At 71.2% G+C, this 56,632-nt stretch carries 53 protein-coding genes and 2 tRNA genes (1 of these 55 only partly in view); 32 read left to right on the top strand and 23 right to left on the bottom strand.

All coding sequences use genetic code 11. From position 1 onward, the window contains the following. A protein-coding gene (locus IEX47_RS07880; protein ID WP_188783457.1) for a GNAT family N-acetyltransferase crosses the window boundary here: on the top strand, positions 1-383 show its 3' portion. Its footprint begins 94 nt before the window's first position; 383 of the gene's 477 nt are visible here — the last part of the coding sequence; its start codon lies beyond the left edge, outside the window; the stop codon is at positions 381-383. A 113-nt stretch (positions 384-496) separates the two neighbouring features. On the opposite strand, the gene IEX47_RS07875 is transcribed toward IEX47_RS07880, so the two are convergent. The 3 genes from IEX47_RS07875 to IEX47_RS17935 all read right to left on the bottom strand — a co-directional run bounded on the left by IEX47_RS07875 (position 497) and on the right by IEX47_RS17935 (position 1,864). Next, entirely contained in the window at positions 497-913 is a 417-nt protein-coding gene (locus IEX47_RS07875) for a hypothetical protein (protein ID WP_188783456.1), read from the bottom strand. A gap of 184 nt (positions 914-1,097) precedes the next feature. Continuing rightward, a complete protein-coding gene (locus tag IEX47_RS07870; RefSeq protein WP_229662730.1) occupies positions 1,098-1,649 on the bottom strand; it encodes an SDR family oxidoreductase in 552 nt (183 codons plus the stop codon). Next, positions 1,571-1,864, bottom strand: coding sequence for an NAD(P)-dependent oxidoreductase (locus IEX47_RS17935; protein WP_229662729.1), 294 nt, complete (start codon positions 1,862-1,864; stop codon positions 1,571-1,573). Before IEX47_RS17935 ends, IEX47_RS07870 begins: the two co-directional genes overlap by 79 nt. 83 nt (positions 1,865-1,947) lie before the next feature. On the opposite strand from IEX47_RS17935, the gene IEX47_RS07865 reads away from it, so the two are divergent. After that, entirely contained in the window at positions 1,948-2,343 is a 396-nt protein-coding gene (locus IEX47_RS07865) for a winged helix-turn-helix transcriptional regulator (protein ID WP_188783455.1), read from the top strand. 37 nt (positions 2,344-2,380) lie between these two features. Here the strand turns inward: IEX47_RS07865 and IEX47_RS07860 are convergent, their stop codons facing one another. Continuing rightward, complete coding sequence (locus IEX47_RS07860) at positions 2,381-3,862, bottom strand: PucR family transcriptional regulator (protein ID WP_188783454.1); 1,482 nt, start codon at positions 3,860-3,862, stop codon at positions 2,381-2,383. Between the two features lie 114 nt (positions 3,863-3,976). Here IEX47_RS07860 and gabT point away from each other — a divergent pair, with 114 nt between their 5' ends. The 10 genes from gabT (at position 3,977) to IEX47_RS07810 (ending at position 15,829) form a co-directional block, all read left to right on the top strand. Then, entirely contained in the window at positions 3,977-5,350 is a 1,374-nt protein-coding gene (gene gabT / locus IEX47_RS07855; RefSeq protein WP_188783453.1) for a 4-aminobutyrate--2-oxoglutarate transaminase, read from the top strand. After that, entirely contained in the window at positions 5,347-6,636 is a 1,290-nt protein-coding gene (locus tag IEX47_RS07850; protein WP_229662728.1) for a Glu/Leu/Phe/Val family dehydrogenase, read from the top strand. Before gabT ends, IEX47_RS07850 begins: the two co-directional genes overlap by 4 nt. Before the next feature lie 45 nt (positions 6,637-6,681). Next, a complete protein-coding gene (locus tag IEX47_RS07845; protein WP_188783452.1) occupies positions 6,682-8,181 on the top strand; it encodes an NAD-dependent succinate-semialdehyde dehydrogenase in 1,500 nt (499 codons plus the stop codon). Positions 8,182-8,186: 5 nt separating this feature from the next. Next, entirely contained in the window at positions 8,187-8,567 is a 381-nt protein-coding gene (locus tag IEX47_RS07840) for a hypothetical protein (RefSeq protein ID WP_229662727.1), read from the top strand. A 163-nt stretch (positions 8,568-8,730) separates the two neighbouring features. Then, on the top strand, positions 8,731-11,073 hold the full coding sequence (locus tag IEX47_RS07835) for a molybdopterin cofactor-binding domain-containing protein (RefSeq protein WP_188783450.1): 2,343 nt from the start codon (positions 8,731-8,733) through the stop codon (positions 11,071-11,073). 13 nt (positions 11,074-11,086) lie between these two features. Continuing rightward, positions 11,087-11,563, top strand: coding sequence for a (2Fe-2S)-binding protein (locus IEX47_RS07830; RefSeq protein WP_188783449.1), 477 nt, complete (start codon positions 11,087-11,089; stop codon positions 11,561-11,563). Between the two features lie 2 nt (positions 11,564-11,565). Then, positions 11,566-12,738 (top strand): XdhC family protein, encoded by a 1,173-nt coding sequence (locus IEX47_RS07825; protein ID WP_188783448.1) that lies wholly within the window; start codon positions 11,566-11,568, stop codon positions 12,736-12,738. Between the two features lie 23 nt (positions 12,739-12,761). Further along, a complete protein-coding gene (locus tag IEX47_RS07820; RefSeq protein WP_229662726.1) occupies positions 12,762-13,982 on the top strand; it encodes a PucR family transcriptional regulator in 1,221 nt (406 codons plus the stop codon). Positions 13,983-13,989: 7 nt separating this feature from the next. Further along, on the top strand, positions 13,990-14,556 hold the full coding sequence (locus IEX47_RS07815; RefSeq protein ID WP_188783447.1) for a nucleotidyltransferase family protein: 567 nt from the start codon (positions 13,990-13,992) through the stop codon (positions 14,554-14,556). A 79-nt stretch (positions 14,557-14,635) separates the two neighbouring features. Beyond that, positions 14,636-15,829 carry an MFS transporter gene (locus tag IEX47_RS07810; RefSeq protein ID WP_188783446.1) on the top strand — a complete coding sequence of 398 codons (1,194 nt, stop codon included), beginning with the start codon at positions 14,636-14,638 and terminating at the stop codon, positions 15,827-15,829. A gap of 60 nt (positions 15,830-15,889) precedes the next feature. Here the strand turns inward: IEX47_RS07810 and IEX47_RS07805 are convergent, their stop codons facing one another. Then, positions 15,890-17,086 carry a PucR family transcriptional regulator gene (locus tag IEX47_RS07805; RefSeq protein ID WP_188783445.1) on the bottom strand — a complete coding sequence of 399 codons (1,197 nt, stop codon included), beginning with the start codon at positions 17,084-17,086 and terminating at the stop codon, positions 15,890-15,892. A gap of 190 nt (positions 17,087-17,276) precedes the next feature. Here IEX47_RS07805 and IEX47_RS07800 point away from each other — a divergent pair, with 190 nt between their 5' ends. The 4 genes from IEX47_RS07800 to IEX47_RS07785 all read left to right on the top strand — a co-directional run bounded on the left by IEX47_RS07800 (position 17,277) and on the right by IEX47_RS07785 (position 23,157). Continuing rightward, positions 17,277-17,927: a hypothetical protein gene (locus tag IEX47_RS07800; RefSeq protein ID WP_188783444.1), complete on the top strand. Its 651-nt coding sequence runs from the start codon at positions 17,277-17,279 to the stop codon at positions 17,925-17,927. 70 nt (positions 17,928-17,997) lie between these two features. After that, complete coding sequence (locus IEX47_RS07795) at positions 17,998-19,827, top strand: peroxidase family protein (RefSeq protein ID WP_188783443.1); 1,830 nt, start codon at positions 17,998-18,000, stop codon at positions 19,825-19,827. A 22-nt stretch (positions 19,828-19,849) separates the two neighbouring features. Next, positions 19,850-21,796, top strand: coding sequence for an acyl-CoA dehydrogenase family protein (locus IEX47_RS07790; protein ID WP_188783442.1), 1,947 nt, complete (start codon positions 19,850-19,852; stop codon positions 21,794-21,796). Further along, positions 21,796-23,157, top strand: coding sequence for a cytochrome P450 (locus tag IEX47_RS07785; RefSeq protein WP_188783441.1), 1,362 nt, complete (start codon positions 21,796-21,798; stop codon positions 23,155-23,157). Before IEX47_RS07790 ends, IEX47_RS07785 begins: the two co-directional genes overlap by 1 nt. Before the next feature lie 74 nt (positions 23,158-23,231). Here IEX47_RS07785 and IEX47_RS07780 read toward each other — a convergent pair whose 3' ends face one another. Then, a complete protein-coding gene (locus IEX47_RS07780) occupies positions 23,232-23,558 on the bottom strand; it encodes a DMT family transporter (RefSeq protein ID WP_188783440.1) in 327 nt (108 codons plus the stop codon). 90 nt (positions 23,559-23,648) lie between these two features. Here IEX47_RS07780 and IEX47_RS07775 point away from each other — a divergent pair, with 90 nt between their 5' ends. Then, the gene (locus tag IEX47_RS07775; protein WP_188783439.1) at positions 23,649-24,215 is read left to right on the top strand and encodes a TetR/AcrR family transcriptional regulator; all 567 of its coding nucleotides are present in this window, start codon (positions 23,649-23,651) and stop codon (positions 24,213-24,215) included. A gap of 78 nt (positions 24,216-24,293) precedes the next feature. Here the strand turns inward: IEX47_RS07775 and IEX47_RS07770 are convergent, their stop codons facing one another. From IEX47_RS07770 to IEX47_RS07755, 4 genes are all read right to left on the bottom strand, one after another. Then, a complete protein-coding gene (locus tag IEX47_RS07770) occupies positions 24,294-25,712 on the bottom strand; it encodes an aminobutyraldehyde dehydrogenase (protein WP_188783438.1) in 1,419 nt (472 codons plus the stop codon). A gap of 13 nt (positions 25,713-25,725) precedes the next feature. Next, positions 25,726-27,084: a flavin monoamine oxidase family protein gene (locus tag IEX47_RS07765; protein ID WP_188783437.1), complete on the bottom strand. Its 1,359-nt coding sequence runs from the start codon at positions 27,082-27,084 to the stop codon at positions 25,726-25,728. A gap of 87 nt (positions 27,085-27,171) precedes the next feature. Continuing rightward, entirely contained in the window at positions 27,172-28,254 is a 1,083-nt protein-coding gene (locus IEX47_RS07760; RefSeq protein WP_188783436.1) for a threonine aldolase family protein, read from the bottom strand. Beyond that, positions 28,251-29,714 (bottom strand): DUF6421 family protein, encoded by a 1,464-nt coding sequence (locus IEX47_RS07755; RefSeq protein WP_188783435.1) that lies wholly within the window; start codon positions 29,712-29,714, stop codon positions 28,251-28,253. The genes IEX47_RS07760 and IEX47_RS07755 overlap by 4 nt, the downstream gene beginning before the upstream one ends. Before the next feature lie 135 nt (positions 29,715-29,849). Here IEX47_RS07755 and IEX47_RS07750 point away from each other — a divergent pair, with 135 nt between their 5' ends. Then, positions 29,850-30,323 carry an Lrp/AsnC family transcriptional regulator gene (locus IEX47_RS07750; RefSeq protein ID WP_188783434.1) on the top strand — a complete coding sequence of 158 codons (474 nt, stop codon included), beginning with the start codon at positions 29,850-29,852 and terminating at the stop codon, positions 30,321-30,323. Positions 30,324-30,351: 28 nt separating this feature from the next. On the opposite strand, the gene IEX47_RS07745 is transcribed toward IEX47_RS07750, so the two are convergent. From IEX47_RS07745 to IEX47_RS07735, 3 genes are all read right to left on the bottom strand, one after another. Further along, positions 30,352-31,296, bottom strand: a complete 945-nt coding sequence (locus IEX47_RS07745; RefSeq protein WP_188783433.1) for a nitrilase-related carbon-nitrogen hydrolase — start codon at positions 31,294-31,296, stop codon at positions 30,352-30,354. Between the two features lie 28 nt (positions 31,297-31,324). After that, positions 31,325-32,386, bottom strand: a complete 1,062-nt coding sequence (locus IEX47_RS07740; protein WP_229662725.1) for an agmatine deiminase family protein — start codon at positions 32,384-32,386, stop codon at positions 31,325-31,327. A 205-nt stretch (positions 32,387-32,591) separates the two neighbouring features. Then, positions 32,592-33,137, bottom strand: coding sequence for a TetR/AcrR family transcriptional regulator (locus IEX47_RS07735; protein ID WP_229662724.1), 546 nt, complete (start codon positions 33,135-33,137; stop codon positions 32,592-32,594). Between the two features lie 141 nt (positions 33,138-33,278). Between IEX47_RS07735 and IEX47_RS07730 the strand changes: the two genes are divergently transcribed. Beyond that, positions 33,279-34,673, top strand: coding sequence for an APC family permease (locus IEX47_RS07730; protein ID WP_188783431.1), 1,395 nt, complete (start codon positions 33,279-33,281; stop codon positions 34,671-34,673). 290 nt (positions 34,674-34,963) lie between these two features. Here IEX47_RS07730 and IEX47_RS07725 read toward each other — a convergent pair whose 3' ends face one another. The 8 genes from IEX47_RS07725 to rpmH all read right to left on the bottom strand — a co-directional run bounded on the left by IEX47_RS07725 (position 34,964) and on the right by rpmH (position 41,201). After that, positions 34,964-35,800: a ParB/RepB/Spo0J family partition protein gene (locus tag IEX47_RS07725; protein ID WP_444544078.1), complete on the bottom strand. Its 837-nt coding sequence runs from the start codon at positions 35,798-35,800 to the stop codon at positions 34,964-34,966. 272 nt (positions 35,801-36,072) lie between these two features. Next, entirely contained in the window at positions 36,073-36,888 is an 816-nt protein-coding gene (locus IEX47_RS07720) for a ParA family protein (protein WP_308423262.1), read from the bottom strand. 1,306 nt (positions 36,889-38,194) lie between these two features. Further along, complete coding sequence (rsmG, locus tag IEX47_RS07715) at positions 38,195-38,881, bottom strand: 16S rRNA (guanine(527)-N(7))-methyltransferase RsmG (protein ID WP_188783429.1); 687 nt, start codon at positions 38,879-38,881, stop codon at positions 38,195-38,197. A gap of 77 nt (positions 38,882-38,958) precedes the next feature. Then, positions 38,959-39,444 carry a Jag family protein gene (locus tag IEX47_RS07710; protein WP_188783724.1) on the bottom strand — a complete coding sequence of 162 codons (486 nt, stop codon included), beginning with the start codon at positions 39,442-39,444 and terminating at the stop codon, positions 38,959-38,961. Between the two features lie 35 nt (positions 39,445-39,479). After that, complete coding sequence (gene yidC, locus IEX47_RS07705; protein ID WP_229662751.1) at positions 39,480-40,412, bottom strand: membrane protein insertase YidC; 933 nt, start codon at positions 40,410-40,412, stop codon at positions 39,480-39,482. Between the two features lie 33 nt (positions 40,413-40,445). Further along, a complete protein-coding gene (gene yidD / locus IEX47_RS07700) occupies positions 40,446-40,694 on the bottom strand; it encodes a membrane protein insertion efficiency factor YidD (RefSeq protein ID WP_188783427.1) in 249 nt (82 codons plus the stop codon). Continuing rightward, on the bottom strand, positions 40,691-41,026 hold the full coding sequence (gene rnpA, locus IEX47_RS07695) for a ribonuclease P protein component (RefSeq protein ID WP_444544077.1): 336 nt from the start codon (positions 41,024-41,026) through the stop codon (positions 40,691-40,693). The genes yidD and rnpA overlap by 4 nt, the downstream gene beginning before the upstream one ends. A 37-nt stretch (positions 41,027-41,063) precedes the next feature. Continuing rightward, positions 41,064-41,201 carry a 50S ribosomal protein L34 gene (gene rpmH / locus IEX47_RS07690; RefSeq protein ID WP_131581681.1) on the bottom strand — a complete coding sequence of 46 codons (138 nt, stop codon included), beginning with the start codon at positions 41,199-41,201 and terminating at the stop codon, positions 41,064-41,066. Between the two features lie 509 nt (positions 41,202-41,710). On the opposite strand from rpmH, the gene dnaA reads away from it, so the two are divergent. The 13 genes from dnaA to IEX47_RS07630 all read left to right on the top strand — a co-directional run bounded on the left by dnaA (position 41,711) and on the right by IEX47_RS07630 (position 54,743). Continuing rightward, positions 41,711-43,174, top strand: a complete 1,464-nt coding sequence (gene dnaA, locus IEX47_RS07685) for a chromosomal replication initiator protein DnaA (RefSeq protein WP_188783425.1) — start codon at positions 41,711-41,713, stop codon at positions 43,172-43,174. A 454-nt stretch (positions 43,175-43,628) separates the two neighbouring features. Next, positions 43,629-44,759, top strand: a complete 1,131-nt coding sequence (gene dnaN / locus IEX47_RS07680) for a DNA polymerase III subunit beta (protein WP_188783424.1) — start codon at positions 43,629-43,631, stop codon at positions 44,757-44,759. Positions 44,760-44,838: 79 nt separating this feature from the next. After that, on the top strand, positions 44,839-45,816 hold the full coding sequence (gene gnd, locus IEX47_RS07675; protein ID WP_188783423.1) for a phosphogluconate dehydrogenase (NAD(+)-dependent, decarboxylating): 978 nt from the start codon (positions 44,839-44,841) through the stop codon (positions 45,814-45,816). Then, positions 45,817-46,986 (top strand): DNA replication/repair protein RecF, encoded by a 1,170-nt coding sequence (gene recF / locus IEX47_RS07670; RefSeq protein ID WP_188783422.1) that lies wholly within the window; start codon positions 45,817-45,819, stop codon positions 46,984-46,986. Next, positions 46,976-47,614, top strand: a complete 639-nt coding sequence (locus IEX47_RS07665) for a DciA family protein (RefSeq protein WP_229662722.1) — start codon at positions 46,976-46,978, stop codon at positions 47,612-47,614. Before recF ends, IEX47_RS07665 begins: the two co-directional genes overlap by 11 nt. Positions 47,615-47,861: 247 nt before the next feature. Then, a complete protein-coding gene (gene gyrB, locus IEX47_RS07660; RefSeq protein WP_229662721.1) occupies positions 47,862-49,919 on the top strand; it encodes a DNA topoisomerase (ATP-hydrolyzing) subunit B in 2,058 nt (685 codons plus the stop codon). Between the two features lie 51 nt (positions 49,920-49,970). After that, positions 49,971-52,640 (top strand): DNA gyrase subunit A, encoded by a 2,670-nt coding sequence (gyrA, locus tag IEX47_RS07655; protein ID WP_188783420.1) that lies wholly within the window; start codon positions 49,971-49,973, stop codon positions 52,638-52,640. Beyond that, positions 52,640-53,149, top strand: coding sequence for a DUF3566 domain-containing protein (locus tag IEX47_RS07650; protein WP_188783419.1), 510 nt, complete (start codon positions 52,640-52,642; stop codon positions 53,147-53,149). The genes gyrA and IEX47_RS07650 overlap by 1 nt, the downstream gene beginning before the upstream one ends. 95 nt (positions 53,150-53,244) lie before the next feature. Next, positions 53,245-53,321, top strand: a tRNA-Ile gene (locus tag IEX47_RS07645). A gap of 132 nt (positions 53,322-53,453) precedes the next feature. Beyond that, positions 53,454-53,570 (top strand): DLW-39 family protein, encoded by a 117-nt coding sequence (locus IEX47_RS17930; RefSeq protein ID WP_229662720.1) that lies wholly within the window; start codon positions 53,454-53,456, stop codon positions 53,568-53,570. A 30-nt stretch (positions 53,571-53,600) separates the two neighbouring features. Next, positions 53,601-53,676, top strand: a tRNA-Ala gene (locus IEX47_RS07640). A gap of 144 nt (positions 53,677-53,820) precedes the next feature. After that, positions 53,821-54,054, top strand: a complete 234-nt coding sequence (locus IEX47_RS07635; protein WP_188783418.1) for a PLDc N-terminal domain-containing protein — start codon at positions 53,821-53,823, stop codon at positions 54,052-54,054. Beyond that, positions 54,051-54,743 (top strand): type 1 glutamine amidotransferase domain-containing protein, encoded by a 693-nt coding sequence (locus IEX47_RS07630; RefSeq protein WP_188783417.1) that lies wholly within the window; start codon positions 54,051-54,053, stop codon positions 54,741-54,743. The genes IEX47_RS07635 and IEX47_RS07630 overlap by 4 nt, the downstream gene beginning before the upstream one ends. A gap of 3 nt (positions 54,744-54,746) precedes the next feature. On the opposite strand, the gene IEX47_RS07625 is transcribed toward IEX47_RS07630, so the two are convergent. Together IEX47_RS07625 and IEX47_RS07620 are read right to left on the bottom strand one after the other, a co-directional pair. Continuing rightward, complete coding sequence (locus IEX47_RS07625; protein WP_188783416.1) at positions 54,747-55,247, bottom strand: PaaI family thioesterase; 501 nt, start codon at positions 55,245-55,247, stop codon at positions 54,747-54,749. Position 55,248: 1 nt separating this feature from the next. Beyond that, a complete protein-coding gene (locus tag IEX47_RS07620) occupies positions 55,249-56,415 on the bottom strand; it encodes a thiolase family protein (RefSeq protein ID WP_188783415.1) in 1,167 nt (388 codons plus the stop codon). Positions 56,416-56,632 lie beyond the last annotated feature (217 nt).

The following is a 56,632-nucleotide window of genomic DNA, read 5'->3' as shown; positions in this document are numbered from 1 at the left end:
ATCCGGAGGCGTTCGTCCGGCGCTTCCGGCTGCTGCTCGCGCGCGACGACGTGCTCGCCCTCCTCGCCGGAACCGACGCCCCGGCCGGTGACCCCGTCGGCTTCGCGCTGGTCACCTTCCGGCCCACGCCGTACGCCGATGGGCCGCTCGCGCAGCTCGAGGAGCTGTACGTCCGCCCCGAGGCCCGGTCGCAGGGGGCCGGCGCGGCGATGCTCCGCGCCCTTCGGGTCGAGGCGAGCCGGCGGGACGCGCTCGAGATCCTGATCAACGTCGACGCCGACGACGCCGACGCGCGGCGGTTCTACGAGCGCCACGGCTTCAGCTGCTGTGACCCCGACTCGGGCTCGACGATGCTCTGCTACCTCGGCTCCCCCGAGGCCTGACGCCCCCGAGACCTGAGCGCCCCGTCGTCCGCACAGCCCGTCGTCCGCACAGCCCGTCGTCCGCACAGCCCAGGGGCGCACCACGAGCTCGTGATGCGCCCTGGCGCCGGACGTCACCGCAGGGTGACGCTGACGTCGTGCTCCGTGTCCGTGACCGTGATCGGACTGAAGACGACCGTCATCGGCGGCGCGCAGTCGGGCTGGAACGCGGCAGTGGCGCTCAGCTCGAAGGTGGCCTTGCCGTTCTGGACGGGGAAGTCACCGGCGGCCGTGACCGATGCCTTGTTGGCGGCCTTGGGGTGGTGGTCGCCGGGGTTGATGCACGAGGCCGTGGCGGTGACCTCGATGTGGACCTGGGTCTCGTCGCCCAGGCCGGCCTCCTTGCCGGAGACGGTGAGAGTGCTGCCGGAGACGGTGACGACGAAGGCACTGGTGATGAAGTGCGGACTGCCGGCGTACGCCGGAGGGGAGACGAACGCCGCGACGAGGAGCGCTGCGCACGCGGGGATGAGCCTGAGGATCCTGGACATGGGAGATGACCTTTCTCGGGAGCGGGCCTCCCGGGACCTCAGTCTTCGCGCGGGGCACGGGCATGTCATGACCCGGAAGGGGCTCCCCCGGCAACGGTGCCGGGGCTGGGGCCGTCCCGGTGCCGGTGCACCCCAGCAACCCGAGTCCCTGCGGCTTCCCGACTCGGGCCCGCTGACCCGCGACCTAGCGGTGCTCGGCGCCGCCCGACACGCGGATCGTCTCGCCCGACACGAACCCGCTCCCGAGCAGCCACAGCACCGTCGCGACGACGTCGTCGGGCGTCCCGACCCGGCCCGCCAGGGTGCCCGCGGACGCGCCCGCGAAGAGCCCGGCGCGCGCCTGGGCTTCCAGGCCGTCCCAGGCACCGGAGTCGACGATGCCGGGCGACACGGCATTGACCCGGACGGGAGCCAGCTCGCGAGCGAGGTGGCTGGCCAGGAACGAGGCGGCACCGTTGGCCACGCCCATGACGACCTTGCCCGGAGCCGGCTTCCCCGCGACCACCCCGGAGAAGAGCGTGATCGAGCCCGTGGGCGGCAGCAGGGGCGCAAAGTGCTTCGCCAGCAGCAGCGGTCCGATCACCTTGGCGTCGAATGCGGCGACGATGCCGTCACGCTCGACCTCGGTCACGGGCACGTTGTGCGGAGCCGAGGCGGTCACGACGACGTGGTCGATCCGGCCGACCGCCGCCACGGCCACGCGGATCGACTCCTCGTCCGCGACGTCGATGCGCACGCCGGTCGCGGCGCCGGGGAGCCCGGCCGCGACGTCCTGCGCACGACGTACGTCGCGGCGCCGGGGAGCCCGGCCGCGACGTCCTGCGCACGACGTACGTCGCGGGCTCCGACGACGACCTCCGCGCCGGCCTCGGCTGCTGCCCGGGCGATCGCTGCGCCGAGGTTGCGTCCTCCGCCGACCACCAGGACCCGCTGGCCTTCGAGCTGCTTCATGACTGACTTCCTTCCGTGTGCTTCGCTGACGAGACGACGGTATGGTTTTGATACCGATCACCTCAACGAAACCGGGAGGCACCGTGACCACGGCGTACGACGTGATGGCGGCGACCTGCCCGAGCCGCACGGTGCTGCACCGGATCGGCGCGCGCTGGACGGTCTTCGTCGTGACCGCGCTCGCCGACGGGCCCCGCCGCTTCACCGAGCTCAAGCGCCACATCGAGGGCATCACGCCGAAGGTGCTCACCGAGACCCTCCGCGCCCTCGAGTACGACGGGCTGGTCACCCGCCGCGACCTCGACACGGTCCCGCCGGGGGTCGACTACGCGCTGACCGGACTCGGCCGGTCACTGCTCGAGCCGCTGACGGCCGTGCGCGTCTGGGCCGAGGCGCACGTCCCCGAGATCCTCGCGGCCCAGGACCGCGCCGACGCCGCGGTGCTCGACGGCGTGAAGCTCGACGGCGTGGAGCTCTAAGGCGTCGCGGTCGACGGCGCGCCCTGCGCCTGGCGGCTCAGCCGGCCCGGGACCGCAGGGCCACCCAGGCGTCGACACGCACCTGCGGGTCGGCCAGCGAGCGCCGGAGCAGCGCCTCGATCCGCTCGACGCGGTGCCGGACCGTGTTGCGGTGGATGCCCAGCTCGTCGGCGACCTTGAGCAGCGAGCCGTGGTGGCGCAGGAAGGCGTCGAGCGTCTCGAGCAGCACCTCGTCCTCACCGAGCGGCGCGAGCCACGAGGCGGCGAAGGCCTCGGCGCGGCCGCCGTCGAGCAGCGAGACCACCCCGCCGCGGACCCGCTCCGACCAGGCGACCACGGGCACCGACGACGACGTGAGCGCGAGCGCCTGACCCGCGGTGACGTGGCTGGTGGCGAGCGCCTCGGGGCTGCCCGCCTCACCGATGCCGACGCGCAGCCCCGCGGTCGCCAGGCGCTCGGCGAGGGACGCAGCCTCCGACGCGCGGGCGATGCCCACCAGCTCGGTGGTGCCGTCGACCGACGCGAGCCCGGCCAGCAGCGGCACCGCCTCGAGCAGCTCGAGCCCGTCCTCCAGGCGGGGTGCCGTGCCGCGGCAGCGCAGCGCGACGGCGACCCGCGGCAGCCGCGGTCGCGGGCCGGATCCCGCACCGAGCAGGACCGCCGCCGTGCGCAGGTCGCCCGCAGCCAGGAGCTCGACGGCACGGGTCCGCAGCCGGCGGTCGGCCTCGCGGCTCGCGCGGCGGCGCTGCTCGGCGAGGCCGAGCAGGGCGACCGCGGTGGCGACGGTGCTGCGCTCGGTCTCGGTGACCTTGCCCGCGAAGCCGGCCACGAGGTACTGCGACGGCCTGCCCTTCACGCCGATCGGCTGGACCAGCAGCGTGCCGCCCGGCGACGAGAGGCTCGCGGCCGCCCGCAGCCCCTGCGGCCGCATCCGCGCAACCGCGTCGTCGACGAGCGCGAGGTCGAGCAGCTCGGGGCGGACGCCGTACGGGCCGAGGACGAGACCACCGCGCGCCCCGACGATCGCGGCCATGCCACCGGCACCGGCGAGCTCCTCGACGACGGCCCCCGGGTCGTCCTGGAGCGCAGCCTGCGTGAGCGCGCGCTGCGCCTCGAGCGCCGACCGCGTGGCGGCGTCCTCCTCCTGCTGGAGGTGGGCGGCGAGCGCCCGGCTGACCGCGACGAAGCGGGTCTCGTGGGGTACCTCGAAGAGCGCGATCCCGTGCTCGCGGCAGGCGTCGACGAGCGCCGGCGGCGCAGCGTCGTAGACGATCACGCGGGACAGCCCGATCGCGACCAGGCCGACCGCGGCGAGCCGGCGGACGTAGTCGTCCCACTCCTGGACCCACCCCGCGGTCTCGAGGCCGGTGGTCAGCAGGACCTCCCCACCCTCGAGGAACGGCGAGGGGTCGACGAGCTCGCTGGTCGCCACCCAGCGGACCGTCTGGTCGCGGTGGAGGTCGACGACCGGGACCAGGCCGAGGGCGGCGTCGTCGAGGAGCTGGGCAAGCGTGGCCATGGTGTCAGTTTCGCACAGTCTCGGGTACGAGATTGTGCCGAACAGGCATGCCGTCCAACCCCCCGACAGCCCTACCGTCGAGGGGTACCCAGACATCGTCGTGCGGAGGACGCCATGACCACGAACACCACCGAGGCCACCCCGATCGAGGCCACCACCGGCGGGCCCACCCTGCCCCAGGAGCGCCGCCTCGTCACCGCGATCCCAGGCCCGAAGTCGCAGGAGCTGCAGGCCCGCAAGACGGCCGCGGTCGCCGGTGGCGTCGGCACGACGCTCCCCGTCTACATCACCGCGGCCGGCGGCGGCGTCCTCGTCGACGTCGACGGCAACTCGCTCATCGACCTCGGCTCCGGCATCGCGGTCACCACCGTCGGCAACAGCGCCCCCCGCGTCGTCCAGGCCGTGCAGGACCAGGTCGCGGCGTTCACGCACACCTGCTTCATGGTCACGCCGTACGCCGGCTACGTCGAGGTCGCCGAGGCGCTCAACCGGATCACCCCGGGTGACCACGAGAAGCGCACCGCGCTCTTCAACTCCGGCTCCGAGGCCGTCGAGAACGCGGTCAAGATCGCCCGCAAGTACACCGGCAAGACCGGCGTCGTCGTCTTCGACCACGCGTACCACGGCCGCACCAACCTGACGATGGCGATGACGGCGAAGAACATGCCGTACAAGGACGGCTTCGGCCCCTTCGCCTCCGACGTCTACCGCGCGCCGCTGTCCTACCCCTTCCGCGACGACCAGATGGACGGTGCCGCTGCGGCCGCCCGCGCGATCGACCAGATCGACAAGCAGGTCGGCGCGCAGAACCTCGCCGCGATCGTCATCGAGCCGATCCAGGGCGAGGGCGGCTTCATCGTCCCCGCCGACGGCTTCCTCCGCGCGCTCACCGAGTGGTGCACGGCCAACAACGTCGTCTTCGTCGCCGACGAGGTGCAGACCGGCTTCGCCCGCACCGGCGCGATGTTCGCCGTCGAGCACGACGACGTCGTCCCGGACCTGATCGTCACCGCCAAGGGCATCGCCGGCGGCCTCCCCCTCTCCGCGGTCACCGGCCGCGCCGAGATCATGGACTCCGCCCACGTCGGCGGCCTCGGCGGCACGTACGGCGGCAACCCGCTCGCCTGCGCCGCCGCCCTCGCTGTCCTCGAGACGATCGAGGCCGACGGCCTCGTCGACCGTGCCGCGAAGATCGGCGCGCTGATGACGCAGCGCCTCCTCGACCTCCAGGAGCGCGACGGCCGCATCGGCGACGTGCGCGGCCGTGGCGCGATGATCGCGGTCGAGCTGGTCAGGGCCGGCACCACCGAGCCCGACGCCGACCTGACCAAGCGGGTCGCCGCTGCCGCCCACGAGCGCGGCGTCGTCGTGCTGACCTGTGGCACGTACGGCAACGTGCTCCGCTTCCTGCCGCCGCTCTCCATCTCCGACGCCCTGCTCACCGACGCGTGCGACGTCCTCGACGAGGTCTTCGAGGTCACCAAGTGACCGCCGTCGCCGACGCTCCTGCCCCGCAGAGCACCATCGCTCCCGGCGCCTCCGTCCTCGCCGACGCGCGCTCGCAGCTCCGCACTGCCACCGACGTCCTCGGCTATGACCGGGGCGTCTACGAGATGCTCGCGACCCCGCGCCGCGAGGTCACCGTCTCCATCCCGCTGCGCCGCGACGACGGCACGCACGAGGTCCTCGTCGGCCACCGGGTGCAGCACAACTTCTCCCGCGGCCCGGCCAAGGGCGGCCTGCGCTACTCGCCCGACGTGACCCTCGACGAGGTGCGCGCGCTGGCGATGTGGATGACCTGGAAGTGCGCCCTCCTCGACGTGCCCTACGGCGGCGCGAAGGGCGGCGTACGCATCGACCCGCGGGAGCACTCGCAGGCCGAGCTCGAGCGCGTGACCCGCCGCTACACCTCCGAGATCAGCCCGCTGATCGGCCCCGAGCGCGACATCCCCGCGCCCGACATCGGCACCGACGAGAACACCATGGCCTGGATGATGGACACCTACTCCGTCCAGCAGGGCCACACCGTCCTCGGCGTCACGACCGGCAAGCCGATCAGCCTCGGCGGATCCCTCGGCCGCGCCACCGCCACCTCGCGCGGCGTCGCCCACGTCGCCTTCGCGGCACTCGCCGACCGCGGCATCACCGTCCACGGCGCCACCGCGGCCGTCCAGGGCTTCGGCAAGGTCGGCCGCTACACCGCCCGCTTCCTCGCCGAGGCCGGCATGAAGGTCGTCGCGGTCTCCGACCAGTACGGCGCGATCGCCGACGAGCGCGGCCTCGACGTACCTGCGCTCGAGGCGCACGTCGACGCGACCGGCTCGGTCGTCGGCTTCACCGGCTCCGACGTGCTCGACGGCTCCGCACTGCTCGAGCTCGACGTGGACCTGCTGGTCCCCGCCGCGGTCGAGGGCGTGCTCAACGCCGGCAACGCCGAGCGCGTGAAGGCGAAGGCCATCGTCGAGGGCGCCAACGGTCCGACGACGCCCGAGGCCGACGAGGTCTTCCGCCGCAACGACATCCTCGTCGCCCCCGACATCCTCGCCAACGCCGGCGGCGTGGTCGTCTCCTACTTCGAGTGGGTGCAGAGCTCGCAGGCGTTCTGGTGGTCGGCCGACGAGGTGGAGTCCCGCCTCGCCGCCCGCATGGACATCGCCTGGCGCGACGTCAACACCGCCGCCCGCCAGCGCGGCCTCGCGCTGCGCGACGCCGCCACCGTCCTCGCCGTCGAGCGGGTCGCCCAGGCGCACCTGCTGCGCGGCCTCTACCCGTGACGGTCTGACCCCACCCCGCTCTCCCCACGCCTGAAGGACTCCCCGATGACGATCACCACCACCCGCACCGGCCTCGTGCCGGCGTCCGTCCACGCGACCATCACCCGCCTCGACCCCCAGCACGGCCAGCACATCGGCGGCCGCGGCCTGGCGGCCGGGTCCGGCGCGACGTTCGAGGTCCTCGACAAGGCGACCGGCGACCAGCTGGCCACCTTCGCCGACGGCGGCGCGACCGAGGCGACCGCCGCGGTTGACGCGGCTGCGGCGGCGTTCCCGGCCTGGGCGGCAACCCCTCCGCGGGTCCGCGGCGAGGCGCTGCGTACGGCGTTCGGGCTGATGGTCGAGCGGTCCGAGGAGCTCGCCGCGCTGATCGCCGCCGAGAACGGCAAGTCGCTCGCCGACGCCCGTGCCGAGGTCGGCTACGCGGCGGAGTTCTTCCGCTGGTTCGCCGAGGAGGCGGTGCGTCCGGAGGGCGACTTCGCCGAGTCGCCGGCCGGTGGCACCCGCACGATCGTCACCAGCCGTCCGGTGGGTGTGGCCGCGCTCGTCACGCCGTGGAACTTCCCGGCCGCGATGGCGACCCGCAAGATCGGCCCGGCGCTCGCCGCCGGCTGCACCGTCGTGCTGAAGCCCGCCGCCGAGACCCCGCTGACCGCGCTCGCGGTCGCCCGGATCCTCGAGGAGGCCGGCGTCCCGGCCGGCGTCGTCAACGTCGTCACCACCACCGACCCCGGTGCCGTCGTCGGCACCTGGCTCGCCGACAGCCGGGTCCGCAAGGTCTCCTTCACCGGCTCCACCGGCATCGGCCGGCTGCTGCTGGGCCAGGCCGCGGACCGCGTCGTCAACTCCTCCATGGAGCTGGGCGGCAACGCGCCCTTCGTCGTCGCGGCCGACGCCGACCTCGACGCTGCTGTCGCCGGCGCGATGATCGCGAAGTTCCGCAACGGCGGCCAGGCCTGCACCGCCGCCAACCGGTTCTACGTCCACGAGTCCGTGGCGGCGGAGTTCACCGAGAAGCTCGGCGCGGCCATCGAGGCGCTCACCGTCGGCAGCGCCTTCGAGGACGGCACCGCGATCGGCCCGCTGATCAGCGCCAAAGCGGTCACCAACCTCTCCGCGCTGGTCGAGGACGCCGTCGCCCGCGGCGCGCGGATCAGCCACCGCGCCCACACCAGCACGCTCGAGGGCCACTTCTACCCGCCGACGCTGCTCGTCGACGTACCGGCGGACGCGCAGATCATCCGCACCGAGGCGTTCGGCCCGGTCGCCCCGGTCGTCACCTGGAACGACGAGGCCGAGCTGCTCCGCCAGGTCAACGACACGGAGTTCGGCCTCGCGTCGTACATCTACTCCGGTGACCTCAAGTGGGCGCTCCAGCTTGCCGAGAAGGTGGAGGCTGGGATGGTCGGCGTCAACCGTGGCGTCGTCTCCGACCCGGCCGCCCCGTTCGGCGGCGTCAAGCAGAGCGGCCTCGGCCGCGAGGGGGCCCGCGAGGGCGTCCGCGCGTTCACCGAGACGCAGTACTTCTCCGTCGACTGGAGCTGATCCCGATGCACGTGACCGACACCCTCAAGCTGGCTCCGGCGGAGCTGCGACGCGACGTGGTCCTGCGCGCGTTCGAGCTGCTGCGCAAGCGCGTGGCCGTGGAGTGCACCGGCGAGACCGGTGCCTCCGCGGGCTTCCCGCGGCTGCAGTTCCGCGACCTCCCCGCGGCCGCGGGCACGCTCGTCGTGCGGGCCACCGTCGTCGACCGCGGCAGCCGCTGGCAGCGCGTGGAGTACGACGCGACGTACCGCCACCCCGACGCGACCGGCGAGCTGGTGGCCCGCCAGGTCGCCCGCGCGGTCGGCCAGACCTGCGCCCTGCCCGCGACCGAGCCGGCCGTCCCTGCGCCGCGCACGACCCCGGAGCTGTCCGCGACCCCGCGCTGACCAGGCGCGGGCCAGGCGCCACGGCGGCGGCAGCTCGATCCGCCCGCCGCTCCGAGAGATCTTGTGGTCGGACCACATGGGCCTCGTCACGTGACCCATGTCACTATCCGGTGTCGGGGGACGCGGCAGGTGCCGCTCGGACGCCGACCATGGGGAGCACGACATGTCGATCGATGACCAGACCGCGCCAGCACCGGAGGAGTCGGGCCGCCGGCTTCCGGAGATGAGCCGGCGACGGCTCGTGGGCTACCTGGTCGCGGCACCGACCCTGACCGTCGCCGTACGCCTCGGGCTGGACGGCGTCGCGGCGCCACCGGCGGAGGCGGTCGTCCCGACCCTGCCGGGCGCCGCGGACCTCTTCGACCTGAGCGACCTGCTCAAGCTCGCCGCCCAGCCGACGTCGAACCTGATCGCGCTGCAGGTCACCTCCGACGGCCTGATCCACTTCGCGCTGCCGCGGGCGGAGGTCGGGCAGGGCATCACGACGTCGACGTCGATGCTGATCGCCGAGGAGATCGACGCGCCGATGTCCCACGTGCGCGTGACGCTCGCGCCGGCCCGCCCGGAGCTGCTCTACAACCAGCTGACGGGCGGCTCCAACACCACCTTCTCCACCTACGGCCCCATCCGTACGGCGGCGGCGATCGCCCGCCAACGCCTGGTCAAGGCAGCCGCCCAGAAGTGGGGCGTGCCGGCTTCCACCCTGACGACCAGGGACGGCTACGTCATCCGTGCCGATGGCGCCCGGCTCAGCTACGGCTCGCTCGCGACCGCGGCCGCGGCCACGACGTCGTCCGCCACCGAGGTCCACCTGAAGTCGCCCGACCAGTTCAAGGTGATCGGCACCCCGCGGAACCGGGTGGACGCCCGGCTCTCGGTGACCGGCCAGAAGACCTTCGCGATGGACCTGAAGATCCCCGGCGCGCTGCCGACCATGGTCTGCCGGCCGCCGACGGTCAACGGCAAGGTCGTGGCGGTCAACAACGCCGCCGAGGTCCGCGCGATGTCGGGCGTCACCCACGTCGAGGTGATCCGGACCGGCGTCGCTGTCCGGGCGCGCACGTTCGGCCAGTGCATCAGCGCGATCCGCGCGCTCGACGTCACCTGGGGTCCGGGCACGATCGGCACGAAGTCCGACGCCGACATCCTGGCCGAGGTGAAGCGGGCCGAGCTCCCGATGGTGGTGCCCGCGGTGCCGCTCCTGGCCAAGACCATCGACACGTCGTTCACCTTCTGGTTCGCCGGCAACAGCGCCCTCGAGACCAACTGCGCGGTCGCCGACGTGCGCGCCGACAGCGCGCAGATCTGGGGCTCGTTCAAGTCGCCGATCACCGCCCAGCAGCGCGTCGCCGAGCTGCTCGGCATGGCTGCCGGCAAGGTCAAGGTCAACGTCACCCAGGGCGGCGGCTCCTTCGGGCGCAAGCTCTTCTACGACGCCGCGCTCGAGGCGGCGGAGGCCTCCAGGAAGATGGGCGCCCCGGTCCGCCTGATGTGGCACCGGATCGACGACGTACGCCAGGGCCGGGTGCACCCGATGTCGACCTCGCGGGTCCGGGCCACCGTCCTCGGCACCAACGTGCTGACCTACGAGCAGCGCCACACCAGCGTCAAGACCGACTTCACCCACGGCCTGGGCGAGGTGATCACCGGCCACTCGGCTGAGCTCCCGGTGGGTGACCTCGGCTGGTCGGAGACGGTCTTCGCGCTCAGCCAGATGACGCACTACAACTACGGCGTCACGACACAGGTGCTCAACGAGGTCGACGGCGGGTTCAACACCGGCAGCATGCGCAACATCTACTCGCCGAACGTCGCCGTCGCGCGTGAGCTGACGACCGACCAGATCGCGAAGCTGATGAAGAAGGACCCGCTCGCCTTCCGCAAGGAGTTCGCCCGCGACAAGCGGAGCATCGCCGTGCTCGACCGTGTCGCCGCGGTCGGCGGCTGGGGCCGGACCATGCCCGCCGGCACCGCCCAGGGCGTCGCGATCCACAACGAGTACCACGGCGTCACGGCGTGCCTGGTCGAGATCGACTGCACCACGCCCACGGTCACGCGCAAGGTCCGCGACGCCTACACCGGGCCGCGTGTCACCAAGGTCGTCTTCGCCGTCGACGTGGGCCAGGTGGTGAACCCGAAGGGGCTCGAGGCGCAGATGCTCGGCGGGATCATGGACGGCATCGCCCTGACCCTCACCTCGTCGGTGCACCTGAAGAACGGCACCTTCCTCGAGGGCAGCTGGGACAACTACGCCTACACCCGCCAGTGGAACGTCCCGCCGGTGGTGAAGGTGATCATCATGCCGTCGACCAGCCACGAGCCGGGTGGAGCCGGCGAGCTCGGCGTCGCTGCCACGGCTGCGGCCGTCGCCGCGGCGTACGGCAGGGCTGTGGGGAAGCTGCCGACGGAGTTCCCCGTCAACCACGGCCAGCCGCTCTTCTTCGAGCCGAAGCCGACCGTCCCGCCCGTCCCCCAGTCGCCGACCAACGGCCTCACCTTCTACTGAGCGGAGCAGTCCCGTGCCTCAGCACACGTTCAAGGTCAACGGAAAGTCCGTCACCGTCGATGCCCCGGACGACGTCCGGCTGCTCTGGATCCTCCGCGACATCCTCGGGATCACCGGCCCGAAGTACGGCTGCGGCATCAACGTCTGCAAGGCGTGCACCAGCCACATCAACGGCCGCGCGTTCAACCCGTGCTCGGTGCCCGTCGGCCAGGTCGGCCCGGACGACGAGATCACCACGATCGAGGGCCTGCCCGCGACCGTCGGCAAGGAGCTGCACCCGATGCAGGAGGCGTGGCTGGCCCACGACGTCGCCCAGTGCGGCTACTGCCAGCCGGGCCAGATCATGGCGGCGGTCGACCTGGTGAAGAAGGTCCGCAAGGAGGGCCGCCAGATCACCAACGCCGACCTCGACCAGCTGCGCAACATCTGCCGCTGCGGCACGTACACGCGGATCCGTGAGGCGATCCGCGACGGCGCCAGCAAGATGTGACGATGGCGGACGTCCTGCGCTTCGTCGCCGACAGCCTGTCGACCGGGCCGGTCGCGCTCGCGACCGTGGTGAGCACGTCGGGCTCCTCGCCCCTGCCCGCGGGCTCGGCGATGGCGGTCACCGCGGAGGGCGACGTCGTCGGCTCGGTCTCCGGCGGGTGCGTCGAGGCTGCCGTCTTCGATCTGGCCCAGGAGGTCCTGCGCGGGACTGCCGGGCCGGGGCTCCACCGGTTCGGCTTCGCGGACGCCGACGCGTTCGAGGTCGGCCTCACCTGCGGCGGCGCGCTCGAGGTCTTCGTCGAGGCCGTGCGCCCGGCGCAGCGCAGCCGGCTCGACCGCCTGCTCCTGGACGTCGGGGAGCAGCGCGCCGTGGCGCTCGCGACGGTCACCGCGCACCCGGACCCTGCCCAGGTCGGGCTCCGGGTGATGCTCCGTCCCGACGGGGACGCAGCCGGCGCCACCGCCGACGAGCTGCGCCTGCTCGCCCTGGTCGGCGACGACGCCCGCGCCATGCTCGGCAACGGCACCACCGGCAGCCTGACGTACGGCGCACTGGGCGAGCGGCTCGGCGACGCGATCCGGGTCTTCGTGCAGACCTGGGTCCCCGCGCCACGGCTGATCATCGTCGGCGCGGTCGACTTCTCCGCCGCGCTCGCGCGCGTGGCGAAGGTGCTCGGCTACCGGGTCACGCTCTGCGACGCCCGGCCCGTCTTCGCCACGCCCCAGCGCTTCCCCGCGGCCGACGAGGTCGTCGTCGACTGGCCCCACCGCTACCTCCGCGCCGAGATCGAGGCGGGCCGCACCGACGGCCGCACCGCCGTCTGCGTCCTCACGCACGACAGCAAGTTCGACGTGCCCGCGCTCGAGGTGGCGCTGGCGTCGGGCGACGTCGGCTACGTCGGGGCGATGGGCTCCCGGCGTACGCACGGCGACCGGGTCGGGCGGCTCCGGGACGCGGGCGTCACCGACGACGCCCTCGCGCGCCTGCACTCCCCGATCGGCCTCGACCTCGGGGCGCGCACGCCGGAGGAGACGGCGGTGAGCATCGCCGCCGAGATCATCGCCAGCCGGTACGCCGGCACCGGCCGCCCGCTCGCGGCGACCGGCGGCGACATCCACCGCCCCGGCGGAGCGGTCGAGGCGGTCGAGGCGGTCCGCGCCCCGGCGCGCGCGTGAGGCGGGGTCGCTACGCTGCGCCGGTGGAGAGCGAATCCGTCGAGCGTGTCCTCGACCGCGTCGACGCGAGCATGGACCAGCTCGTCGAGACGTCGGTCGCGCGGTTCTTCGACCAGGTGCCGGCGTACTCCGCGAGCCCCGATGCGGCCCTGCGCACCGACGTCCTCCTGCACACCCGCGCGGTCTTCGAGGTCGTGCTGACCACGCTGCGCGAGCGGCGCGTGCCCGGCCCCGGCGACTTCACGATCACGCCGGAGCAGGCGAGCCACCGGGTCCGCCAGGGCGTCACGCTGGCGGACTTCCTCCGCGCCTTCCGGATCGGTCAGGTCACCCTGTGGGAGGGGATCGTGGCGGCGTCGTCCGAGCTCGAGACCTGGGAGGTCGCGGTCGAGGCGGCGACGTACCTGATGAATGCCATCGAGGTCGGCAGCTCGATCGCCGCCGCGTCGTACATGAGCGCGCAGCAGCTCGACCTCGCGGAGCGCGACCGGGTCCGGCGCGACCTCGTCGAGGACCTGCTGAGCGGCGGCGAGCTCCGCGAGGAGACGAAGCGCGCGCTCGCCGTCGAGTGCGGCCTGGAGCGCGCGACCCCGCTGCTCGTCGTGGTCGCGGAGCCGGTGACGCCGCCGACGGACCAGCACCAGCTGCGCAGCGCGCTCGCCACCGTCCGCACCGCCCTCGGCGAGCGGGGCATCGCGATCATCCGGCAGGGGCAGATCCTCGCGATCGTCCCGTCCACCGGCGACGGCACGGCGGCCCTCGCCGGCCTCGACCGGGCCCACCGCCAGGTCAGCCGGCTGGGCGTGGACCTCGTCGTCGGGGCGAGCACGCTGCACGCCGGGCTGGCCGGCGTGCCCGAGGCGTTCCGCGAGGCCAACGTGGCCCGCGAGTCGCTCGCCGGGCAGGCGGGCATCAAGGCGCTCTCGACCCTCTCCCTCGTGGACTACCTCGTGCTCCGCGACGACGCCACCGCGCGGCGGCTGATCGCCCCCGACCTGCGACGGTTCATCGAGGAGGACCTCGCCCGCGAGGGCGTCTTCCTCGAGACCCTCCGCGCGTACGTCGAGAGCAACATGAACGCCAAGATCGCCGCCGACCGGCTCCACGTGCACGTCAACACGGCGTACTACCGGCTCGACCGGATCGGTGAGCGGACCGGCCTGGACCTGCGCAGCTTCGCCGACCTGGAGGAGATCCTCGTGGCCGTGCGGCTGCTCACCGGCAACGGGCCCGCCCCGGCATGAGGCGCCCGTGACCGCGCGCGTCGGACTGGTGCTCGCGGCCGGCTCCGGGCGCCGCTACGGCGGCCCGAAGGCGCTCGTCGAGTCGGGCGGCGAGACGTGGGTCGAGCGGACCGTCCGCTCGCTGGCCGACGGCGGGTGCGGACCGGTGCTGGTGGCGGTCGGCGCGCAGGCCGACGCGGTGACCGCGGTCCTCCCGCCCGGGGTCGTGCCCGTCGAGGTCCCCGACCACCTGACCGGGATGGGCGCCTCGCTGCGCGCGGGGCTCTCCCGTGCCGCCGGCCTGGGCGCGCTGCAGGTCGTGGTCACCCTCGTCGACCTGCCGGACGTCGGCGTCGACGTCGTACGCCGCCTGCTCGCCGCCGCCGACCCGCAGGACACCGACGTGCTCGCCCGCGCGGCGTACGACGGACGGCCGGGGCACCCGGTCCTCATCGGCCGCCGCCACCTCGCGCCGATCCAGGAGCTGGCCCAGGGCGACGAGGGCGGGCGCGCCTACTTCGGCCGGCACGCCGTCACCCTGGTCGAGTGCGGCGACCTCGCCACCGGCCACGACGTCGACCGGCCACCGGCCTGAGCCCGGCTGCGCGTCGGCCCTATCCTTGATTCATTGTGTTTTACCACTATCGAGACGAGGCTCCGCGCGTGAACCGGCGATGACCCCAGCCACGACCACGGTCGGCCGCCCCCGCACTCACCGCACCGGGCCGCTCCTCCTCGCGGTCCTGCTCGTGGCCGCCAACCTCCGCCTCGGCGTCACCTCCCTCGGTGCCCTGCTCGACCAGGTCCACGACGCGACCGGGATGTCGGCCGCGACCGCCTCCTCGCTCACCTCGCTGCCGGTGCTCTGCTTCGCCGTCGTCGGCGCGACCGGCATGGCCCTCGCCCGCCGGGTCGGCGTGCACCGCGGCATCGCCGTCGCGATGGCGCTGCTGGCCGCCGGACTCGGCGTCCGCGTCCTCGGCGCGTCCCCGCTGCTGGTGCTCGGCACGCTGCTCGCCTGCGCCGGCATCGCGCTCGCCAACGTCCTGCTGCCGGCCGTGGTCAAGGAGCACTTCCCCGACCGGGTCGGCGCGGTGACCGGTGCCTACAGCGCGGTCCTGTCCGGAGGTGCCGCGCTGGGGGCGGCTGCCACCGCGCCGATCGCCGACGCCGCCGGCAGCTGGCGCGCAGGCCTGGGCACCTGGGCCGTCGTCGCGGTCGCCGCGCTGGTGGCCTGGGCGCCCTACTGCCGCGACCCCGACCACACCGGCCGCGGCCAGCGCGGCCCGTCCCTCTGGCGCAGTCCCACCGCGTGGGCCGTCACCGTCATCTTCGCGACGCAGGGCATCGCGGCGTACGTCGTGATGAGCTGGCTCCCGACCGTCTACGTCGACGCCGGGTTCAGCCACCGCGAGTCGGGACTGCTGCTCGCGGTCTCGATCCTCGTCGGTGTCCCCGTCTTCTTCGTGGTGCCGACGATCGCCACGCGCCTCCGTTCGCAGGGCCACCTGCTGGCCGGGCTCTCGCTGCTCATGGGCGCGGGCTTCCTCGGCCTCTGGCTCGCACCCGTCGGCGGCGCGTGGCTGTGGGCGGTCATCCTCGGCGTGGGCGGCGGCATCTTCCCCGTCGTGCTCACCCTCTTCTCGCTCCGCGCCGCCGATTCCGCCGCCACCGCCGCGCTCTCGGCGATGGGCCAGAGCGTCGGCTACCTGCTCGCCGCCGGCGGCCCACTCGGCGTCGGCCTGCTCCGCGACGCCACCGGCTCGTGGTCGCTGCCGCTCGCGCTGCTCGTCGGCCTGATGCTGGTCCAGATCCCGATCGGGTACGCCGCCGGCCGGCCGGTCCTCGTCGGCGCGCCCCGCAACTGACGCGGCGACTGACGCGGCGACGGGCCCGCAACCGACCCCGGCAACCGACCCTGCGAGGACTCAGTCCCGCCGCGCCTCGAGGGCCAGGCAGAGGGCGGCGACGTCGCGCGGGCGGTCGAGGCGCCGGCCCGTCTTCTCCTCGAAGCGACGCAGCCGGTGCCGCACCGTGTTGGCGTGGCAGGAGAGCCGATGGGCCGTCTTCGTCGCGGAGCCGCCGACATCGACCCAGACCCGCAGCGTCTCCAGCAACGTGTAGCGCTCGGCGTCGGCGAGGGCGTCGAGCGGGCCGAGCACGTCGTCGGCCATCCGCCCGGCGACGTCACCACCTGCTGCGACCGTGATGCCGACCGGGTCGTCACCGAACCGGACCACCCCTCCCGCCACCGGGGCGGCCGAGGCCGCGAGCCGGGCCAGCTCGAGCGCACGCGCCGCACCGGTCAGGTCGTCGATCACCGGGCTCACGCCGACGCGCGGCCGACCGTCGCCCTCGAGCAGCTCGACCACCCGCTCGACGTGGAGCGTGCCGACGTCGACCACACCGACCTGTACGTCGGGCAGCAGCCGCCAGGCCGAGCGGCACCCGAGCCGCGCCAGCTCCGCCTCGATGCCCAGGAGCGCCGAGCGTCCGGGGGCGGGCAGCAGCGCGGCGACCACGACGTACGTCCCCGAGACGGGCAGGCCGAGCAGGTCGGCGACCTCCCACAGCGTGCGGCGGTCGACGAGGGTCCCGGCGAGCACCGTCTCGACCAGCGCCGAGCGCTCCGCCTCCCGGTGCACCAGCCGCTCGGTCAGGGTCGCGTTGTACGCCGCGGTCATCGTCTCGGTGAAGACGTCGTGGGCGACCACCGCGTCGGCGGTCGCGACGAGCACGGCGTCGGCCGGGATCCCGCGCTCCCGCCCCTCGGCGATGACGTGCTCCCACATCACGCGGAAGCCGATCCGGTACGCCGCCAGGACGTCGGAGAGCGGCACCCCCGCCTCCGCCCGTCGTACGCCGGTCGCGGCTGCCGGCGCGGGGTCGCCGACGACGCCGCGGGCCAGGCCCTCGAGGACGAAGCGGAGGTTCTCGACGCAGCTCGCGGTGAGCTCGTCGGCGGGCACGGCCACGCTGGCGTTGTAGAACGCGACGCGGTCACGCACGTGGCGCGCCACCTCGGCCCCACGCTCGTCGAGCGTCGCGAGGAGCGCGGCGGTCAGCTCCTCCAGCCGGGGGTCGGCCGGCCGCGGCCGCGCGTCGGCCTGCCTGGGGATGGTCATGCCACCAGACCCTACGAGGCCACAGCCCCGAAGACAGGCGGGTTGTCAGGACCCACAACCGGACGTCCCCCGAACTGTGAAAAGTGAACGGGGTCACACTCTGTACGCGCACTCTCCAGCCTCCTATCGTCGGTGAGCACGGCGGGCTTCACCTCGGGCGTGCCCGGTAGACCTCATGGGGAAGGCATTCATGGCCACCGACCAGACCTCTGCTCCGGGAGCTGACGCAGCCGCCACCGTCGCGGCGTGGCGCTCCCTGGCCAGCAGCAACCCGCCCGACGCGGCCGAGGCGGCGTGGAGCCGCATCCTCGAGCTGCAGGACCTGGGCCGCACCGACCGCAAGCAGGCCGACGCGCTCCTCAACGACCTCTTCCGCGCCGGCAGCCCCGCCCGCGGCCTCGACGGCCCGACCGACGGCATCCTCGTGCTGACCACCACCACGAAGCTCACCGACGTCGCACTCAAGGCCCTGACCTCGGCGTGGATGCCGTGGGAGGGCAAGCGCTTCGACGCCGACGCCGGCACCGGCGACAACCGGATGACCGACGACGCCACCGTCGTCGGCAAGGTGCTCTGGCCGCTCTACTCGATGAAGGACTCGCTCGCCGGCAAGGTCGCCTTCGACTTCACGACGTACGTCGAGCCCGGCGTCGAGGACCCCGACATCGAGGTCATGGTCATCGACTACGCCGACATCAAGGACAACCCGCGCCTGCTGATCCGCAGCATCCGCGACGAGCTGGTCGAGCTGGTCCCCGGCGCCTACCTCGGCAAGGTGCTCTACCGCCTGCCCACGAAGTCCTACGCGAAGCTCGGCTACTTCGCTCTCCGCACGCCCTGACCCCTGCCGCCTGACCCGCACCCACCCACGCCGTACGCCGTCGTACCCCGCCCGACCTGCGAGGAGCATCATGAGCCCGAAGATCCCCAACCCGCTGAACCTGCAGTGGTACCAGCACCCGTCGCTGCTCCTGCAGCTCAACGCGCTCGCCAACGAGCGCGACGACCTGCGCGAGAAGAACCTCTTCGAGGGCGAGGGCATGCGGCCCGAGGGCGACATGGGCGAGCCGACCCCCGAGGTGATCCGGGCGCGCACGCCCGAGGGCACGTGGAACGACCTGGGCTGCCCGCACATGGGCGCGAAGGGCACGGGCTTCGGCCGCAACGTCCCGATCGAGAAGACCATCGTCGACCGCAAGCGCCTGCTGACGCCGGACCCGCGCGAGATCAGCCGCAAGCTGATGGCGCGCGACACCTTCAAGCCGGCCGGCATCCTCAACGCGCTGGGTGCGGCGTGGCTGCAGTTCGAGAACCACAACTGGTTCTTCCACGGCAACGGCGTCGCCGACAAGGTCATCAACATCCCGCTCCAGGACGGTGACGACTTCCCGGAGAACCCGATGGTGATCCGCGAGACGATCCCGCTCCGCGGCGAGATCAAGGACGGCTGCCCGGCGCCGGTCTTCGCCAACGAGGAGACCCACTGGTGGGACGGCTCGCAGATCTACGGCTCGGGCCAGGAGAAGCAGGGCCAGATCCGCACGTTCAAGGACGGCAAGATCAAGGTCGACGACAGCGGTCGCCTGCCGGTCAGTGACATCCCCGGCGTCGACCTCACCGGCATGCAGGAGAACTGGTGGTTCGGCCCCGGCCTGCTCCACACGCTCTTCGCCCGCGAGCACAACTCGGTCGTCGACGCGATCAGGAAGGCCCACCCGGACTACAACGACCAGCGCCTCTTCGAACTCGGTGTCCTCGTCGTCTCCGCGCTGATCGCGAAGATCCACACGGTCGAGTGGACCCCCTGCGTGCTGCGCCACCCGGCGCTCCAGATCGGCATGAACGCCAACTGGTACGGCGCCCTCGGCGAGACGTTCAAGGACAAGGTCGGCCGCATCGGCGACTCCGAGGCGTTGTCGGGCATCATCGGCTCGGCGACCGACCACCACTCCGCGCCGTTCTCACTGACGGAGGAGTTCGTGTCGGTCTACCGGATGCACCCGCTCATCCCCGACGACTGGTCGTTCTACAGCCTGGAGACGGGTGCCCACGTCCAGGACGCCTTCTTCACCGACATCCAGGGCCGATACACGCGCGACTTCATGGACAGCCTGACGATGGGCGACCAGTGGTACTCCATCGGCAAAGCGAGCGCGGGCGCGGTCTGCCTGCACAACTACCCCAACGCGCTGCGCAACCTGACCCGCATCGACGGCCAGGTCACCGACCTCGCCACGCTCGACATCGTCCGCGACCGCGAGCGTGGCGTGCCGCGCTACAACGACTTCCGCGAGGCGCTGCGGATGCCGCGACGCAAGCGGATCGAGGACATCACCCCCAACAAGCAGTGGGCCAGGGAGATCAACGAGGTCTACAACGGCGACGTCGACGCGGTCGACCTGCAGATCGGCATGCAGGCCGAGCAGCCGCCGAAGGGCTTCGGCTTCTCCGACACGGCGTTCCGGATCTTCATCCTGATGGCCTCGCGCCGGCTCAAGAGCGACCGCTTCTTCACCAAGGACTTCCGCCCGGAGGTCTACACGAAGACCGGCTTCGACTGGGTCAACGAGGCGACCATGAAGGACGTCCTGCTCCGTCACTACCCGGAGCTGGAGCCGGTCATCGGCGACGTCGAGCGCGTCTTCGCGCCGTGGCACGAGCTCGGCCTGACCGAGCCGGGCAAGAAGCCCACGATCATCCGCGCGGCCGACACGGTGAAGTCCTACCTGCCGTGGGGCTGACGGCGCTGACTCCGGACAACCGATGAGCGAGCCCGCTCCCCTCCCGGCCGCAGACGCCGGCGTGCTCACCGCCCTCCTGGACGGTGAGTACGCCGCGTTGCGCGGCCGGGTCCGCGATTTCCTCACCGAGCACGCGTCCTTCCACGTCGAGGTCGAGGAGCTCGGCCGCGACGACTACCGCGACCGCGTGCGCGACCTCGTCGTCGAGGCGGCTGCCGACGACCTGACCCGCTCGGGCTACCCCGCGGCGTACGGCGGGCACGACGACTTCGGCGGCAACGTCGCGGCGTTCGAGACCCTGGCCTTCGGTGACCTGTCGGTGCTGGTGAAGTTCGGCGTGCAGTTCGGCCTCTTCGGCGGCGCGATCCAGATGCTCGGCACCGCGCCGCACCACGAGGCGTGGCTCGCCGACATCGGCGCGGCGAAGCTGCTCGGCTCGTTCGCGATGACCGAGACCGGCCACGGCTCCAACGTGCAGGCGATCGGCACCACCGCGACGTACGACCCGGCGACGGACGAGTTCGTCATCGACACCCCCGACGACGACGCCCGCAAGGACTACATCGGCAACGCCGCGCGCCACGCGCAGGCGGCCGCGGTCTTCGCCCAGCTCGTCGTGCCGGGCTCCGACGGGCAGCCGGAGCAGCACGGCGTGCACGCGCTCTTCGTCCCCCTGCGCGACGAGAGCGGCGCGCCGCTGCCCGGCGTACGGATCGGCGACTGCGGCAAGAAGCTCGGCCTGCAGGGCGTCGACAACGGCCGGATCTGGTTCGACGGCGTGCGGGTGCCGCGCACGAACCTGCTCAACCGCTACGGCGACGTGTCGGCCGCTGGCGTCTACACCTCGCCGATCGACAACCCCGACCGCCGCTTCTTCACCATGCTCGGCACCCTCGTGCAGGGCCGGGTCTGCGTCGGTGGCGCCGGCATCACCGCCAGCAAGACCGCCCTCACCATCGCCACCCGGTACGCCGCCGGGCGCCGCCAGTTCGGCCCCGCCGGCAAGCCGGAGACCGTCCTCCTCGACTACGGGCAGCACCAGCGCCGGCTCCTGCCGCTGATCGCCCGGACCTATGCCCTGCACTTCGCGCAGGAGCGACTGGCGCGCGACTTCCACGAGGTCTTCACCGCCGGTGACGCGACCAGCGAACGCCGCCGCCGCGCCCTCGAGTCGCGCGCAGCCGCCACCAAGGCCCTCGCCACCTGGCACGCGACGACCGCGATCCAGGAGTGCCGCGAGGCCTGCGGCGGCGCTGGCTACCTCGCCGCCAACCGGTTCGCCGCGCTGAAGGCCGACACCGACGTCTTCACCACCTTCGAGGGCGACAACACGATCCTGCTGCAGCTCGTGGGCAAGGGCCGGCTGACCGACCTCAAGGACGAGTTCGGCTCGTTCGACCAGGTCGACATGGTCCGCTACGTCGGGCGCCAGGCGATCGAGACCCTTGCCGAGAAGGTGATCGCCCGGTCGGTGGTCGAGCGCGTGCGCGACGCGGCCCGCGGCCACGACGAGGGCGAGCCGGGAGGCGACCTGCTCGACCCGGCGTACCAGCTCCGGATGCTGCGCACGCGTGAGGAGCGGATCACCGGCAGCGTCGCCCGCCGGCTCAAGGCGGGGATGGACGCGGGCGAGGACCCGTCGGAGGTCTTCAGCCGCTGCCAGCACCACCTGCTTGCTGCCGCCTCCGCGCACGCCGAGCGGATCGTGCTCGAGGCGCTGCTGACGAAGGTGGCCGCGATGCCCGAGGGCCCCGAGCGCACCCTGCTGGAGAAGCTCGGCCATCTGCACGCGCTCGCCGAGATCGAGCGCGACCGCGCCTGGTGGCTGGAGCACGGCCGGCTCTCGACCGAGCGTGCCAAGTCGGTGACCCGCGCGGTGGATACGTTGTGCCGGGAGCTGCGCCCCCACGCCCTCACGCTCGTCGACGGCTTCGGGGTCCCCGAAGCCCTACTCACACAGGAGATCTGATGGCCCTGGACTTCAAGCACGCCTCCCTCGTCGAAGGCGTGCGGTTCACCGCCCAGGTCGGCGTCCCCAATGTCGTCCAGGGGCTCTTCAAGAAGCGGCCCGGCGTGGTCAGCACGGTCGGCAGGCTGCCCGCCGACGCGCTCGCCTACCGCCTGGTTGCCGGGCTCGCGGAGAAGTACGGCCCCGACCCGTTCTGGGTCCGCGTCGGTGGCGACGAGGCCCTGCTCCTGACCCACCCGGACGACATCCACACGGTGCTCGGCGGCAGCCCCTCGCCGTTCGCCTCGGACCCGGACGCCAAGCGCAAGGGCATGACCGCCTTCCAGCCGACCGCGCTGACGATCTCGCGCGGGGACCTGTGGGCCGACCGGCGGGCCTTCGCCGAGGCGGTGCTGCAGACCGGGTCACCGCTCCACTCGCTCGCGGCGACCTTCGCCGCGGTCGCGGCGCAGGAGGCCGACGCGCTCGTCGCCGGCGGTGACCTCTCGTTCGAGGCGATCAACGCCGCCTTCCAGCGCCTCACCCGCCGTGTCGTCCTCGGCACGGCCGCGGCCGACGACACCGCCCTCACCGACCAGCTCGGCGAGCTGATGGCCGCCGGCAACAAGATGCCCGGCGAGCCGGCCGAGGGGTACGACGCGTTCCACGCCCGCCTCGCGGAGTACGTCGCGGCACCGGACGCCGACGCGTTGACCGGGCTGGTCGCGGGGGCTCCCTCGACCGACGAGACCGACGTGCCCGGGCAGCTGATCCACTGGCTCTTCGCGATGGGCGACACGCTGCCGACGAACCTCTACCGGGCGCTCGCCCTGCTCGCGGCCCACCCGGAGGCGCTCGCCCGGGTGCGCGAGGAGGCCACCGCGAAGGGCGCCGGCGGGACGGACGGCTCGCGGGCCGTCGGCGCGGGAGCGGTCGAGGCGGTCGCCGGGTCGGCGTACCTCGCGGGGTGCATCCTCGAGGCCATGCGGCTCTGGCCGACCACCGGGCTCTTCGGCCGGGTCCAGGCCGAGGAGGTCCGCTGGAAGAACGGCCAGAAGACGCCGGCCGGCACCCAGCTGCTGATCCACAACCTCTTCAACCACCGCAACCGCGAGCGGATCCCGTTCGCGGACCGGTTCGCGCCGGAGGAGTGGAGCGAGGGCACGGCCGGTGACGACTGGTCGTTCAACTTCTTCAGCCACGGACCCCAGGGCTGTCCGGGTGCGGGCATGTCGATCTTCCTGGGCCAGGCGTTCCTCGGCCGGCTGCTCGCGCAGGCGACGCCGCGGATCACCGCTGGTGCCTCGCTCGACGCCGCGAAGCCGCTGCCCTACGGCTGGGACGTCTACACCGCCACGATCGCGCTCGACCCGATCGCCTGACCTGCGGGAAACAACGAGGGGCTGGTCGATGGATCGACCAGCCCCTCGACCCTGCCCGGGTGATGGGAGAAACGTCAGTGGGCGCCCTGCAGGTTGAGCACGACGACGCCGGCGACGATCATCGCGAGCGCGGCGACCTTGGCCGCGGTCACGGGTTCGCCGAGCCAGACGACACCGACGACCGCGACGAGCGCGGTGCCGAGCCCCGACCAGATCGCGTACGCCGCGGAGACCGACATGTGCCGGATCACCAGTGCCAGGAGCCAGGCCGAGAGGGCGTAGCCGCCGAGCACGACTGCCGTCCAGGCCGGGTCGCGGAAGCCGTTGGCGCGCGACAGCGCGGAGGTCGCAGCGACCTCGAGCGCGATGGCGGTGATCAGGAGCCCGAAGGCGGTGTACATGGGGTGCCTCTTCGACGTGACGGTGCGCAGCATGATTGTGTAGCAGGTGCTACACCTACTGTAGCACTTGCTACAGTGGCCCTGCCATCAATGGAGGAGGCCGTCATCGCGAAGGACCCCCAGCGCCGCGCCACGTGGGCCGAGGCCGCCACGGACTACGTCCTCAGCCACGGCCTGATCGGCCTCAGCCTGCGCCCGCTCGCCGCCGAGCTCGGCACCAGCGACCGCATGCTCCTCTACCACTTCGGCTCCAAGGACGAGCTCGTCGCCGACGTCCTCCGCGTCTCCAACGACCGCTCGATCGCCGAGGTGACCGCGCTCGCGCCGTCCCCGGGGCTCCGCGACGCGGTCGTCGACCTCTGGAAGGTCATGGAGGGCGACCGGTGCTCCCGGATCTACGTCGAGGCAGCCGCGCTCGGCCTCTTCGGCAGCGAGCCCTACGCCAGCGTCGTGCGCGAGGCCAACGCGCTCTGGATCGGCTCGCTGGTCGGCCACCTGGTGCGCTCCGGCGTCGAGCGCCACCTCGCCGAGCGCGCCGCCAAGGTCGTCGACGCGGCGTTCATGGGCTTCCAGCTGGACCTTCCGCTGGACGTCGACACCTCCGCCCGCGCCCGCGCCGTCGCCGACCTCGCCGAGGCGGTCAGCGCCCTCGCCTGAACTCTCGGCGCAATGAGACCGGCCGCGCGGACCGGGTCGAGCGGTCCGGCGCGGCCGGGATCGGGGGCGGCTGGAGGATCAGCCGTGCGCGTGCATCACGTGCTTGATGCGGGTGTAGTCCTCGAGGCCGTAGCGCGAGAGGTCCTTGCCGTAGCCGGACTGCTTGAAGCCACCGTGCGGCATCTCCGCGACGAGCGGGATGTGGGTGTTGACCCACACGCAGCCGAAGTCGAGCTCGATCGAGCACCGGTGCGCGGTGCCGTGGTCCTTCGTCCACACGCTCGAGGCGAGGCCGAAGTCGACGTCGTTCGCGAGCTGGATGGCCTCCTCCTCGGTCTCGAAGGTCTGCAGCGTGACGAGCGGACCGAAGGTCTCCTCCTGCACCACCGCATCCTCCTGCCGTACGCCGGCGACGAGCGTCGGCGCGAACCAGAAGCCCTTGTCGCCGATGCGCTGGCCACCGGTGACGATCCGTGCGTGGGGAGGCAGCGACTCGACGACCGAGAGCACGCGGGCGAGCTGGTTGGCGTTGTTGAGTGGTCCGTAGAACGGGTCCTCAGCATCGGGACCGGTGGCGACGTCGGCGGCGATCGCCTCGACGAGCGCCTTCTCCAGGTCGGCGGCGATCGACGAGTGCGCGAGGATCCGGGTGACCGCGGTGCAGTCCTGGCCGGCGTTGAAGAATGCACCGACCACGATGCCCTCCACCGTGGCAGCGAGGTCAGCGTCGCCGAAGACGATGGCCGGGGCCTTGCCGCCGAGCTCGAGGTGCACGCGCTTCACGTCGGGCGCAGCGGCAGCCGCGACCTGCTTGCCGGCACCGGTCGAGCCGGTGATCGAGACCTGCGCGGCGGCCGGGTGGGCGACGACCAGCTTGCCGGTCTCCCGGTCACCCGCGAGCACGTTGAGCACGCCGGGCGGCAGCACCTCGGCGGCGATCTCGCCGACCAGCGCGGCCGAGCCCGGCGTCGTGTCCGACGACTTGAGCACGACGGTGCAGCCCGCGGCGAGCGCCGGCGCGACCTTCCAGATCGCCATCATGAACGGGTAGTTCCACGGCGCGACCTGGCCGACGACGCCGACCGGCTCGCGGCGTACGTAGGAGGTGTGGCCGGCGAGGTACTCACCGGCGGCGGCACCCTCGAGCGAGCGCGCCGCACCGGCGAAGTAGCGGAGCTGGTCGAGCCCGACCGTGATCTCCTCGTCGCGGGTCAGCTGCTCCGGCTTGCCGGTGTCACGCACCTCGGCGGCGAGCAGGTCGTCGGCGCGCGCCTCGAGCGCGTCGGCCAGCGCGAGCAGGAGCTTCTGCCGCTCCGCCGGCGTCGTCCGGCGCCACGTGCGGAAGGCGCGGGTGGCCGCGTCGTACGCCGCGTCGACGTCGGCCGCGCCCGAGAGGGCCGCGACGTCGTGGACCTCACCGGTGCGGGGGTCGACGATCTCGCTGGTGCGACCGTCCGCTGCCGGGACGACCTTGCCGTCGATGACGTTGCTGATCATGGTGCGTTTCCTTTCAGGAGCCGAGGCTGGGCTGCTCGAGGAGCTGCTGGGCGAGGCGCGTGCCCATCCGGACCGCGCCGTCGACGTGCTGGAAGCCGTGGCCGGCGATGTCGCTCGAGCCGAACCGGATCGGGCCGACCGGCTCGTGCAGCTTGGCGCCCCAACGCGTCAGGCTGCCGACGTCGAAGCTGGTCGCGTAGGCGCCGCCGGTCAGCTCCTGGTGCTGCCAGTCGCTCTCGACGTACGTGCGGGGGGTGAGTGCGGCGTCGCCGAAGTACGACGCGAGCGAGGCGAGGATCGCGGCCTGGCGCTCGTCGGCCGAGAGGCGACCCATCGCGTCGGCGTTGAGGTCGGAGACGAAGCCGACGAGCGTGCCGGTCTCCTTGCCGTGCAGGGTGTTGTCGTAGACCTCGTGCACCAGCTGCCACGGACCGAAGCCCGTGCCCGAGCGGCCGGCCTCGCGCCAGAACGGGGTGTCGTACTCCGCCTGGACCTTGATCACCAGGCCGAACGACTGGTGCTCGCGGGCGTGGCGGTGCTCGGCGGGGAGCTCCGGGGTGATCCGGATCCGGCGGACGTGGGTCGGCGGGAGGGCCAGGACGACGTTGCGGGTGGCGATCTGCTCGCCGTCGACCGTCACCACGGCTCCGGACTCCGACCAGTCGACGTGGGTGACGTCGGCCGAGAGGCGCACGCGCTCGCCGAGGCGCTCGGCGAGCGCGGCCGGCACGGAGGCGAGGCCGCCGACGACCCGCTTGTCGAGGATGAAGTCGGCGTCGACCAGGTGCGTGAAGGAGCCGGCACTGGCCGACATCAGCACCGCGGTGAGCGCGGAGAAGGAGTGGGTCGGCTTGGTCAGCATCGCCGGGCCGAGGTAGAGCGCGATGTTGTCGCGGGCCTCGGCGTCGGTGGTCTGCGCGTCGAGCCACTGCGCGAAGCTCACGGCGTCGAGCTCCGCGGCCTGCGGGTGCTCCCAGGGACGGTCGGGGTCCATCTGGGCGGCGAGGTCGTCGACGACGCCGATCAGCCGGTCGATCTCCTTGGCGGTCTGCTCCTCGACGGGGAGGTCCTCACCGGTGAAGCGGCGGGCGACGCCGGCCGCGTCGACGTACAGCGACTCGCCCTCGCGGAAGCGGGAGTAGGTCTCCAGGCCGAGCTCCTCGAGGAGGGCGATCAGCGCCTCCTGGTCCGGCGAGACCCACTGGCCGCCGATCTCGAAGTCCGAGCCGTTGTGGTCCTCGGTGCGGAGGCGGCCGCCGACGCGGTCGCGCGCCTCGAGGACGAGGACGTCCTGGCCGGCCTCGGCCAGGCGCCAGGCACAGGTGAGGCCGGTCGCGCCGGCGCCGACAACGACGGTGTCGTAGGTCTTCATGGTGTCACTGCCTTTTTGAATGCTGTTCAAACTCGGGAGCCACCACCGTACGGCCGGCTCGTGTGATCCGCAATACCCCTCCTGAAATCAACGGCTCCCGGTTTCACGGGAAACCGCGGCGACCAGCGCATCCACGTCCTCGTCGGTCGTGTCGAAGCTGCACATCCAGCGCACCTCGTTGCGCGCGGCGTCCCAGTCGTAGAACCGGAACTCCTTGCGCAGCGCATCCGCGACACCGTCGGGCAGCGTGGCGAAGACGCCGTTCGCCTGGGTCGGCTGGCTGAGGCCGACACCCTGGATCGACCCCTCGGCGAGCCCCGCCTCGAGGCCGGCACGGAGCCGCTGCGCCATCGCGTTGGCGTGGCTGGCGTTGCGCAGCCAGAGATCGCCTTCGAGCAGCGCGAGCAGCTGCGCGGAGACGAACCGCATCTTCGACGCGAGCTGCATGTCGAGCTTGCGCAGGTAGCGGAGCCCGCTCGACGCGGCCGGGTCCAGCACCACGACCGCCTCGCCCAGCATCGCGCCGTTCTTGGTGCCGCCGAGGCTGAGCACGTCGACGCCCGCGTCACGGGTGAACGCCCGCAGCCCCACCCCCAGCGAGGCTGCGGCGTTGGAGATCCGCGCGCCGTCCATGTGCACGCGCATCCCCAGCGTGTGCGCATGGTCTGCGATCGCGCGCACCTCGGCCGGCGTGTAGACCGTGCCGAGCTCGGTCGACTGGGTGAGCGAGACGACCAGCGGCTGCGCACGGTGCTCGTCGCCGAAGCCCCACGCCTCGCGGTCGATGAGCTCCGGCGTCAGCTTGCCGTCGGGCGTCGGCACCGGCAGCAGCTTGATGCCCGCGACCCGCTCGGGAGCACCGGCCTCGTCGGTGTGGATGTGCGCCGTCGCGGCGCAGACGACCGCGCCCCACCGCGGGAGCATCGACTGCAGCCCCACGACGTTCGCGCCGGTGCCGTTGAAGACCGGCCAGCCCTCGACCCCCTCGCCGAAGTGCGTGGCCAGGACCGCCTGCAGCCGCTCGGTGTAGACGTCCTCGCCGTACGCCACCTGGTGGCCACCGTTGGCCTCGGCGATCGCGGCGAGCACCTCGGGGTGGATGCCGGCGTAGTTGTCCGACGCGAAGCCGCGGACGGCGGGGTCGTGGCCCCCCGGGCGCGGAGTGCTCATGGCAGCGCCACCTCCGAGCTCGCGGTGATGCCGGCCGTCGACTCGATGACCGGCCGCATCCTCTTGTCCAGCGACTCGTAGAACATCGACAGCGGGAACTCGTCGTCGAGCACCGCGTCGGTGTAGCCCTTCGGCGGCCCGGCGAGGACCTCCGCGGGAAGCCCGCGCGCCCAGGCCGAGGCGGGGTGCGGCGTGAGCGTCCCCCGGACCAGGTCGTACGCCGCCAGCCAGTGCGCCGTCTTCGGACGGTCGATCGAGCGCCAGTAGAGCTCGTCGATCGCCTCGCCGAGGGCGATCACGGCCGCCGGCACCTCGTCCCAGTCGAAGGCGAGCGAGGTGTCGGTCCAGTGCAGCACGCCGCGCTGGTGCAGCCAGGCGAAGAGCAGCTGGCCGCCGAGGCCGTCGTAGTTGCGGACCCGCGAGCCCGTGATCGCGAAGCGGAAGATGCGGTCGAAGATCACGGCGTACTGCACGAGGCGGGCGTGCTCGAGCGTCTCCTCGTCGGCGAGCGTGAGCTCGTCGGCACGCGCGGCGAGCCGCTCCTCGAGCCGCACGCACTCGCGGAACGCGGTGAGGTCACAACGCAGCTCCTCGAGCGAGTAGAGGAAGTACGGCATCCGCTGCTTGATCATGAACGGGTCGAACGGCAGGTCGCCGCGCATGTGGGTGCGGTCGTGGATCAGGTCCCACACCACGAACGCCTTCTCGGTCAGCGCCTGGTCGGTCAGCATCCGGGTAGCGCCCTCCGGCAGGTCGAGGTCGGTGATCTCCGCAGCCGCGCCGACGACCCGCCGGAAGCGCGCCGCCTCGCGGTCCTGGAAGATCCCGCCCCACGTGAACGCCGGGGTCTCGCGGACCGCGACCGTCTCCGGGAAGAGCACCGCGCTGTTGGTGTCGTAGCCCGGCGTGAAGTCGAGGAGCCGCAGCGGGAGAAAGAGCTTGTTGCCGTAGTCGCCGGCCTCGAGCGCGCTGACGAACCGTGGCCAGATCACCTCGACCAGCAGTGCCTCGACGTGGCGGTTGCTCGAGCCGTTCTGCGTGTACATCGGGAAGACGACCAGGTGGCGCAGCCCGTCGACGCGGTGGCGCTGCGGCTGGAACGCGACCAGCGCGTCCAGGAAGTCCGGTACGCCGAAGCCGCCGTCCGCCCAGCGGCCGAAGTCCGCGACCGCGGCAGCCAGATAGGCGTCGTCGTACGGGAACAGGGGGCGGAGCTCCTCGATCGCGGCCGTGATGGTCGCGACGTACCGGCGCGCAGCATCGTGGTGCGCGGTGTCCGGGACGGAGCCGTCCTGCACCTGCAGCCCCTGCAGGGCGGTCGCCGCCGCCTTGAGCGCCAGCCACGCGGCGCTGGTCTCGACCCCGGCGGCGCGATCCACCACGTCCTCGACGACCTCCGGCTCTCCGATGATGGCCTGCGTCGTGGGGAGCTGGTTCAGGACGTGCTGCTGCGAGGACATGCGGGACGAACCTCCGATCGGGGCGCCGTGGTGTTGAGGGAGCTTCTCCAGCCTAGGGGAATGATTTCCTCTTGCAACGTCCAGACGCCGGAACTTTTCCGGTTCGTGACCTCGGCCGCTGCTAGCCTCGCCTCCATGAGCGCTGCGGAGCCCACCCCCGTCCTCGACGACGCGATCGACGAGGGCATCGTCCGGGCGGTGTCGCTCGATGCCCGCGCGACGCTGTCCGACCTCTCGGCAGCGGTCGGCCTGTCGGTCTCCGCCGTCCAGGCACGCCTGCGCCGGCTCGAGTCCCGTGGCGTGATCACGGGCTACCGCGCGCTCGTCGAGCCGTCTGCGGTCGGCAAGCCGCTGGCGGCGTTCATCGAGATCACCCCGCTCGACCCCGGGCAGCCCGACAACGCCCCCGAGCTGCTCGAGCACCTCACCGAGATCGAGGCGTGCCACTCCGTCGCCGGCAACGCGAGCTACATGCTGCTGGTCCGCGTCGCCTCACCGCGCGACCTGGAGTCGCTGATCCGCGACATCCGCAGCGCGGCGTCGGTGAGCACCCGCACCACCGTCGTCCTGCAGACCTTCTACGAGAACCGCCCGATCCTCCCCGCCTGACGCCCGCCGCTGCGGATGGTCCCCGAGCTCAGCGCTGCGCGGTGAGGCTCGCGTACGTGTCCGGCCGGCGCGTGTCGAGGAAGGGGAAGAGGGTCAGCCAGTCCTTCCGCTGGTCGAGGTCGAGCGTCGCGACCAGGACCGCGTCACCCGAGCGCGGCGCCTGCGCGAGGATCCGGCCGTAGGGGTCGGAGATGAACGACGAGCCGTAGAACTCCACGCGCCCCTCGCTGCCCCAGCGGTTCGGGACGCACATGAAGAGGCCGCTGGTGATGCCGTTGCCGACGATCACGTGCTGCCACAGCGGCTGGGTGTCGAAGTCCGGGTGGTCGGGCTCGGATCCGATCGCAGTCGGGTAGGCGAGCACCTCCGCGTCGGCGAGCGAGTAGGCGCGCGCCACCTCCGGGAACCACTCGTCCCAGCAGGTCGGCAGGCCCAGGCGCGGCGCGCCCGGGAGGTCCGGGACGTGCACGGGGTAGGCGTCGTCGGCCGGGCCCTGGCGGAAGAAGAGGTCCTCGAAGTAGCCCTCGGTCACCGGGATGTGCGTCTTGCGGGTCCGCCCGACGAGCTCTCCACCGGGCGCGACCAGGATCGCGGTGTTGTAGCCGAGGCCGTCGTCCGAGCCGTCAGGAGCGGGCGCCGCCTCGTAGAGCGATGCGTGCACGAAGACGCCGTGCTCCCCCGCCAGCTTCGCCATCAGCGTGCGGGTCGGTCCGTCCTCGAGCGACTCGGCGATGTCCGCCGGGCGGCCTTCGGGGCGGTAGTCCGCGGGGTAGCGCGACAGCGTCAGCTCGGGCAGGAACACGACCTGCGCGCCGGCCTCGGCCGCCCGGCGTACGCCGTCGGCGAGGGCTGCCGCGTGCGCGTCGGCGTCCTCCTGCCAGTGCATCTGGACGACGCCGACCCTCAGCGTGCGACCGGGGCCGGCGGCCGCGCGGGCGAGGGAGGGCTGGGGCGTGGCGGTGATGAGTTCCATGGGAGATCCTTGTGCTGGTTCAGGTGGTTCAGAGGGCGGGCTGCTGCTGGGTGATGCAGTGGATGCCACCGCCGCGCGCGAAGATCGGCCGCGCGTCGACGGGGACGATCCGGCGTCCGGGGTAGGCGTCGGCGAGGACCGCGAGCGCCTCGTCGTCGACGGGGTCGGCGAACGAGCAGGCGATCACCGCGCCGTTGCAGACGAAGTGGTTGACGTAGCTGTAGTCGACCCAGCCCTCGTCGTCGCGCAGCGTGGCCGGCGCGGGAAGCCGTACGACGCGGAGCGGCTTGCCGTCGGCGTCGTGCTCGGCCTCGAGCAGCGCGATGAGCTCGCGCGACACCTCGTGGTCGGGGTGGGCCGGATCGCGCTGGTCGTGGACCAGGACGACGCCGCGGTCGGCGAAGGTCGCCACGATGTCGACGTGGCCCCGCGTGCCGAACCGCTCGCTGTCACGGGTCAGGCCGCGCGGCAGCCAGATCACCTTGCGGGCACCGACGGTGCGGGCCAGCTCGGCTTCGACGTCCGCCCTGGTCCAGCCGGGGTTGCGGCCCGGGTCGAGCTGCACGGTCTCGGTGACGAGGAACGTCCCGGCACCGTCGGTGTGGATGCCGCCGCCCTCGTTGACCATCGGTGAGTCGATCCGCTCCGCGCCGGAGACCTCGGTGGCGACACCGCTGGCGACCGCGTCGTGCTCCCAGCTGGCCCAGTCCTGCTGGCCCCAACCGTTGAAGACCCAGTTGACCGCGCCGAGCCGGCGCCCCTCGGGACCGTCGGAGACGACGAACGTCGGGCCGATGTCGCGGTACCAGGCATCGTCGAGCGGCTGCGCGTGCACCTGCACCCGCGGGTCGAGGAAGCGCGCGGCGGCCTCACGCTCGGACGCGGGGACCAGCACGTGCACGGGCTCGAACTCCACGATCGCGTTGGCGACGGCCGCCCACGTGGCGCGGGCCTCGTCGGCCTCCTCCGCGGTGTCGCCCAGCGTGTAGGAGCCCGAGGGCCAGGCCATCCACGCAGCGTCGTGGGGCGCGGTCTCGGCCGGCATGAGCCACCCGGCCTGCGGCTCCGTATTTGAACGTGATTCAAACATGGCATCCAACGTAGGCCAGGTCACAGAGGTCCGCAAGAGCGGCGGCCCGGATTTCTCGGCGCCGGAAGCTCGGCCCGGAATCCTCGGCCCGGAATCCTCGGCGCGGGAGTCTGGGCGCCGGAACGAGCGCGCCCCGGGACGACAACGGCCCCGCCCCCAGGACAGGGGCGGGGCCGGCAGCGGTCGTCACGCTGCGCAGAATGCGTCAGGCGGTCGCTCCGGCGTACAGCTCGGCGGGGAGCAGGGCACGCGCGTGGGTGAGCGCGGTCTCGACGCTCATGTCCTCCTCGCCGAGGGCGATCGCGATCGCGAGGCCGTCGAGAAGGGCGCAGATCCGCCGGGCGAGCGACGCGGGGTCGACCGCGCCCGCAGCCGTGAGCAGTCGGGCGAGCTCGTCGCGCCAGACCTCGTCGAGCTCCTCGTACGGACGGCGGAGCTCCTCGGCGCGCAGCACGCGCGGCCAGACCTCGATCCAGACCAGCCATCGCGGGTCACCCAGGCCGTTGGGCAGGAACTGTCGGCAGAAGAGGTCGAACCGCGCCGCGAACGGCGCCTCCTCCGCCCGCGACGCCTCCCAGCGCGCCCAGAGCTGGGCCTCGCTCCAGCGGAGCACCTCGAGCAGGAGGCCGTCCTTGCTGCCGAAGTAGTAGAGGAGGTGTCCGGCGCTCGTGTCGACCCGTCGGCCGAGCTCGGCGAGCGTCAGGTCGGCGAGGCCTCGCTCGATGAGGAGCTCCCAGGCAACCTCGAGCACTCGCTCCCGTGGACGATCGAGCCGACGATGGCGTCGTGGAGATTTTTCTGCGGGCACCCCTTGACCCTAGTAGGTGACGCCGTTCATAGTCAGGACACCAGAGTTTGTATGTTGTTCAAATCACAGTCCCCCGAGGTGCCCATGTCCACGCTGTCCGGTCCCACCGATATCCCCGATGTGCAGAGAGCACTCGACCTGCCCACCGGGCCCGGCCTGAAGCCGGTGCTGACCCTCACGGCAGCGATCCTCCTGACGCTCTCGTGCGTGACGCCCGCCTCGAGCCTCTTCATCATCGTGCCGGAGCTGCTCGCCTCGCAGGGCTCGGGCGTCGTCATGACGCTCCTGGTCGGCGTCCTCATCTCCGTCGCCGTCGGCGTCTGCTACTCCGAGCTCGGCACCCGTACGCCGAGCAGCGGCGGCGAGTACGCGATGGTCACGCACACGCTCGGCAAGGCCGCCGGATGGCTGACGTTCGCGCTCACCTCGGCGACGCTCATCGTCATCCCGCCCGTGATCGCGCTCGGCACCGCCGACTACCTCGCGCCGATCATCGGCCTCGACCGGGCCATCACCGGCGCGGTCGTCATGCTCCTCGCCACCGCCACGGGCCTGCTCGACATCAAGTCGAACGCCTACGTCACGGGCGCCTTCCTGGTCGTAGAGACCGTCGCCGCTGCGACCGTCGCCTACCTCGGCTTCTCGCACAGCGAGCGTCCGGTCTCCACCCTGTGGCACGCGCAGGTCAGCGACGGCCACGCGCTCTCGCCGTTCACTGCGGGCATCCTGCTCTCGGGCCTGGCCATCGCGATCTTCACCTGCTCCGGCTTCACCACCGCGACGTACCTCGCCGAGGAGATGGTCGCTCCCCGCCGCAACGTGAAGTGGGCCGTCCTCGGCTCGCTCGCCCTGGGCGCCTTCATCATCGTGGTCCCGACCGCGGCGACCGTCCTCGGTGTCGGCTCCCTCGACGACCTCGCCAACGGCACCTTCCCGGACTTCGTCACGGCCTGGGCCGGCTCCCGCACCTCCGCCGCGATCAGCGTCGCCATCGCGATCGCCATCCTCAACGCGGTCATCGTGATGGTCATCCAGAACTCCCGCGTCGTCTACGCAACCGCCCGCGACAAGGCCTGGCCCGAGCCGATCAACAAGGCGCTCGCCACGCTCCACCCGCGCTTCGGCTCGCCCGTCATCGCCACGCTGCTGGTCGGTGTCCCCGGCGCGCTGATGGCCTGGCTCATGGACATCGAGGCCCTGCTCGGCATCACCTCGGTGATCCTCGCCGGTGTCTACCTCGTGGTCGCCGTTGCCGCCCTCTTCGTACGCCGCGCTCCCCACGCCGGCTGGAAGATGCCGCTCTGGCCGGCTGCCCCGATCCTCGTCATCGTCGGTGTCGGCTACGCCCTCCGCGAGTCGGCGATGTCGGACGTCATCGCCGTGGGCGGGCTGCTGGTCCTCGCGCTGGTCTACTACGTGGCCTACCTCCGGCCGCGTGCCGCGACCCACTTCCTGGTGGATGCCCGCGACGACAGCTGACCTGGTCGTACACCGCCGAAGGGCGGGACGGAGCCGCGAGGTTCCGTCCCGCCCTTCGACGTTCCCGGGTGGCACGGGTCTGACGCCTCCTGGATCAGACGCGGCCGGGCCAGAGGTCCGGTGCTGGCCCGTGCGCCTCGCCCGCGCTACGGCGGCCGTTGAACGACGAAGCGCTCCGTCCCCCGAATGTTTCACGGGAAACAGAGCGCTGTCGCTTTGTCGACATATCGCCTTGTCGGCTTACCGACCGCACCTTGGCCCAGCGGGCCGAGTCCGTGCGTGCTGGTCCGTCAGATCACGCGGTCGTGCCGGTTGCGCGGATCCATGATCTCGGTGATCCGCTTGAGGTCCTCGAGCGTGGCGAACTCGACCGTGATCCGGCCCTTGGCCTTGCCGAGCTCGACCTTCACCCGCGTCTCGAAGCGGTCGCTGAGCCTGTCCGAGATCTCGGTCAGGCCAGGCGCGTGCGGCTTCGCCCGCTGCGTCCGCTGCGGTCCACGGCCACCGTGGTCACCCACGGCCACGATCTCCTCGAGGCCGCGCACGCTGATGCCCTCGGCGACGACCCGCTGCGCGAGCCGGTCCTGGACCTCAGGGTCCTCGACCGCGAGCAGCGAGCGCGCGTGGCCCGCCGACAGCACGCCGGCCGCGACGCGGCGCTGGACGGCGGGCGAGAGCTTGAGCAGACGCAGGGTGTTGCTGATCTGCGGGCGGGAGCGGCCGATCCGGCCGGCGAGCTCGTCGTGCGTGCAGCCGAAGTCGTCGAGCAGCTGGCGGTAGGCGGCAGCCTCCTCGAGCGGGTTGAGCTGCGATCGGTGCAGGTTCTCCAGGAGCGCGTCCCGGAGCATGTCGTCGTCCTCGGTCTGCCGGACGATCGCGGGGATCGCCTCGAGGCCGGCCTCCTGCGACGCGCGCCAGCGGCGCTCGCCCATGATCAGCTCGTAGGCGTCCTCGCCGGTCTTGCGGACGACGATCGGCTGGAGCAGGCCGATCTCACGGATCGAGTGCACCAGCTCCGCGAGCGCCTCCTCCTCGAAGACCTGCCGCGGCTGCCACTGGTTGGGGACGATCTGCTTGATCGGGAGCTCGGCGAAGTAGGCACCCGTCTCGATCGCTCCCCCAGCCACGGCCTGCGCGGGGGCATGTCCGACGGACGAAGCGCTAGCCGTGCCCTTGAGCGCCGAACTGGTGCCACTGGTCGCACCATCGGGGCGCTGGGAGCCGGCAGGAGCGCCCGGGAGGGAAACGCCGGACCCGTTGCCCGCCGAGGACCCGTTCGACGCTCCAGGGGTCACCGACGGCGTCGCGGGGGCCGCGCCGGCCTCGGCCTCATCCGCCGGTGCAGTCGGGATCAGTGCACCCAGGCCACGGCCCAGACCTCGTCGCTGCGGCTGGCTCATCACTGGACTCCCTTCTTCGCCATCTCACGGGCGGCCTCGAGGTACGAGAGGGCACCGGGCGAGCCGGGGTCGTACGTCATGACGGTCTGGCTGTACGACGGGGCCTCCGAGACGCGCACCGAACGCGGGATGTAGGTCTTGAGCACCGTGTCGCCGAAGTGCTCGCGCACCTCCTCCGCGACGTTCGAGGCGAGGCGGGTGCGGGCGTCGTACATGGTGAGGAGGATCGTCGAGACCTCGAGCCGCTGGTTGAGGTGCTTCTTCACCATCTCCACGGTCTCGAGCAGCATGCCGAGGCCCTCGAGCGCGTAGTACTCCGCCTGGATCGGGATGACCATCTCCTCGCCGGCGACGAGTGCGTTGAGGGTGAGCAGGCCGAGCGAGGGCGGGCAGTCGACCAGGACGTAGTCGAACCGGTCCTCCCCCGCCACCTCCGCAGTGCCGACCCACTCGTGGGCCGCGATCGCCTTCTGCAGACGGCTCTCCCGCGCGACGATCGAGACGAGCTCGATCTCCGCGCCCGCGAGGTCGATCGTCGCCGGCACGACCCACAGGCCCGCCTGGTCCGGGCACGGCTGCATGACGTCCGCGAGCTTGTCCTCGTTGACCAGCAGGTCGTACGTCGACGGCACGCCACGACGGTGCTCGATGTTGAGCGCGGTGGATGCGTTGCCCTGGGGGTCGAGATCGATGACGAGAACCCTCTGGCCCAGCTGCGCGAGCGCAGCCGCAAGGTTGACCGTGGATGTCGTCTTGCCGACGCCACCCTTCTGGTTGGCCACCACCATCACGCGCGTGCGCTGCGGTCGTGCCATTGCCGGCCGCTCCATCGCACCTTGCCGCGCGAGCACGATGTGCTCCGCTGCTCGTGCCAGCGGCGTCGTCTCCTCGGCGAACGTCGGCCCGGCGTCAGCCAGGTCCGCAGCCGTTCGGACGACGAATCCCTGGCCCGTTTCACGTGAAACCACGAGGTCCTCTTCCTGTGGATGAATGACCCTTACCTGTGGATGGCCACGCTCAGCGAGTCCCGATCACCGGTGGAAAACCTGATCAGACCGCGGCGACGCCCACACCTTCGCAAGGGATGATCGTGCGTCGCGCAGCATCCCGAAGGACCTGCGCGAGAGGCCAAAACTACCGGCACCTGATCGGCTCCTGCTACCTGCCCTCCACAGTTCGCCCGACCCGCGAGACCGACGAGAATCACACCCGACCAACGGACCACGACTTCCGTACCAACCCTGCCGCCCCGAGCGGCCACCGTCGAGTGACCATCCAGGGCGGCAACGCCTCGGGGGCTCCGTGCGACTCATCGCAGTTCGCGCCGAAGGACCGCTTCCCCAGTACTGCACGGCCCGGATCAATCGCCTGCCAGCGGCTTCGATCCGGATGCTCGCGCCGCCCTGACTCGCCGCGACCTCGGGCACGGGGCACACGCACAAGCACCGCAACCCCCGCGAACGCAGTCACTAGGGCAGCAGTCACGCGAGCTAGGCACGCCACGGCTCCCCTCGGCGACGCCTGGCCCTAGTGGGTGCGCGGTGCGCTCCCAAGGTCGGTTTCACGTGAAACCTGCTGAGGACGACCCGTCGCCGGTCCTTGGCGCGCCGTGCCGGCGCAGCCGCCCGCTGGCCGATCCGCCATGAACCAGACCAGTCACAGCGACTCCCCGGCCTCTGCCAGCGGAACTTCGCCACACAGGGGCTACGGATGAAGGGCGACCGGCCCACCGGAAGCGACAGCGCACCCGGGCGACATGCGCCGACATGGCGAGCCCATCGACGCACCCGCCGACGAACGGTCGGGCGTTTCACGTGAAACCGGCGGCGCAGCCGAGGCCAACCCGCCTCGCCGCGCCTCAGCAAGTCGACCCATCGCGTCGCGCCTCCGGGCGACTACCCGCCCGGCAGGGAGGGCCGATGCCGTCCGGGCACAGCTCAGCCCATCACTCCAGACCGTCACTCGACCACGCCGGCCCGCTCGCTCCTCCCACATACCCCCAGCGCGGGCAGGACGCGGGCGATGCGTCGATGGTCACCCACGGCTTCCGCCGCCTTCAGCAGAACGCAGGAACGCCCCGTCGACAGCAAGTGCTGTCAACGGGGCGTTCCACCTGAAACATCAGCTGCGGCGGGACCGTCGCTTGGCCGCGCCGTTCGCCTTGCGCGGCCCGGAGGCCGACGCCACCCGCGGAACAACCCGCGCCCGCGCCGGGTCCGCCCACGCGATCCGCACAGCCAGCGTCGGCTCCGGGATCAGGCCCTCGCCGACCGGAAGGACCTCCGGCTCTGCGCACCCGAAGGCGCGGAGCACCGGTCGCGCTTCCTCGATCTCGTCAACGATCGCGCTGCCCTTCAAAGCAACAAGAGCACCGGTCGGCGCCACAAGCGGCATCGACCAGGTCAGCAGGCGCTCCAGCGGAGCGACAGCGCGCGACGTCACGACGTCGAAGCGCTCCTTGCCATGGAGCACGTCGGCCTTGCCTCGCACCACGACGACATTCGTCAGGCCCAACTCGTCGACGACCTCCTGGAGGTACGTCGTCCGACGGAGGAGGGGCTCGATCAGGGTCAGGCGGAGATCGGGCCGGGCAATGGCAAGAACCAGGCCGGGGAGACCGGCTCCGCTGCCGATGTCAGCCACCGAGCTCTCCTGCGGCAACAGCTCAGCGAGCGCACCGCAGTTGAGGAGGTGGCGCTCCCACAGGCGCGGGACCTCCCGAGGGCCGATCAGTCCGCGGGTCACTCCATCGGTCGCCAGCGACTCGGCGTACCGCTGGATGAGGGTGAGGCGGTCAGATGAGAACACCCCCCGCGCAGAGGCCGGGGCCTCGGGCAGCGCGGGGGGTGTTTCACGTGAAACGTCGTTCACGGAAGTCGAGCCTCTCAGGCGGGCAGAACGACGACGTAGCGGCGCGGCTCGACGCCCTCAGACTCCGAGTTCAGCCCAGCGGCCGCCACGGCGTCGTGGACGACCTTCCGCTCGAACGGCGACATCGCCTTGAGCGAGACAGGAGCACCGGTCTCCTTCGCCTCGGCGACGGCCTTCTCGGCGACCTTGATCAGGTCCTCGCGCTGGCGCGCGCGGTAGCCGCTGATGTCGAGCATGAGGCGCGAGCGCTCGCCGGTCTCGCGGTAGACGGCAAGGCGGGTGAGCTCCTGCAGGGCGTCCAGCACCTCGCCCTTCGCACCCACGAGCTGGCTCAGGTCCGCGCCCACGATCGAGACCGCGGCGCGGTCGCCCTCGACGTCCATGTCCAGATCGCCGTCCAGGTCGGCGATGTCCAGGAGCTCCTCGAGGTAGTCGGCAGCGATGTCGCCCTCGTTCTCGAGGCGCTCGACGCGACTCGGGCGGGTCGCCGTCTCGGTCACCGTGGTCTCGGTCGTCTCGGTGGTCGTCTCGTCGCTCACTTCTGCTCTCCCTGCGGGCGGTTCTTCTTGCGCTGCTCGCGCGTCTGCTTCTTGGGCTGCTGACGGGTGGGAGCCGGAGCCTCGGGCGCCTGCTCCTCGACGACGGTCGTCGTCGCCACGACGCCGCCGTGGCGGGCCGCCTTGTGCGCGTCACGCTTCGCCTTGGCCTCGGCCGCCGGCGTACCGGGGACCGGGTTGTTGCGGATGACGTAGAACTGCTGGCCCATCGTCCAGAGGTTCGAAACCGTCCAGTAGATCAGGACGCCGATCGGGAAGGCGACGCCGCCGATCGCGAAGACCAGCGGGAGGACGTACAGCAGGATCTTCTGCTGCTGCGCGTACGGGCCCTCCATGGCCGACTTCGGCATGTTCTTGCTCATCAGCTGGCGCTGCGTCGTGAACGTGGTGACCAGCATGGCGATGACGAGCGTCAGCGCCATGATCTGGATGCCGTGGTCACCGTGAGCGCCGTTGAACGTCTTCGAGATCTGAACGCCGAAGAGCTTCGCGTGATAGAGCTGCGTCGCCTGGGCGTCCGTCAGGATTCCCTTGCCCTGCTGGTTCTTCGCCGCGTGGTCGAGCAGGCGGAAGAGGGACAGGAAGATCGGCATCTGCAGCAGGATGGGCAGGCACGAGGCGAACGGGTTGGTGCCCGCGTCCTTGTACAGCTTCATCGTCTCCTGCGTGAGCTTCTCGCGGTCGTGGCCGTACTTCTTCTGCAGCTCCTTCACCTGGGGCTGCAGCAGCTGCATGTTGCGCGAGGCCTTGATCTGCTTCACGAAGAGCGGGATCAGGGCTGCGCGGATCACCACGGTGAGGGTGACGATCGACAGGGCCCAAGCCGCGCCGCTGGAGGGATCGAAGATCTGTCCCCAGACCTTGTGAGCTCCGACGAGCACGATCGAGATGAGGTAGTAGAGCGGCGTCATGATGAAGCTGCCGATAGCACCGAAGATGGACACTCAAGCTCCTTGAATGGGGGCGGAGGGTGCAGAACGAGTGGGGGGCACCGGGTCGTAGCCGCCGGCTGCCCAGGGGTGGCAGCGGCCGAGACGCCGGAGTGCGAGCCAGCTGCCACGGACACTCCCGTGCTTCTGCACCGCCTCGAGGGCGTACGCCGAGCAGCTGGGGTGGTAGCGGCAGACCTGGCCGTAGAGCGGACTGATGACGATCCGATAGAGCTTGAGGAACCCGATCAGGACGTACTTCATCGCCCGATCCGCTCCAGCGCAGCGTCGAGATCGCGGCCGAGGTCGTCGTACGACGCATCGGCCGCGGACGGCAGCGCACGGACCACGAGCACAGCAGAGCCCGGGAGCGACTTCAGTCGTTCCCGGGCCAGGTGTCGCAGCCGGCGCTTCACGCGGTTGCGGATGACAGCAGGGCCGACGGCCTTGCTCACCACGAATCCGACACGAGCCGGCGACCCGCCCCCGTCGGTCACCCAGAGATGGGCGACCAAGGTGCGTGTGCCGGCTCGACGGCCCTGCCGCGTTGCCTTCCGGAAGTCCTCACCAGCGACGAGCCGGTGCTCCCGGGGCAACAAGACGGATCAGAACCGCAGCGGACCCGAAGTGGGCTCAGACGGCGATCTGCTTGCGGCCCTTGCTGCGGCGCGCGGACAGGATGGCGCGGCCGGCGCGGGTGCGCATGCGAAGGCGGAAACCGTGCTTCTTGTGACGGCGACGGTTGTTCGGCTGGTAGGTGCGCTTGCTCACGACTGCTTCTCCGATGCGGGGAATTGATTCCAGGGATAGTCCACGTCCGGTGTGTCGGCAGAGGCAGCTTGAGTTCGGCTGGCACCGCCCACCCACGCACACACCCGCAGGATGCGGGTGTCTCGTGGACATGCGGCACCGGTCGACACCGGGCAGACTGAGCAACGGTACGGGAGGCCGGATCAGGGGGTCAAACCACCGACGCCCCCACCTGTGGATGAACCCTTGCTGGCGCCCTCGTCTGCGGGTTACGTTCACTGCCTGGCCGGGGGGCGGACACGCGCCGTACGCCGGTCGGCGGAGCACGTGTGACGTGGGTCATGTGGATCACCGAAAACCGCTCTGACCTGCACGAACAGCATCCATACCCCGGGTCCGGAGGGGGTTCCGGACAGCTTCATCCACACCCCGTGGGCAATCCCCACAACCTGTGGATAAAGTTGTGGAACGCAGTGCCGCCCGGATCGACCCCACGGTCGACCGGGCACGAATGTGACGCAGACGACCGTATGGGGCGGTCGTCCCACGAGGTGAAGGGTCGACGCATAGTGGAGAACTCCCAGGCCAGTCCTGACCTGGCGACCGTCTGGCGCAACCTCGTCAGCGATCTCCAGCCCAACCAGCGGGCCTGGCTCAGCACCAGTGAGCCCGTCACCCTCCACGAGACCACGGCGATCATCGCCGTCCCCAACGACTTCACGCGGACCCAGCTCGAGGGCCGCCTGCGCACCCGCCTCGAGGACTCGCTCTCCGAGGCGTTCGGCACCAACATCCGGATCGCGGTGACGGTCAACCCGCAGCTCGATCACGGCATCAGCGCCGACGAGGTCTCCGCGCAGGGCCGTCACGCCGTCGAGCCCGAGCGCCCCGCCGTCGTACCGCAGTCGATGGATCGATATGTCGACACGTCGACAAGTGAGGCGCCGAGTGCGCTCGAGACCCGGCTCAACCCCAAGTACGTCTTCGAGAGCTTCGTCATCGGCTCGTCCAACCGCTTCCCTCACGCGGCGGCCGTCGCGGTCGCCGAGGCGCCGGGCAAGGCGTACAACCCGCTGATGATCTACGGCGACTCGGGTCTGGGGAAGACGCACCTGCTCCACGCCATCGGCCACTACGTCCGCTCCCTCTACACCGGGGCGAAGGTCCGCTACGTGTCGAGCGAGGAGTTCACCAACGACTTCATCAACTCGATCCAGAACGGCAAGCAGGGCCAGTTCCAGAAGCGCTACCGCGACATCGACGTCCTGCTGATCGACGACATCCAGTTCCTCGAGGGCAAGGAGCAGACGCAGGAGGAGTTCTTCCACACCTTCAACGCGCTCCACAACGCCAACAAGCAGATCGTCCTCACCTCCGACCGCGCCCCCAAGCGGCTCGAGGCGCTCGAGGACCGGCTCCGCAGCCGGTTCGAGTGGGGCCTGATCACCGACGTCCAGGCCCCTGACCTCGAGACCCGCATCGCGATCCTTCGCAAGAAGGCGGCGATGGACCGGCTGACCGCTCCGCCGGAGGTCCTCGAGTTCATCGCCTCGAAGGTGCAGACCAACATCCGCGAGCTCGAGGGTGCGCTGATCCGCGTCACCGCGTTCGCCAACCTCAACCGCCAGGAGGTCGACATGACCCTGGCCGAGATCGTGCTCAAGGACCTCATGCCCGAGGGCGGCGAGCCCGACATCACCGCGGCGCAGATCATCGCCCAGACGGCGGCGTACTTCGGCGTCACCATCGACGAGCTGACCGGTCCGAGCCGCGGCCGGCACCTGGTGACCGGACGACAGATCGCGATGTACCTCTGCCGCGAGCTGACCAACATGTCGCTGCCCCAGATCGGTCGCGAGTTCGGCGGTCGCGACCACACGACGGTCATGTACGCCGACCGGAAGATCAAGGACCTGCTCGCCGAGCGACGGGCCGTGTTCAACCAGGTCTCCGAGCTGACCAACCGCATCAAGATGCAGACGCGGGCCGGCTGATCCCGCTCCCCGGACAGCGTCGAGCACCGAATGACACGGAGTTCCACGGCCCTCGAGGCTGTGGAACTCCTGTCGTTCCAGGTCCGAATCACAAATGAGTGATCTGTGGACAACTGTGGGAACAGCGCACAGGGCACGGGCGAAACCACAGGCAGGTGCCGTCTGTGCCGTGCCAGCGCACAGGGGCTGTGCACTTGAAATGGCCCTCTGACCTGCAGGAACAACAGTTGTCCACAGTTTCCACCGAACCTACGACAACGATGAGACCTATCAAGCACCCATCGACCGTGCAACGACATCCGGCCGGCAAGCTGGGGAGAACCTCCCTCCGCCCGCACCTCTCGAGAGCCCTCGGCAAACCACAGGTTCCGTAGCGGCCTCCCGATCGCTCTGGGCGCATGGCAGGATGCTCAGTCCAGACTTGTCATTCCCCCTGCACGGAGGCAGAAGAGACGTGAAGTTCCGCATCGAGCGCGACGCCCTCGCCGACGCAGTGGCCTGGGCCGCGCGCTCCCTGCCCGTGCGTCCGAGCGTCCCGGTCCTCGCCGGCCTGCTCATCGAGGCCGGCCAGGAAGGCCTGGTCCTCTCGACCTTCGACTACGAGACCTCCGCGCGGGCCACGCTCAACGCCGAGGTCGCCGACGAGGGCACCGCCCTGGTCAGCGGCCGGCTGCTCGCCGACATCTGCCGCAACCTGCCCGCCAAGCCGGTCGACGTGATCCTCGACGGCTCGCGGGTGACGCTCACGTGTGGCTCGGCCCGCTTCTCGCTGCAGACCATGCCGGTCGAGGACTACCCGAGCCTGCCGGACATGCCGGCCGCGACGGGCACGGTCTCCTCCGACGCCTTCGCCCAGGCGGTCAGCCAGGCGGTCACCGCGGCCGGTCGCGACGACATGCTCCCGGTGCTCACCGGTGTCCGCATCGAGATCGAGGGCGAGTCGGTCAACCTGCTCGCCACCGACCGCTTCCGCCTCTCGCACCGCGAGCTGGTCTGGCACCCGCACACGCCCGACGAGTCCGCGGCCGCGCTGGTCCCGGCGAAGGTGCTCGCCGACACGGCCAAGTCGCTCACCGCAGGCAGCCAGATCACCATCGCGCTCTCCGCCTCGGGCACCGGCGACGGCATCATCGGCTTCGAGGGCCAGGTCGGCGGCGGTGTGCGGCGTACGACGACGCGCCTGCTCGACGGTGAGTTCCCCAAGGTCCGCAGCCTCTTCCCCAGCGAGCACCAGACCGTCGCCGTGGTCGACAAGGCGCAGCTGATCGAGTCGGTCAAGCGCGTCGCTCTCGTCGCCGAGCGCAACACCGCGATCCAGATGGCGTTCTCCGACGGCGTGCTGACCCTCGAGGCCGGCTCGGGTGAGGACGCCCAGGCCAGCGAGGCCCTCGCGGCCGAGATCACCGGCGAGGACATCACGACGGGCTTCAACCCGGCGTTCCTCCTCGACGGGCTCGGCGCCATCGAGGAGCCGGTCGTCGAGCTCGCGTTCACGCAGTCGAGCAAGCCCGTCGTCATCAGCGGCAAGTCGGAGGGCTCCGCCGGCTTCCGCTACCTGCTGATGCCGCGCCGCCTGCTCTCCTGATTCTCCGCCGGCGGCGCTGACGACCTCGGTGGCTGCCGGTACTCCTGCACGGCTACCAACCCACCCGGAGGAACCAGCCATGGACATCGGACTCATCGGCCTCGGCAAGATGGGCGGCAACATGCGCGAGCGGCTCCGCCGCTCGGGCCACACGGTCGTGGGCTACGACCGCAACCCCGACCTGGCCGACGTCGGCTCGCTCGAGGAGCTCGTGGCCGCACTGCCGTCGCCGAAGGTCGTCTGGGTCATGGTGCCGGCGGGTGAGCCGACGCGCTCGACCGTCGCCGAGCTCAAGGAGCTCCTGGGTGAGGGCGACGTGATCGTCGACGGCGGCAACTCGCGCTGGACCGACGACATCGCCAACGCCGCGTCGCTGGCCGAGAAGAAGATCGGCTACGTCGACTGCGGTGTCTCCGGCGGCGTGTGGGGCCTCGAGAACGGCTACGCCCTGATGTACGGCGGTGCCGCTGAGGACATCGCGAAGGTGCAGCCGGCGTTCGACTCCCTCAAGCCCGAGGGCGACTTCGGAGCGGTCCACGCCGGCAAGGTCGGCGCCGGCCACTTCTCGAAGATGGTCCACAACGGCATCGAGTACGCCCTCATGCAGTCGTACGCCGAGGGCTGGGAGCTGCTCGAGAAGGTCGACCTCGTCGACAACGTGACCGAGGTCTTCCGCTCCTGGCGCGAGGGCACGGTCATCCGCTCGTGGCTCCTCGACCTGCTCGTCACGGCGCTCGACGACGAGCCCGGGCTGGAGAGCATCGCCGGCTACGCCGAGGACTCCGGCGAGGGTCGGTGGACCGTCGAGGCCGCGATCGACAACGCCGTCCCGGTGCCCGCCATCGCCGCGTCGCTCTTCGCGCGGTTCGTCTCGCGCCAGGACGACAGCCCGGCGATGAAGGCGATCGCCGCGATGCGCAACCAGTTCGGTGGCCACGCGATGAAGACCGAGGCGCCCGCCGGTGGTGACGTCGAGGGCCGCAAGGGTGGCCCCGAGGTCTCCGAGGCTGCGGCGAAGGCCGGCGCGGGCGACGGCCACGTCCCCGGCGAGAGCTGAGTGCACGTCTCCCACCTGACGCTCCACGACTTCCGGTCGTACGCCGACCTCGACGTCGCGCTGGAGCCGGGGCCGGTGGCGTTCATCGGACGCAACGGGCAGGGCAAGACCAACCTCGTCGAGGCGATCGACTACCTGTCGCGCCTCTCCTCGCACCGCGTCGCCAGCGATGCGCCCTTGGTCCGCGCAGGCGCGAGCCAGGCGATCATCCGGGCGGCGGTCGTGCGTGACGGTCGCTCGGCGACGCTGGAGATCGAGATCAACCCGGGCAAGTCCAACCGCGCGCGGATCAACCGCTCGCAGCTCCCCCGCGCCCGCGAGCTCCTCGGGCTCGTCCGCACGGTGGTCTTCGCCCCCGACGACCTGACCCTGGTCAAGGGCGACCCGTCCGACCGCCGCAAGTTCCTCGACGACCTGCTGGTGCTGCGCCACCCGCGCATCGCGGGCGTCCGCTCCGACTACGACCGCGTGCTCCGCCAGCGCAACTCGCTGCTCAAGACCGCCGGCCTGGCCCGCGGGTCCGCGCGCGAGGGCGCGATCGCGACGCTCTCCGTGTGGGACGAGCACCTCGCCCGCTTCGGTGCGGAGCTGCTCGCCGCGCGCCTGCGGCTGGTCGCCGACCTCGCGCCGTACGTCGGGAAGGCGTACGCCACGGTGGCGCGCGGTGCCGGGCGCGACGACGCGGCGATCGCGTACAAGGCGTCGCTGCCGAGCATCGCCGAGGACGGCACCCCCGTCGACGCCGGAGCCATGGAGGTCGCCTGGCTCGAGGCGCGCCTGCTCGACGAGGTCGAGCGGCGCCGCAAGGACGAGCTCGACCGCGGTGTCTCCCTGGTCGGCCCCCACCGCGACGAGCTGCTCCTCACCCTCGGCAACGGGGAGCTGCGGCTGCCGGTGAAGGGCTACGCGAGCCACGGCGAGTCCTGGTCGTTCGCGCTCGCGCTCAAGCTGGCGTCGTACGACCTGTTGCGCTCCGAGGGTGACGACCCGATCCTGATCCTGGACGACGTGTTCGCGGAGCTCGACTCCGGACGCCGCGAGCAGCTGGCCGACCTGGTGGCCGGCGCCGAGCAGGTGCTGATCACGGCGGCGGTCGCCGACGACGTCCCCGCTGCGCTGGCCGGCGTGCGGTACGCCGTGGGCGAGGGTGTGGTCTCCCGTGAATCCTGAGGGCGAGCCGGACGCTGCGCTCGGCGAGGAGTCGGCGGACGAGGCCATTTCGGCGGGCCGAGCCACCGAGGACGGCTCAGCCACTGTGGACCGCTCGACCTCCGAGGTCGACCACGACCCCACCGGGCTCGACCTCGCGAAGACGATCGCGCGGTCGATGGCGGGCGCGGCGAAGAACGCTCCCCGCGCCAAGCGGAAGTGGGTCAGCCCTGCCGCCGAGCGGGCTCGCCGTACGGAGGGTCCGCGGGTCTCGGGGGCGCACCCCGACGAGCGCGACCCGCAGCTCCTCGACACCACGCTCGGCCGCCTCGTGGCCGACCACGGGTGGGCGCTCGACCTCAAGGTGCACGCGGTCTTCGCGCGGTGGCCCGAGCTCGTCGGCGCCGAGGTGGCGCAGCACTGCCAGCCCACGGCGTTCGCCGACGGCCGGCTGACCGTGCGCACCGGATCGACGGCGTGGGCGACGCAGCTGAAGCTGCTCGCGCCGACGCTCGTGCGCCGTCTCAACGAGGAGATCGGGCACGGCTCGGTCACCATCATCGACATCGAGGGACCGACCGCTCCGAGCTGGAAGAAGGGCCGTCTGAGTGCCCGTGACGGGCGGGGTCCGCGCGACACCTACGGGTGATCCACGGGAGGGCGTCCGTGGCGGCCTGAGGGCCCCATCGCCGGTATGGGGAGTCATCTCCCCCCGTGTTCGGGCCTCCGGAGGCCCTTTTCTGTCCACAGAGGGCCACATTTCGCGTCTTGTCCCCCTTTCGGCCGCGCAGGTCGTAGGCGTAGGAGGCCCTGCCCGGTACCATGGAGGGATCGAGGTCGTGCATTTCTGATGGACGACCTTCTGCATGTACGGACACGAACGAAGAGGTCGCCGGGTGTCGGAGCAGGACCAGGTCAACAACGAGTACGACGCATCGGCGATCCAGGTCCTGGAGGGCCTCGAAGCAGTCCGCAAGCGTCCCGGCATGTACATCGGCTCGACCGGTGTGCGGGGCCTGCACCACCTGATCTGGGAGATCGTCGACAACGCGGTCGACGAGGCGCTCGCCGGCCACTGCGACGAGATCCTCGTGAAGCTCAACGCCGACGGCTCGGTCAGCGTCGTCGACAACGGCCGCGGCATCCCGACCGACACGGCTCCCGGCCAGGAGATCCCGGCCGCGACCCTCGCCCTGACCGTCCTCCACGCGGGCGGCAAGTTCGGCGGCGGCGGCTACAAGGTCTCCGGTGGTCTCCACGGCGTCGGCTCGTCGGTCGTCAACGCGCTCTCCGACAAGCTCAAGCTCGAGATCAAGAACCGTGGCTACCTCTGGGAGCAGGAGTTCGCGCTCGGCACGCCGGTCTACGACCTGCGCCAGGTCCGTCCGCTCGAGGAGGGTGAGCGCACGGGCACGACGGTGACCTGGTTCGCCTCCCCCGACATCTTCGAGACGACCGTCTACAACCTCGAGACGATCACCAACCGCTTCCGCGAGATGGCCTTCCTCAACAAGGGCCTCCGCATCGTCCTGCGCGACGAGCGCCCCGAGGCGGCCGAGATCGTCGACGCGATCGAGGACGACACCGTCGCCGACGAGATCGACCACGCGAGCGCCGACCAGCCGCACCGCGAGGGCGAGGCGCTCGAGATCGTCTTCCAGTACGAGCGTGGCCTGGCTGACTACGTCGACCACCTCAACAAGCGGAAGGCCACGCTCTCCCCGATCATCGCCTTCGAGGCGGAGACCGGCGATGACGCGCCCAACCCGATGAGCCTCGAGATCGCGATGCAGTGGCAGGCCTCGTCGTACAACGAGAGCGTCCACACGTTCGCCAACACGATCAACACGCCCGAGGGTGGCACGCACGAGGAGGGCTTCCGCGCGGCGCTCACCACGCTGATGAACAAGTGGGGCGAGACCTGGGGCCTGATCAAGAAGAAGGAGGACAGGCTCACCGGTGACGACATCCGTGAGGGCCTGACCGCCATCATCAGCCTCAAGATCTCCAACCCGCAGTTCGAGGGCCAGACCAAGGCCAAGCTCGGCAACACCGAGGCCAAGGGCTTCACGCAGGGTTGCGTCAACGACCAGCTCAGCGACTGGCTGGAGAAGAACCCCACCGAGGGCAAGGACATCATCCGCAAGGCGCAGGCTGCGGCGACCGCGCGCATCGCTGCCCGCAAGGCCCGCGACCTGGCCCGCAACCGCAAGGGCCTGCTCGGCGGCGGCGGACTCCCGGGCAAGCTCTCGGACTGCCAGTCGACGAAGCCCGAGGAGTGCGAGGTCTTCATCGTCGAGGGTGACTCCGCCGGTGGCTCGGCCCGCCAGGGTCGCGACCCGCGGATCCAGGCGATCCTCCCGATCCGCGGCAAGATCCTCAACGTCGAGAAGGCGCGCATCGACAAGGTCCTGGCCAACCAGGAGGTCCAGGCGATCATCTCCGCGCTCGGCACCGGCGTGCACGAGGAGTTCAACCTCGAGAAGCTGCGCTACCACAAGGTCGTGCTGATGGCCGACGCCGACGTCGACGGCCACCACATCAACACCCTGCTGCTGACGCTCCTCTTCCGCTTCATGAAGCCGCTCATCGAGCACGGCTTCGTCTACATGGCGCAGCCGCCGCTCTACCGCCTCCGGTGGAACAAGCCGGCCGAGCACGAGTTCGTCTACTCCGACTCCGAGCGTGACGCGCTCATGGCCGACGGCCTGGCCAACGGCAAGAAGCTCCCCAAGGAGAACCCGGTCCAGCGCTACAAGGGCCTCGGCGAGATGAACGCCGAGGAGCTGTGGGAGACCACGATGAACCCCGACCAGCGCCTCATGCTCCAGGTGACCCTGGACGACGCCGCCCAGGCCGACGAGATCTTCTCGACCCTCATGGGCGAGGACGTCGAGCAGCGCCGTTCCTTCATCCAGCGCAATGCCAAGGACGTTCGATTCCTCGATATCTGAGTCTCTAGACCCAGATTTAGATTCGAGTAGACGAGATCAGAAAGCCTCATCGTGACTGACACTCCCACCGGGACCCCCGTTCCCTCCGGCGGCCGGATCGAGCCCGTCGAGCTGCAGACCTCCATGCAGCGCGCCTACATCGACTACGCGATGGCGGTCATCGTCGGCCGCGCGCTGCCCGACGTCCGCGACGGCCTCAAGCCGGTGCACCGCCGCGTCCTCTACGCGATGTACGACGGCGGCTACCGCCCCGACCGCGGCTTCTCCAAGTGCTCGCGCGTCGTCGGTGACGTCATGGGTCAGTACCACCCGCACGGTGACTCGGCGATCTACGACACCCTCGTCCGCCTCGCCCAGCCGTGGGTGATGCGCGCTCCCCTGGTCAACGGCCAGGGCAACTTCGGCTCGCCGGGCAACGACTCCGCCGCGGCCATGCGATACACCGAGTGCCGCATGGCGCCGCTGGCGCTCGAGATGGTCCGCGACATCGAGCAGGACACCGTCGACTTCCAGCCCAACTACGACGGCCGGTCGTCGGAGCCGACGGTGCTGCCGTCGCGCTACCCCAACCTGCTGGTCAACGGCTCGGCCGGCATCGCGGTCGGCATGGCGACCAACATCCCGCCGCACAACCTGCGCGAGGTCGCCGAGGGCGCGCAGTGGGCGCTCGAGCACCCCGACGCCTCCCGCGAGGAGCTGCAGGACGCGCTCATCGAGCGGATCAAGGGCCCTGACTTCCCCAACGGCGCGCTGATCGTCGGCCGCCAGGGCATCGAGCAGGCCTACCGCACGGGTCGTGGCTCGGTCACCCAGCGCGCGGTCATCGAGATCGACGAGGACAACCGGGGTCGCACCTGCCTCTCGATCACCGAGCTGCCGTACATGGTCAACCCGGACAACCTCGCGCTCAAGATCGCCGAGCTCGCCGACAGCGGCAAGATCCAGGGCATCTCCGACGTACGCGATGACTCGTCGGGCCGCACCGGTCAGCGCCTGGTCGTCGTGCTCAAGCGCGACGCCGTCGCGCGCGTGGTGCTCAACAACCTGCTGAAGCACACCGAGCTGCAGACCAACTTCTCGGCCAACATGCTCGCGCTGGTCGACGGTGTGCCGCGCACGCTGACGATCGACCAGTTCATCAGCAACTGGGTGGCCCACCAGATCGACGTCATCCAGCGTCGTACGCGCTTCCGCCTCAACGAGGCCGAGGAGCGGGCGCACATCTACCGCGGCCTGGTGAAGGCCCTCGACATGCTCGACGAGGTCATTGCGCTGATCCGTCGCTCCCCCGACGTCAACGACGCGCGCACGGGCCTCATGGAGCTCCTCGAGATCGACGAGATCCAGGCCAACGCGATCCTCGAGATGCAGCTGCGCCGCCTGGCCGCCCTCGAGCGCCAGAAGATCATCGACGAGCTCGCCAAGCTCGAGGCGCTCATCGCGGACCTCAAGGACATCCTCGAGAAGCCGGAGCGCCAGCGCGCGATCATCAGCGAGGAGCTCGCGGAGATCGTCGAGAAGTTCGGCGACGAGCGGCGCACGCAGATCATCGCGGCCGACGGCGACCTCTCCATGGAGGACCTGATCCCCGACGACGAGCTGGTCGTCTCGATCACCCGCGGCGGCTACGCCAAGCGGACCCTCGCCTCGGCGTACCGGCTGCAGAAGCGGGGCGGCAAGGGCGTGCGTGGTGCGTCGCTCAAGGGCGACGACGTGGTGGAGCACTTCATCTCCACGACCAACCACCACTGGCTGCTCTTCTTCACGACGGCCGGCCGCGTCTACCGGACCAAGGCGTACAACCTGCCCGAGGCGTCGCGTGACGCGAAGGGCGGCCACGTCGCCGGCCTGCTGAGCTTCCAGCCCGACGAGTCGATCGCCCAGGTGCTGGCGATCCGCGACTACGACCAGGCGCCGTACCTCGTGCTCGCCACGAAGCACGGCCTGGTGAAGAAGACCCGCCTGGGCGACTACAACTCCCCGCGCCAGGCCGGCGTCATCGCGATCAACTTCCGCGAGGACGACGACGAGCTGATCGGCGCCGAGCTGGTCAACAGCGAGGACCACGTGCTGCTCGTCTCCCGCAAGGCGCAGGCGATCCGCTTCCCGGCCTCGGACGACCAGCTGCGCCCCATGGGTCGCGCGACGTCCGGCGTCTCGGGCATGAAGTTCCGCGACGGCGACGAGCTGCTCTCGATGGCGGTCATCCGTGCCGAGCAGATCGCGGCCGAGGAGGCTGCCGAGGAGGCCGGCGAGACGCCGGAGGAGTCGGCGGTCGTCGAGCAGTACGTCTTCACGATGACCGACGGTGGCTATGCCAAGCGCTCGCGGATCTCCGACTACCGCGTGCAGTCGCGCGGTGGCCTCGGTATCAAGGCGATGCAGCTCAGCGACGAGAAGCGCGGCGGCCTGGTCGGCGCGTTCATCGTGGTCGAGGGCGACGAGATCCTCTCCATCACCAACAGCGGTCAGGTCGTCCGCTCCCCCATCGACGACAACTTCCCCGCCAAGGGTCGCTCGACGATGGGCGTGAAGTTCGTGACCCCGAAGAAGGGTGACGCCGTCGCGGTCGTCGCTCGCTCGGTCGAGGCGCGCGACGAGGACGCCGAGGGCGACGCCGAGGGTGCCGAGCTCGAGAGTGCAACAATCGAGGCTCCTGAGGAGAGCGAAGCCGGCACCACGGACGTGCCGGCCGAGACGACCGACGAGAGTGAGCAGTGATGAGCGACGAGGCGCCGAAGCAGACGCTGGGTGAGCGGATCAACAGCGCGATCGCGTCCGCGAGCGTCGAGATGCGCGCCAGCGCCAACCCGGAGTCGAAGGAGCACGCGGCTGCCGCTGCGGAGGTCCACGGCCGCAGCCCGCGCAGGGCGCGCCTGCGACTGACCCGCATCGACCCTTGGTCGGTCATGAAGACGTCGTTCCTGCTGGCGGTCGCCTTCGGCATCGTCACGGTCGTCGCCGTGGCCGTCGTCTGGGCGGTCCTCGGCATCGCCGGCGTCTGGGACTCCATCAACTCCACCGTCGGTGGCGTCATGGGCGGCAGTGGCGACGGGTTCGACGTCAGCAACTACCTCGGCACCACCCGCGTGCTCGGCTTCACGATGCTGATCTCGGTCATCGACACGGTGCTGATCACCGCCGTCGCCACCCTGACGGCGTTCCTCTACAACATGGCCGCCGCCCTGCTGGGTGGCATCGAGGTCACCCTCGCGGAGGACCAGAACTGAGCTGTGAGTGACGTCTCCGGACCCCGTTTTGGAGCTTCGACGGGGCCTCCGGTAACGTTCCGCCACGGTTCACACCACGGCTGCGTGCAGCCGACGCGCCTATAGCTCAGACGGTTAGAGCACCACACTGATAATGTGGGGGTCGGAGGTTCAAGTCCTCCTAGGCGCACCACGCACCACACCGCCCGCGATCCCCTGGACGCGGGCGGTGCGCATTTCGGCGTACGCCGACGGGCCGGTGCCACTGGTCGAGGGGCCGGGACCGATGTGGGACGCGGCCCCGGGCGTTGGTAGCCTCTCGCCCATGAAGAAGATCGTCCTCCTCGCCCTGGCCGCCGCTGCCGCCGTCTTCGCCAAGAAGAAGCTCGACGCCTCCAAGGCCGAGCAGGCGCTGTGGGCCCAGGCCACCGACCAGGTCTGATCCACTTCCCCGTACGCCGCGGCGTACGTCGGGGCCTTGGCGCAATTGGTAGCGCACCTGCTTTGCAAGCAGGGGGTTAGGGGTTCGAGTCCCCTAGGCTCCACCACCTGGACGGCGATGCACGCACGCTGGCTGCGTTGTCGTCGATCGCTCCGCTCACAGATCGACTTCCTTCCTCCGCCTTGCCATCGCGCGCACCGCGCCGCCCAGGCCGCCCAGGCCGCCCGGCCGCCCGGCGTAGTGTCGGAGGATGGCCATCTCGCTGATCTTCGTCCTGTCCGCCCTCGTGCTGGGGGCGGTGGTGGTTGCGCTCTTCGTGTGGTGGCTGCTGGTGCTCATCGACTGCCTGCGGACGCCGGATGCCGTGTGGCAGGCCGCCGGCGAGAACCAGGTGGTCTGGCTGCTGGTGCTGATCCTGCTCGGGTTCGTCGGCGCGATCCTCTACGTGGTGCTCGCCCGGCCGAAGGTGAGGGCGATCGCATGACGAAGCGGATCATCAACGTCGTCACCAACGTCAGCCACTACGACGACCCGTCGCACCCGACGGGGCTCTGGCTCTCGGAGCTGACCCACGCGTGGGAGGTCTTCGAGGAGCATGGCTTCGAGCAGACCCTCGTCAGCCCCGCGGGCGGGGCAGTGCCGCTGGAGCCGCGGTCGCTGAAGTTCCCCAGCTTCGACCGGTCGGCGAAGGCCTGGCACGGCGATCCCGCGCGGATGGGGCTCCTCGAGCGCACCGCGAGCGCCGACGACATCGACGCCTCGGCGTACGACGCGATCTACTTCACCGGCGGCCACGCGGTGATGTACGACTTCCCGGGCAGCGCGGGGCTGCAGCGCCTGACGCGCGAGATCTTCGAGGCGGGCGGCGTCGTGTCGTCGGTCTGCCACGGCTACTGCGGCCTCCTCGACACGACGCTCTCCGACGGCTCGCACCTGATCGCCGGGCGCCGGATGACCGGCTTCGCGTGGACCGAGGAGGTGCTGGCGCGCGTCGACAAGCTCGTGCCGTACAACGCGGAGGAGGAGGCGAAGAAGCGCGGTGCCCTCTACGAGAAGGCGAAGCTCCCCTTCGTGCCGTACGTCGTGACCGACGGCCGCCTCATCACGGGCCAGAACCCCGTCTCGGCCAAGGCGACGGCGAAGAAGGTCGCCGCCGCCCTGCTCGAGCGCTGATCCTCAGCCGACCGGCATCAGCAGGCAGGTGGCAAGCGCCTGCGCGACGAGGCGACCGGAGGCGTCGACGATCCGCGCCTCGGCGGTCGCCGTACGCCGGCCCATCGCGACGACGGTGCCCGTGCAGGTGAGCGTGCCGCTCGCCAGCGTCGCCGGGCGGGTGAACTTGATGGTGAGGTCGAGCGACGTGTAGCCCGTGCCGGGCGGGAGCCGGGTGTGGACCGCGCAGCCCAGGGCAGTGTCGGCGAGCGTGGCGAGAATGCCGCCGTGGACCGAGCCGAGCGGGTTGTAGTGCCACTCGTGCGGCTCGAGGCTGAAGACCACGACGCCGTCGCCCACCTCGACCGGCTCGATGCCCGTCGTGGCCGCCGCCGGAGCGGCCGGGAGCTCGCCCCGGCCGATCCGCTCGAGGAACTCACGGCCGCTGAGACCGTGGCCCGCGCCGGCCAGGGCTGCCGGGTCGTCCCAGGTGTAGGTGCGCTCGCGCCGGGTCAGGACGTCCATGTCAGAGCCTCTCGATGATGGTGGCGTTGGCGAGGCCGCCGGCCTCACACATGACCTGGAGGCCGAAGCGGCCCCCGGTCTGCTCGAGGTTGTTGAGCAGCGTGGTGGCCAGGCGCGCGCCGGAGCCGCCGAGCGGGTGGCCGATCGCGATCGCGCCGCCGTTGACGTTGACCTTCGCGAGGTCGGCGCAGGTCTCCTGCTGCCAGGCCAGGACGACGGAGGCGAACGCCTCGTTGACCTCGAAGGCGTCGATGTCGGCGAGCGCCAGACCAGCCCTGGCGAGCACCTTCTGCGTGGCCGGGATGATGCCGGTCAGCATGAAGACCGGGTCGTCGCCGGCGACGGCGAACGAGTGGACGCGGGCGCGCGGGGTGAGGCCGAGACGCTGGGCCGCCTCCTCGCTCGCGACGAGCACGGCGGCGGAGCCGTCACTGACCGGCGAGCTGTTGCCGGCGGTGACGCGCCAGTCGAGGTCCGGGTAGCGGGCCTCCCACGCCTCGCTGCGGAACGCCGGGCGGAGGCCGGCCAGTCCCTCCACCGAGGTGCCTGAGCGGATCGTCTCGTCGGTCGCGAGGTCGTTGACGTGCACCACCTGGCTGTCGAAGAGGCCCTCCTTCCAGGCGCGGGCCGCGCGCTCGTGCGACTCGGCGGAGAACTCGTCGAGCTGGGTGCGCGAGAGGTTCCAGCGCTGCGCGATGAGCTCGGCGCTGATGCCCTGGGGCACCAGCCCGCCGGCGTACCGCTCGGCGACGCGGGGACCGGCGAAGTCCTTGCCCTGGAACTGGGAGCCGATCGGGACCCGGCTCATCGACTCGACGCCGGAGGCGATGGCCACGTCGTACGCGCCGGCCATGACGCCCTGGGCGGCGAAGTGGAGCGCCTGCTGGCTGGAGCCGCACTGGCGGTCGACGGTGACGCCGGGGACGGACTCGGGGAAGCCGGCGCCGAGGAGCGCCCAGCGCGCGGTGTTGCCGGACTGCTCGCCGATCTGGCCGACGGCGCCGCTGATCACGTCGTCGACGACCGCGGGGTCGATGCCGGTGCGCTCGACGAGCGCCGCCAGGGCCGTGGCGTGGAGGTCGACGGGGTGGACCTGGGAGTACGCACCGCCGGGCTTGCCCTTGGCGAGCGGGGTGCGGACGGCATCGATGATCACTGCTGACTTCATGGAGGTTCCTTCCTGGACGGCGGCACCCTGACTAATGGCGCCCATAGCCAGACAGTACGACCTGACTATGGAAATAAGAAGACAGGTAGGCTGGAGACATGGATCACCCGGAGCAGACCCCCGACGAGACGCCCGAGGCGCTGACGCTGCTCGGCGCCTTCCAGGACCGTGACGCCTGGACGGCCGAGGGCTGGTGCCGCGTCGGCCGCGCGCTCGA

Source organism: Nocardioides phosphati (assembly GCF_014646375.1).
Lineage (GTDB): Bacteria > Actinomycetota > Actinomycetes > Propionibacteriales > Nocardioidaceae > Nocardioides > Nocardioides phosphati.
Note: the sequence above shows the minus strand (reverse complement) of the source record. Positions and strands in the feature narration are given on the sequence as shown.

Excerpts from the sequence above, each read along its gene's own strand:
- IEX47_RS07875 (WP_188783456.1), bottom strand. The coding sequence starts at position 913 with ATGTCCAGGATCCTCAGGCTCATCCCCGCGTGCGCAGCGCTCCTCGTC.
- IEX47_RS17935 (WP_229662729.1), bottom strand. The coding sequence starts at position 1,864 with ATGAAGCAGCTCGAAGGCCAGCGGGTCCTGGTGGTCGGCGGAGGACGC.
- IEX47_RS07860 (WP_188783454.1), bottom strand. The coding sequence starts at position 3,862 with ATGGCCACGCTTGCCCAGCTCCTCGACGACGCCGCCCTCGGCCTGGTC.
- gabT (WP_188783453.1), top strand. The coding sequence starts at position 3,977 with ATGACCACGAACACCACCGAGGCCACCCCGATCGAGGCCACCACCGGC.
- IEX47_RS07845 (WP_188783452.1), top strand. The coding sequence starts at position 6,682 with ATGACGATCACCACCACCCGCACCGGCCTCGTGCCGGCGTCCGTCCAC.
- IEX47_RS07840 (WP_229662727.1), top strand. The coding sequence starts at position 8,187 with ATGCACGTGACCGACACCCTCAAGCTGGCTCCGGCGGAGCTGCGACGC.
- IEX47_RS07835 (WP_188783450.1), top strand. The coding sequence starts at position 8,731 with ATGTCGATCGATGACCAGACCGCGCCAGCACCGGAGGAGTCGGGCCGC.
- IEX47_RS07825 (WP_188783448.1), top strand. The coding sequence starts at position 11,566 with ATGGCGGACGTCCTGCGCTTCGTCGCCGACAGCCTGTCGACCGGGCCG.
- IEX47_RS07810 (WP_188783446.1), top strand. The coding sequence starts at position 14,636 with ATGACCCCAGCCACGACCACGGTCGGCCGCCCCCGCACTCACCGCACC.
- IEX47_RS07805 (WP_188783445.1), bottom strand. The coding sequence starts at position 17,086 with ATGACCATCCCCAGGCAGGCCGACGCGCGGCCGCGGCCGGCCGACCCC.
- IEX47_RS07800 (WP_188783444.1), top strand. The coding sequence starts at position 17,277 with ATGGCCACCGACCAGACCTCTGCTCCGGGAGCTGACGCAGCCGCCACC.
- IEX47_RS07795 (WP_188783443.1), top strand. The coding sequence starts at position 17,998 with ATGAGCCCGAAGATCCCCAACCCGCTGAACCTGCAGTGGTACCAGCAC.
- IEX47_RS07790 (WP_188783442.1), top strand. The coding sequence starts at position 19,850 with ATGAGCGAGCCCGCTCCCCTCCCGGCCGCAGACGCCGGCGTGCTCACC.
- IEX47_RS07785 (WP_188783441.1), top strand. The coding sequence starts at position 21,796 with ATGGCCCTGGACTTCAAGCACGCCTCCCTCGTCGAAGGCGTGCGGTTC.
- IEX47_RS07780 (WP_188783440.1), bottom strand. The coding sequence starts at position 23,558 with ATGTACACCGCCTTCGGGCTCCTGATCACCGCCATCGCGCTCGAGGTC.
- IEX47_RS07775 (WP_188783439.1), top strand. The coding sequence starts at position 23,649 with ATGGAGGAGGCCGTCATCGCGAAGGACCCCCAGCGCCGCGCCACGTGG.
- IEX47_RS07770 (WP_188783438.1), bottom strand. The coding sequence starts at position 25,712 with ATGATCAGCAACGTCATCGACGGCAAGGTCGTCCCGGCAGCGGACGGT.
- IEX47_RS07765 (WP_188783437.1), bottom strand. The coding sequence starts at position 27,084 with ATGAAGACCTACGACACCGTCGTTGTCGGCGCCGGCGCGACCGGCCTC.
- IEX47_RS07760 (WP_188783436.1), bottom strand. The coding sequence starts at position 28,254 with ATGAGCACTCCGCGCCCGGGGGGCCACGACCCCGCCGTCCGCGGCTTC.
- IEX47_RS07755 (WP_188783435.1), bottom strand. The coding sequence starts at position 29,714 with ATGTCCTCGCAGCAGCACGTCCTGAACCAGCTCCCCACGACGCAGGCC.
- IEX47_RS07750 (WP_188783434.1), top strand. The coding sequence starts at position 29,850 with ATGAGCGCTGCGGAGCCCACCCCCGTCCTCGACGACGCGATCGACGAG.
- IEX47_RS07745 (WP_188783433.1), bottom strand. The coding sequence starts at position 31,296 with ATGGAACTCATCACCGCCACGCCCCAGCCCTCCCTCGCCCGCGCGGCC.
- IEX47_RS07740 (WP_229662725.1), bottom strand. The coding sequence starts at position 32,386 with ATGTTTGAATCACGTTCAAATACGGAGCCGCAGGCCGGGTGGCTCATG.
- IEX47_RS07730 (WP_188783431.1), top strand. The coding sequence starts at position 33,279 with ATGTCCACGCTGTCCGGTCCCACCGATATCCCCGATGTGCAGAGAGCA.
- IEX47_RS07720 (WP_308423262.1), bottom strand. The coding sequence starts at position 36,888 with ATGGCACGACCGCAGCGCACGCGCGTGATGGTGGTGGCCAACCAGAAG.
- yidC (WP_229662751.1), bottom strand. The coding sequence starts at position 40,412 with ATGACGCCGCTCTACTACCTCATCTCGATCGTGCTCGTCGGAGCTCAC.
- yidD (WP_188783427.1), bottom strand. The coding sequence starts at position 40,694 with ATGAAGTACGTCCTGATCGGGTTCCTCAAGCTCTATCGGATCGTCATC.
- dnaA (WP_188783425.1), top strand. The coding sequence starts at position 41,711 with ATGGGGCGGTCGTCCCACGAGGTGAAGGGTCGACGCATAGTGGAGAAC.
- gnd (WP_188783423.1), top strand. The coding sequence starts at position 44,839 with ATGGACATCGGACTCATCGGCCTCGGCAAGATGGGCGGCAACATGCGC.
- IEX47_RS07650 (WP_188783419.1), top strand. The coding sequence starts at position 52,640 with ATGAGCGACGAGGCGCCGAAGCAGACGCTGGGTGAGCGGATCAACAGC.
- IEX47_RS17930 (WP_229662720.1), top strand. The coding sequence starts at position 53,454 with ATGAAGAAGATCGTCCTCCTCGCCCTGGCCGCCGCTGCCGCCGTCTTC.
- IEX47_RS07635 (WP_188783418.1), top strand. The coding sequence starts at position 53,821 with ATGGCCATCTCGCTGATCTTCGTCCTGTCCGCCCTCGTGCTGGGGGCG.
- IEX47_RS07630 (WP_188783417.1), top strand. The coding sequence starts at position 54,051 with ATGACGAAGCGGATCATCAACGTCGTCACCAACGTCAGCCACTACGAC.
- IEX47_RS07625 (WP_188783416.1), bottom strand. The coding sequence starts at position 55,247 with ATGGACGTCCTGACCCGGCGCGAGCGCACCTACACCTGGGACGACCCG.
- IEX47_RS07620 (WP_188783415.1), bottom strand. The coding sequence starts at position 56,415 with ATGAAGTCAGCAGTGATCATCGATGCCGTCCGCACCCCGCTCGCCAAG.